Source organism: Streptomyces sp. GL_148 (genome assembly GCF_057834205.1).
In genome coordinates this window covers 286,334-344,004 of the sequence record NZ_JBYQMC010000002.1, presented here as the reverse complement: position 1 = coordinate 344,004, position 57,671 = coordinate 286,334, and the positions used below count along the sequence as shown (strand labels likewise).

Genomic DNA, 57,671 nt, shown 5'->3' with positions numbered 1-57,671 from the left:
GGGCGCTGAGGCCCCCTCGCTGCTGGAGGAGTCGCGCACGGAGGTGGCGGTCGACAGCAGCGGCAAGGTTGTGGGTGTCATGGGCTGGGCGGTTCGCGCGCAGGGCGGTGAGGGGCTGCTGCGGTGGCTGCACTGCGTGGAGTGAACCGTTCCGGGTTCGATAGAGACTCGATTCCGTGAAAGGATCGAGTCATTGCACGACCTTCCCGCTACCCCCTCGAGTTCCGACGCCGTGCGGTGCGCATGTTCGCCGAGGTCCGCGACGATCACCCGAACGAGACGGCCGCACTGCAGACGGTGGCCGAGAAACTCGGCATCGGGTCGCGCGAGACCCTGAGAAACTGGGTCAAGCAACAAGAGATTGACGCGGGGACGCGTCCGGGGGCGACGACGGAGGAATCCGTCCAGCTCAAGGCGCTGAAGAAGGAGAACGCCGAGCTGAAGCGGGCGAACGACATCCTCAAAGCCGCGGCGAGTTTCTTCGCGGCCGAGCTCGACCGGCCACACACACGCTCGTAGCGTTCATCGACGAGCACCGGGACCGCTTCGGCGGCGTCGAGCCGATCTGCCGCGTGCTGACCGCACACGACTGCAAGATCGCACCCTCCACCTACTACGCCCACCACAAACGCACAGCCCTGCCATCCGCCAGGACCGTGCGTGACGCCGAACTGAAAGAGCTGATCCGCGAGGCTTCCGAGGCCAACTACCGTGTCTACGGAGCGCGGAAGATCTGGCGCGAACTGAACCGGCAGGGACATGCCGTGGCCCGCTGCACGGTCGAGCGCCTGATGCGCGAGCTGAAGATCGCCGGCGTGGTCCGCGGGAAGCGAGTGATCACCACGCTCCCCGGCGGACAGGCCGGGCGGGCTCCGGACCTGCTGGACCGCGACTTCGTCGCCGGCGCCCCGAACCGCTGCTGGGTCGCCGACTTCACCCACGTGAAAACCTGGGCCGGGTCGTCTACGTCGCCTTCGTCGTGGACACCTTCTCCCGCCGGATCGTCGGCTGGTCCGCGGCCACCGTGAAGGAAACCGTCTTCGTTCTCGACGCCCTGGAAATGGCTCTCTGGCAACGCGACCGCGAACAACACCCAGTCCAGCCAGGCGAGTTGATCCACCATTCCGATGCCGGGTCGCAATATACGAGTTTCCGGCTCGCCGAGCATCTGGACGCCGCCGGCATCGCCGCCTCGATCGGATCCGTCGGCGACGCCTACGACAATGCCCTGATGGAGAGCATGATCGGCCTGTTCAAAACCGAGCTGATCAAACCCCGACGCCCCTGGAACACATTGAACCTCTTCCAACCTGACGGGTGGTTGGATCGGGGTTCCCGGTGGTGGGCATGAAGAAAGCTCCTGGTAGACGGGTTCACGACCAAGATCACCAGTCCGCCAGGAGCTCTCGTGCTTGTCTGCCCGTCCGCCATCGATCTGTCCAGCCGCACCCTGCAGCACCTCTCCGGTCTTCTCGCAGGTCACCGCCGCCGCATTGGTTCCCGCTGGCGGTGCCTCACTTGTAGCCGGCAGGCCCTGCTCGTCCTCGCTCACCTGCGCTGCGGCGACACCTACGCCCGCCTCGCGGCGGGTTTTCGGGTTGGGATCGCGACGGTCTACCGGTACATACGCGAGGCCGTCGACCTCCTGGCCGCCCTCGCGCCCACGCTCGAACAGGCCATGCAGACCGTGCGGAAGAAGGCGTACGTGATCCTCGACGGCACCGTGCTGCCGATCGACCGCATCGCCGCCGACCGGCCGTACTACTCGGGGAAGAAGAAGCATCACGGCATGAACGTGCAGGTCATCGCCGATCCGGCCGGGCGTTTGATCTGGGCATCGGACGCGCTGCCCGGGGCCACTCACGACCTGACCGCGGCCCGGACCCATGGCATTCCCGCCGCTCTCGCCACCGACGGCGTCAAGTGCTGGGCGGACAAGGCCTACCAAGGTGCGGGTCCTGCCGTCCGCGTCCCGTTCCGGGGCAAGAACCTTCGCGGCTGGCGCCGACGTCACAACCGGGACCACGCCAAGATCCGCAGCCTCGGCGAACGCGCCATGGCGACCCTCAAGTGCTGGCGACTCCTGCGGAAGCTCCGCTGCAGCACCACCCGAATCACCGCAGTCGTCCGAGCCGTCGTCGCCCTCGAACTCGCCAACTGATCAAGATGGAAAAGGCTCAATCAGTAGAGGCTGGGGATCAACGGCACAGAAAAGTCGCATTATCCAGACGCCTTAAGAGCTCGTAACACGATCATGAGTCGGGCTTGTTGAGGCGTCGCCAGCAGATGAGGCTGCAGGCGAGGGAGACGAAGGCGTCGTGGAGTTCGGTGCGGCGTTCCCATCGGACGGCCAGTCGTTTGAACTGGTGGAGCAGGGCGAAGGTCTGTTCCACGACGTAGCGGAGCTTGCCCACGCCCTTGATGTTCGGGGCTCCTTTGCGGGAGATGACGGGCAGGATACGGCGTTTGCGCAGCTCATCGCGGTTGGGGTTGGAGTCGTAACCCTTGTCTCCGAGCAGGGCCTCGGGCCTCCGGCGGGGCCGGCCGGGACGGCCTGCCACGGGTGGGATGCCGTCGACCAGGGCGAGGGTCTGGGTGACGTCGTTGACGTTCGCCGCTGTCGTGATGACTTTGAGCGGGGTGCCGCGTCCGTCGCAGATCAGGTGGTGCTTGCTGCCCGTCTTCCGCCGGTCGACCGGCGACGGACCGGTGTCGGCGCCCCCTTTTTCGCCCGGATGTGGGAGCCGTCCACGCAGGCTCTGGACCAGTCGAGGCGGCCGGCCGCGTGCAGCTCCGCGAGCAGGATGCGGTGCAGTTGTTCGAAAACCCCGGCCTGCTGCCACCGCTCCAGTCTTCTCCAGCACGTCTGCCCGGACCCGAACCCCAACTCAGGCGGCAGAAGTTGCCAGGCGATGTCGTTGCAGAGCACGTACAGGATGCCCTGCAGGCACAGCCGGTCAGCCACCGGCCGCGGCCCTGGTGACCTCGTCGGCCAGGGCGGCAGCAGCGGCTCGATCAGCGCCCACAAGTCGTCGTCCACGATCCACGGCCGAGTGCTCACACCATCACGAACGGTCGAATCGTCACACCGGTCACGCCCGACCAGGACTTCTCATCAAGATCCTGTTACGAGCTCTAAGCGCCCGGGGGAGAAACTCGCTCCCACCCTGTCGGGCCATGCGAATGAAAAGAGAACACCCCAAGGTGATCCATTGTGCATACGGCCGGACGGGAGTAAGGATGCATCACTGGAAAAAATTCCAATACCCCACGCCTATAGAACGTGATCCTAGCGTGTTCAGGCTCCCACTTCCCCGATGGGGTTCGCCCGATTGACGCTATGTACCCGTCACCGTTTACATCGACCGCATAGATTTCCGCACTGTCGAAATGGCTTACAATTTGCACACTTGCTACTGGACTCGGGAACGAAATGTCACATTCTTTCATACTCTTGGAATCCACGAAAAAGACGACCCCATCGCTGCCAAGAAGAATCAGAGACGGGAATTTTTCGCCCTCTGACCGGATCGCCCCGGCGATGGAGACCACGTGACGCGCTCCGTAAAACCCGACTTCTTCGAGCGCAGCCTGTCCTTGAGTGCCTAGAAATTTCCTAATGATCCCATTTTCTATCAGGTCGACAGAAAATTCACCGCCACTCGACATATTCAGATTATAGTTCGAAGAAAACTCGCCTTTCGGAAGCTGGTAAAAGTCGCGCGGTTCATTAGGGGACCGCCGAATCCACAACCTTTTGCACCTCTCCTTCATATCGAAAGATGTTCCATGTACGAGGCTCGCGACCTTTCCATCCCGAGTGATCAAGTAATCCGAGGATAGCCGGAGAAGCGCATCAGGGTAGACATGTTTAGCCCACGCTTGGCAGCCAGTTTCCTTTATTTCGGTAACCCAAAGGTTCCCAGAGGAATCAGCAATCTCGAAGGTCACAATCCAGTCGATGAGCACATTAGAAATCATAGAGCTCGCCCGACATGCCTCCAGGTTGAACCGCATCCAGCCGGACCGGTTAAGATCGGCTGCCATGTAGAGGAGGTAGCTTTCACCTCCCTCGGAAATTATAGCAAAAGCCTCTACCGCCCAGTTCTTTGCTGGATTCGAGAAAAGCGTGAGTGGAGCAGGATGTGTAATATCTGCTTGCGGGGTAACGCTACTACCTCTGCAAGCCTTTCCGCCTCGTCTCTCGGGAATCAAAACATCCCCTTCTCTTGGTGATCTATGGGTACAAGATCGTCTCGCCGGAATTTAGATTATCGGTTAATGCTGCACCAATTACGTCTTTGCATTTTTTGCCCCGGTCCGTCAGGGCAGATGTTCCTTCGCGTAGCGCGCAGTAGTCGGCTGGGAACGATATACTGACATCGTTCCCAGCCCGGGAATCCATGGCTTTCTTTTCTATGTCGGCCAGCGGATCTTGCGTTATTCCTGTTTCCTGCCGACAAAATGTGCCCGTCGCTGCGTCAGGCCTAGCCATTACCTCATTTGTGAGGAACCAGGGTGGAAGGAGGCGAAGGGAGACTGGGACACACGGTTGCGGCACACATGGACGGAGTGGGTGAGGGTACGGGAACCGTGGGCTGGAGGGCAGCGCAACCCGGCGTCAAACACGCAGGTGAGGGTACGGGAACCGTGGGCTGGAGGGCAGCGCAACCCGGCGTCAAACACGCAGGTGAGGGTACGGGAACCGTGGGCTGGAGGGCAGCGCAACCCGGCGTCAAACACGCAGGTGAGGGTACGGGAACCGTGGGCTGGAGGGCGGCACAACCCGGCGTCAAACACGCAGGTGAGGGCGCAGGAGTCGTGCATGTAGAACAGGGCGGAACGGGGGTCGGCGTGGCGAAGGCGTAGAGGTGATGGTTGGCGGAGCCCACCACAACAACCCCCTGCGACAGCGAAGGAGAGGCAGCGACTTCACCACCCAAGGCGGCGCTCCATTGCACGCTTCCGTCCGTCCTGTTCAGAGCCCAGAGCGAGGTCCCTGCTCCTACGAAGACCACTCCCTGTGTCGTGTGAGCCACGGAGGAGAGCACAGATCCGGCGAAGATACGACACCAGACCTGGGCTCCTGTCAGGCTGGATACAGCATGGAGCCTTCCAGGCTCGTTGGGTGCTCCGCTTCGAGTGCCGATGTAGACTTTTCTGTCGCCTGCTGCGTCCGCATCACTGAGGGCCGGCGAAGCAACAATCGTTTGACCGGTGTGATAGGTCCAGAGTTGGTTCCCCGTCGAGGCATCGAAGGAGTACAAAGTACCTGCTGTCGTCGCGGCGTAGACCCGAACCTGATCCGTAGCGACAGCTCCTACGACAGCTCCATTCGTCACAACGCGCCAGAGGCATGCTCCCGTGCTGGCCTGCAGTGCGAAGACCTCACCAGCACTGTTAGCAGCTAGGATTACATCGACATTTCCCAGTCTGGTAGAAGCCGGCGATGAGAGTACTTCGGCCTGTGTCTGGAAGCTCCACATCGCCTGGCCGTTGTGACTAAGGGCTACGATTTTGCCCGTGGAGGTTCCAACGAACACTCGATGCTCACTGAAGGTTGTGCCGTACGTGACGAGCGGCGAGGAAGAGTTGTACTCGCCTGGTTGGCCGTGCACCCACAAGCGAGCACCTGTTGCCCCATCCACTGCATGCAATACCCCATCAGATGATGAGACGAACACCCTTCCCCGTGAATAGGCTGGAGACGATTCGACGAGTCCGTTTGTCGCATATCGCCACTTCACCGCGCCAGTCTCTCGATCTAGCGCATAGAGGCCTCCATCATTGGAGCCCACGAAAACCGTGTTTCGCACAATGGCAGCGGATGACTTGATGTACCCGTTAAGGTTACTCATCCATTTGACCTGAAGATCCTTCGTGGTGAACGGATCCGCCAATGAGAACGTAGGGTGACTACCCGTTCTCTGTGGGTTGTGGCGAAACATCGACCAGTCAGATGAGGTTTCAGCTTCTCCAGAAAGAGGCGTAATTGAACCTCCCGGAGTAGGAGCCGGTACAGGCGTGGGGCCTCCAAATTTCCCGGTTTGGGAAACCTTGAGCATTTTAGTTTCCGCAGCCACCGCCGTAGAGTTAGCGACAGTTGCTACGCGATTGACCCTACGCCCATCGCTCCCTTCTAGGCCTCTTGGTGTAGCCGCAGTTTCGGTACCCACGACCAGCAGGAGGGTGACCATCACGACGCATAGCCGATTGACCCACGGTCGTCGGCCACAATGGCCAGCAGGTTTCATGAACACCTAGAATATCCCTTCTTTCGCCAGTGGCACACGGCCTGGTTCGTGAGGCCGTTGTCATTGAAGTCTTTCTCGCAATTTCGGGGCGAACTGCTGGAGCTGTCTGCGTTTTGCGGCGGGAATACTGTCCCGTCCTTCTGATAGCCAGTCCCTCACATATTCCGCGAGTGAAGGTGGGAGGTCCTGAGATATCCACTTCCCCAGAGCTTCCTGCTCCTCTCTGGCTAGAACTGACTCATCTGGAGTCGGAAGGATGCCGGGCGCATTGTCATACACGCCAACATCTTGGATACTTACTAGGGTCCGATTTCCGTACAGGCAGGCATATAGTCCACCCCGCGGGCTGAGTCTTGCTGCGATCGCTACGCGTTCGGTCCAGGTTGGAAAGCGATGGTGAATTTGCAGAAAGAGATCTTCTTCATGTAGGTACCTCTTTCTGGCGGATCGCTGACCTCTGGTGAGTTGGTCCTCTGAGCGCGCTACGGCGGTACACGCGCCTCTGATGTGAGACTTGAGCAGCGCGGGCCATTGCTGAAAACGGGGCCAATCGATGCGATCGATGGCCTGGTAAGATTCAAAGAATATCTCGCTCCGAATCGAGTCGCGGTCAGCTCTCGGTGGGGCAATTGATGATAGATAATCTGCCGTCCTCGACAGCCACGGAAACAACTTGACGAGCAGCTCGAGTTTCAAGGTATCTTGATTTTCCCCTGAAATCGCCCGGCGTGCGAGGCCCCCTAGATAGTTTTCGATCCACGGTCGGGAGTAAGGGTTTACTGCGAGAGCCTTATTCTGGCTGCTCGATGCAGGAATGGGACGGCCGGTCCAGTCAAGCGACAGGTAGTCGAAACCACAGCCTGTGACGCTCATGCTTTCTCCCTAACCTACCTACATGCCATTTGATTGCCGGTACCTACGCAGATTTCGTAGGTAATGTACAGCGACGTCTGCAATTGACTGCTCTCAGGTCAGCGAAATTACGTACGGCTTCACCTGACTCAAAATGAGATTGTCACACTAGCTGCGACGCGGCATGGCTGGGGGTTAGGGAAATGCCTGCAATCTCGGTTATGGAACACATGTTCGTATGTCTGCAAATGCAATGCCGAGAACCTCTTGAAGACCACGCCAAATGCTCGACTTTTCGTAACTAGTACGAGTGGTCTTGACGACCTTCGCGCCTATCTGAGTGGGCGTTAAGTCTGTTTCTGGTAGCGGCCTCGTCCGGGTTGGGTGAGGAAGCCTTGGCGGGTGAGGCGTCTGAGGCGGCTGCGGGTGATGTTGACGGATGCTTCGTCGGTGGGCATGTCGAGGAGTTCGTGCAGGTCGCTGGCCCGGAACGCCTGGTCGGGGTGCTGGTTGAAGGCGTCGCCGATGGTCTGGTAGGCGGTGCTCGACTCGGGCGGATCGGGTTCGGTGCCGGTAGGTGCGAGTTCGATGATGACCTTGCGGGTGGTGGCGAGGTCCGCGAGGCGAGCTTCGGTCTCGGTGAGGGCGGCGGTGAAGTGTGCGATCTGACGGCGGAGTTCGTCTGCCCGGGCTGTGGCCTGGTTCTCCCGGAGGTGAAGGTCCACCAGGAGTTCGGTGATGTTCACGCGGCCAGCCCGATGGTGTCGCGCCAGGTCGGCGTGGGTGTGGCGAGGCGGCGGGCCATGTTGGCGGTGGAGGCCCAGTAGACGCGCGAGGCGGAGGTGTCGGGCCGGTGGTCGTACTCACGGGTCAGACGCCGGTGGAGCATCAGCGTGCCGTTCGTCTGCTCGACCACCCACCGCTTGGGCTGCGGGACGAACCCTTTGCCCTGGTCGGCAGGGTTGCGGCGGACGACCTCGACGCCGATGTCCAGCAGGGCGCCATGAACGATGACCGCTTCCTTGAAGCCCTGGTCCACCAGCACCTTCTCCAGGCGCATTCCGCACCGCTCGGCGGCCTGGTCGAGCTGAGGTGCCCCGAAGTTCGCGGACTCCCGCCATGCAAGAGATACTTACCTTGACCAAAGGATAGGTAAGTGGCAAAGCGCACGACCCCGTACTCGGCAGAACTCAAAGAGCGAGTAGTGCGGGAAGTACTCGACAAATCACGCCCCCACGCGGATGTCGCCAAGGAGTTCGGTGTCACCGAGAGCTCGTTGAGTCGTTGGGTCGCCCAGTACCGGAAGCGGCACCTCGCAGGCGAACCGATGGCAGATTCCATCGCCGCGGACGAGCGTGTCCGCGAGTTGGAGAAGAAATTGCAGGAGGTCACCACCGAACGGGACTTCCTAAAAAAAGCGGCAGCCTTCTTTGCCCGCGACCATCGGTGACCGAGAAGTATGAGTTCATCGACGGCGAGAAGGACAATTTCCCGATCACGGGCATGTGCACCTGGCTTGACGTTTCCACCTCTGGTTTCTACTCCTGGAAAATGCGACCGGCTTCGCCCACTTTTGAGCGGCGTGAAAAACTGAAGCTCATCATTCGTCATGTCTTCGACGAATCCGATGGCACCTACGGATACCGCCGAGTTCACGCCGCCCTCGGCCGCAAGGGCGTCGAGGCAGGGCCCGAGCTGGTGCGTCTCCTGATGCGGGACCTGGACCTGGTCCCCTGCCAGCCAAGGCCCTGGCGGATCACGACCGTGTCAGACAATGATCAGCCGGCACTCCGGGACTTCCTCGGACGCGACTTCACGGCCGCCGCTCCCGGACAGAAACTGGTGGGAGACATCACATACATCCACACCTGGGACGGCTTCCTCTACCTGGCGACGGTGATTGACTGCCACACCAAGGCCGTTGTCGGCTGGTCCATGGCGAACCACATGAAGACATCCCTCATCTCGGACGCCGTCGACATGGCAGCGGGCAATATCAAGCTCGCTGATGGATGCATATTTCACTCTGACAGAGGAAGCCAGTACACTTCACAAGAGTTCCGAACGAAACTTCAAAGGATGCAAATGCGGCCCTCGGTCGGCAAGACCGGAGTCTGCTGGGACAACGCCATGGCCGAGTCTTTTTTCGGAGCCCTGAAGAACGAACTCGTGTATCGCACTACCTTCCCGTCCCGGGAACACGCACGCAAGGCGATAGTGCGGTACATAGAAGTCTTCTACAACCGTAGACGCCTGCACTCGGGACTTGGGTACAAGACCCCGCAAGAGGTTCACCGCGAATACGAGAAGATACAGCTCGCAGCGTAAGTTTCTCGCGCAAGCACAGTCCGTTTTCTTCGGTGCCCCTCACAGATTCACCAGGCCGTCCTCAAGGTCCCGCCCGCCGCGTGGACGGTGGCCGTCGAGCCGGGCGGCGAGATCCGCGACGGCGCCTGGGTCGCCGAACTCGACGGCGATGTTCTCAAGGGCTGGCCAAAGGGGATGCGGCTGATCGTCCGCAAGGAACGGCCGCACCCCGGCGCCCAGTTGCGTTTCACCGATGCCGACGGCCTGCGGCTCACCGCGTTCGCCACCAACACCACTGGCGTTCCGATCGCCGCACTCGAACTGCGGCACCGCCAGCGGGCACGCGCCGAGGACCGCATCCGAAACGCCCGCGCGACCGGCCTGCGCAACCTGCCACTGCACGACACCGCGCAGAACCAGATCTGGTTGGAGATCGTCCAGATCGCCCTCGACCTGCTGGCCTGGATGCCCATGCTCGCTCTCACCGGCAAAACCCGCAGGTGGGAGCCCCGTCGCCTCCGGCTCCGGCTGTTCTCCGCCGCAGCCCAGATCGTCACGACCGCCCGCCGCCGGCACCTGCGGTTCGCACGCCACTGGCCCTGGACCGACGTGATCACCGATGCCCTGGCAAGGCTCGAAGCCCTCCCGAACCCCGGCTGACCAGCGCGTTCCGGCCCCTGCGAGCATCACCACCCCGACCGGAGCCGTGGAACCCGGCGCCCACCCGACGCGACAGCCGGGCCACCAGCCTGCCCGCAACCATCATTCGATACGGAAACGGCCCGCCGGGAGAACCGACGGACCGTCACGAAAGATCGAGGCTAAGCCTCACGTTTTTGCCGTCAATCGGTTTCGAGCCATCCGCCAATCCGGAAAGCTCCAGCCGACCAGTCGCCAACGAAGTCCATCAAAACCTTGGCGACCAGCGAAAAATCATATGTCGCCTCTTGGACAATTTCCATTCGTAGTGGCTGTGCGAAAGGCGTCAGGTGCGACATGATGTTAAATGTGCCCTGAGTCCATTTCTCGTGAGCGAAGGCGGTCTCCATGGCACCCATGAAAAGCCCAAGGAGGCCGATGGCAAAATCAAGACCCTTGCCTGGCTCAAACCACCGGCTCAGCCTCCTGGCGGGCGAGATTAGCATTGCTGTATCCACGATGGGAACACCCATGGAAGTAATATAGTGTGCCACGACCCATCCGGCGCCGGGGCCTTTCCAGTCGATGGCGACCGGGTCGAGAGGGAGCACTGGTTCGCTGGGCCATGTAGGTATGAAGGACATCCAGGAAATTGCGATAAGAATAACTTCCGCGACGTAATTTTCTACGATATCGCAAACGACGTCGAGTACGCCCATAGCTACGAAACAAATCCCAGCCCACACTGCACACAGATTATTTACTGTTTTCTCGGTGCCCCCCGGTTCGGCGGAGGTTGAGTATACTGGAAATTTCCCTCCGGGGAAAGGCTGTTCTCCGTACATGGCCTTCCATGCGATGGTCATTGGGATAGCCATCAGGAGGCATGCAAGCCCTGCTATTGAGAGGTCATCCCGTTCGTCATCGGGAATATTAGCGATCTCTTGCACCCAGCGATATAGGCTATTTAGCGGGCCCCATTCGAGTTCGGCAAAAAGGAACCCTTCAAGGCCTTGCAGTACAGTTCTGGCCAGACTGAATGCGGCGTCTGCGAGTCCTTGCAGCAAGTCCACCGCGGCGAAAGCGAGATCTTTCATTGCGGCCACAAAGTGGCCCAGCGCGACACTCTCACCGTTCTCGTTCTCGCCGATCGCTTGGTTAATCCAGGCGCTAAGTCCGGCGAGAGCTTCAGAGAATGCTTCGCTGCCGTGCTCGAAGGCGGAAAGGAGGTCATCGAGTGCACTGTTTCCAGCGAAGGCTTCCGCTAGTTCTGTCTGCAGGGGGCCTCCCGTGAACGTTGCGTCAGGAATTGAACTGCCGAGGATGCGATCCATCATCCACTTCGTTTTTGAATTATTTTGAGCTGCGGCGACTTCAGGCGGAATAGTCGTGTCAGCCTGCTGGTTAATCATCGAGAAGGTTTTCGTTGAATACTCGCTGGCCAGAGAATCGAACGTTGTTCCAATATTCGATCTCAGCCAGTCGAACCAGTCATGGTCGAGCATCGACTCAATTCGGTCCAGAAGTGAACCAACTGCGGCAGGAGCCTCTTTAAAGAGTGCCTGAAATGCTGATTTCGTGTTCCAGATGTCGGCCCAGTTGAAGAGGTCTTTGAGCCAGTCGATGACGTCTTGGATGGCGGTGCCGAGCATGCTGAATACGCCCATGACGGCGTTGAAGGCGTCGGTGGCGGTGTTGATGATGAACGTGCCGAGGTCGACTAGTTCTTTGCCGATTTGCAGGACGAGGTGGACGGATTTCTTAGCTACGTCGACGGTGAGGTCGGCGATTGCTGCGGCGCCGGATTTGATGCCTTCCCATACGTCGCCGGCGAATTCTTCGATCTCGTCCCACCAGCTTTCGATGCTGCCGGTGTAGTTGGGCAGTTGGCGCAGGGCTTCGCGGTGGGCGGTGAGTTCTTCCGGGGTGAGGAATTCCTGGTAAGTCACGGCTGCGTCGGGTGAGGTGCGCGTGAGCCGGAATCCGGCGGGGCTCGGCGGAGTGGTGACTGGATGGGGTTCGATGGCGCCGGGGAGGCTGATGATCTGGTTCATCATGCCGACGGCTTGTGTGGAGGTGGTGGTGGTGTTGGCCCAGTCGACGAGGGGGCTGCCGTTGACGGTGGCGCTTTCCAGGGTGCCGGCATCGAAGTGAGGTTTGTCGGGGAGCTGTCCGGTTCCTTTGAGGTAGTCGTGGACCGGGGCGGAGGGGTTGATCTGGGTCTGGGCGAGGCCGTCGGCGCTGACGAGCAGGAGGGGGGCGGTGAGGTCGTAGGCGGGGACGGCGATAGCGAGTTTTCCGGCCGGGTCTGTGGTCAGGGGGGTTTGGGTGCCGGGTTCGAGGAGGAGGAACTGGCCTGCGACTTCGACCAGGCAGGTCTCGGTGGCGCTGAGGTTGACCGGGGTCTGCATCAGGGGGGTGCCGTTGGCGTCGGTGAAGGCCAGGTCGGTGCGCCAGCGGGGAAGGCTGTAGTAGACAGTGGAGGTCTGGCGGAGAGGGTCGAGGAGCCAGTTCCCGCTGCTGGTGTTCTGGCTGAGCAGCCTGACGGGCATGAGACTGGGGTCGCCGGCGCCGGGTAGCTGGCCAGGGCCGTTGTCGGCTTCCTTCAGGGCCTGCTTGACGTCGGTAGTGAGGATGACCAGGGTGGGCTTGTCCGTGGGGTAGCTGTCAGACTGGACCTCGGCAACGTGAGCGCGGACGGGCACGGCAATGGCGTTGCTGTTGGTGATGACCGGGTCTCCGCCGGGCGGAGTGGACTGTTTGGCCGCGTTAGCCCACGTCGGGCCATTGCTGTCGAATCCGGTCTGGTGGATGACATAGAGGTCGCGAGGGGCGCCCTGCTCTGTCTGGGTAGTGAGATAGATGTGTGCCAGACCGTGGCTGTCGGGAACGAGGACGCCCGGGCTGAAGTTCGTGCTGCTGGCGATCAGGCTCAGGCTGCCCCCGCGGTAGAGCGTGAGGTAACCGCTGTTGTCGATGAAAACCCAGTCGATCTGGCCTCCGGGCTCGTAAAGGGGGCCGGTGAGCTGGTTTACGGTGTAGGCGGCCAGCGGGACGCCCGACGGCACTACGTGGCCAGAGGAAGCGGAGAACAGCCAGCCTATTCCGTTACTGCCCGTGACAGCCAGGGTGAGGCCGTAGCCGTCGGACTGCCAGCCGACGGCATAGCCGGCCGGGCTCTCGCTTATTGACGGAGCCTGCACCCAGTAATAGGGAGAACCATAAGCCGGCGTCCACGTGCCGCCCCCGTACTGCAGCGCGTAGAGCAGTCCTCCGCCACCGGGAACGGTATAGGTCACTCGCGGCTCTGGATTGGTGCCTCCCGGCAGATAGGACACCTGCAGACCGGTCACTTCATAACCTGAATGCCAGCCGGCGGACGGTCCTTCAGAGGTGATCTCATATGCCACGGTCTGAGCCGCACCGGTCAGGAAAACAAACACCTTCCCGTCCGGTGTCCGAGCCGCGGCCACCTCGAGGGCTCCACCCGAATGCTCAACCAGTCTGTAACCGCCAGGCTCCGAAGAGTCACGCTTCAGGGTGTTGTAGCTGCCGTTCACCACAACAGCAGCCTCCGGCTGCCCAGTAAAAGGATTGTCATAGAGGGCGAACGTCTGCGGCCCTCCGGCCTGCGCCAGGAGATCCTGAGCACCGATCATGTCCTGCAGAAGCGTGCTCTGTGACGACACCTGGAACGGAGGTTTGAACGGGAAAACGGGATCTGAACCCGACCCCGCAACAGACGACCCGGAAACTTGAGTGACTGACATCAGAACTCCTCCAACCTCAAGAAAGAGAGACCCCTGCTGTATCGGCCCCCGCAACACCACTAGTGGGTAGAAAAGACATCAGCCTCGATCCATCAGCGGTTATTGACGAAGGTCCACGTCATCGCCGACCGTCACGCACGGCGCTTGTAGTTCTTGACCACGGCTGGTGGGTCTGTCCAGTAAACGGCTCTGTCTCACATTCGGTGGTGACGGAGAGTCGTGCGGGTCGTTGACCTTCGCGTGAAGGAAGTCAACGAGCTTGTGCAGATGGTGTTTTCGGGTCTGTTCCCGCTGGTCATCGAAGATGTGGCCGACGAGGGTGAACGGATCGTGGTGCGGTCGCGGACTCCGCAGGAGGCGGCGATCTGTCCGGTGTGCGGGGCGTCGGCGGGGCGGGTGCACGGCTACCACTGGCGGACAGTTGCCGACGTGCCGGTCGACGACCGCCGGGTGGTGGTCCGTGTGCGGGTGCGGCGTCTGGTGTGTCCCACACGCGGCTGCCGGCAGACCTTCCGCGAGCAGATGCCCGGGGTGTTGGAGCGATACCAGCGACGCACGGCCCGTCTGACCAGGCAGGTCAAGGCCGTGGTCAAAGAGTTAGCGGGCCGGGCTGGATCGCGTCTTCTGGCGATACTCGCCGTGGGCCTGTCGCGTCACACGGCCCTGCGCACCCTGCTGCGCATCCCGTTGCCCACCGGGCGTGTGCACCGGGTGATTGGTGTCGACGATTTCGCCCTGCGCCGGCGGCACCGCTATGCCACCGTGGTGATCGACGCCGAAACCCATGAACGGATCGACGTGCTCCCCGACCGCACCGCCGACACTCTGGAGGCGTGGCTGCGAACCCATCCGGGCGTCGAGATCGTGTGCCGCGACGGCTCGACGACCTACGCCCGAAGCCATCCGTCGCGCCTTGCCCGACGCGGTGCAGGTCGCCGACCGCTGGCATTTGTGGCACAACCTGTGCGAGGCCGCCCTGAGCGAGGTCAAGGCACACAGCACCTGCTGGGCCGCCGTGCTGGACACACCCCTGTACGACGGGCCCCGCGCACAGACCACCCTCGAACGCTGGCACCAGGTCCACGACCTGCTCGACACGGGCGTTGGCCTGCTCGAATGCGCCCGCCGCCTGCAGCTGGCACTGAACACCGTCAAACGCTACGCCCGAGCCGAGCAACCCGAGCGGATGCTCCGCGTCCCCAAATACCGTGCCAGCCTCGTCGACCCCTACCGCGAACACCTGCGCAAACGCCGAGCCGAAGACCCCGCCGCCCCCGTCCGACTGAGCTTGTTCCGCTTTGACGGGCACCTTTGGTGTGGTGGTCAGGCCGCGAGAGCGGTCTCGTATTCAGCGGGACTGCGGTAGCCGAGGCTGCTGTGAAGCCGGTGCAAGTTGTACCAGCTCTCGATCCACTCGAATATCGCCGTGCGGGCAGCAGCCCGGCTCGGCCAGGGGTCGGTGTCGCCCAGCTCGTTCTTCAGGGTCGAGAAGAACGATTCCGCGAGCGCGTTGTCCCAGCATTGCCCAGTCCGTCCGACCGACAGGCGGATGCCGAACTCATCTGCCAGGACGGCGAGTTCACGGCTGGTGTATTGACAGCCTCGGTCGGAGTGGAAGATCACCGGACCGGATGGACGGCGAGTTCGGCAGGCGGTCCGCAGCGCGTCGGCGACGAGCTCGGTTCGCAGATGGTCGGCTGTCGCCCAGCCGACGACGCGGCGTGAGGCGATGTCGATCACGGTGGCCAGATAGAGCCAGCCCTCGCTCGTGGCGATATAGGTGATGTCCCCGCACCAGCGGGTGTCGAGGGCCGACAAATCGGGCTGGAAGTCACGAAGTACCAGGTCAGGCCGGGTGGACGCGTGTGGGTCGGGAATGGTGGTGCGGTGCCGGCGTCGTCGGTGCCTGCCGGTCAGACCGGCCTGTCGCATCAGGCGGGCCACCCGGCGGCGCCCGCAGCCGGCGCCTTCACGCTTCAGGACGGCGTGAACGCGCGGGGCCCCGTAGGTGCCGCGGGAACGCTGGTGAACAGCGGTGATCTGTTCGGTCAGCTCGGCGTCCCGCACCGCACGCGGGCCACGGGAGGCAATGCGTCGGGCGTAATAGGCGGTCCGGGAGACCTTGAGGAGTTCACACGTCCTTTTGACGTTGTGACCTGCGGTTTTCTCCGCCTCGATGAACGGGTGCACGTTCACCGGGTCTCCGTCGCGAAGAAAGCCGTCGCACGCTTGAGGATGTCGACGTCCTCGCGCAGCCGGCGGTTCTCCCGCCGCAGCGCGGCCAGTTCCTCACGTTCGCCGCTGGTCAGGCCGTCCCGTTCGCCGGCGTCGACCTCGGCCTGCCTCACCCAGCTCCGCACCGCGGTCTCGGTCAGCTCGAAATCCCTGGCGACCTGACCAACCGAGCGCGCGCCCCGCCGGCACAGCTCGACGATCTCCGCCTTGAACTCCGGCGTGAACGAACGGCGAGGGCGCGGCTTCCTCTTCCCCATGCTCTCCATGATGAACATCATCCTTCCGGGGCCCAAGCCCCTGATCTCAGATGTCCGTCAAAGCGGATCAAGCCCACGACATCTCTTCGAAGAGATCAAGGCCCTCGGGTTCACCGGCTGCCTCAACCTCCTGCACAAGTACATCAACCAAGGCCGCGCGGACGCCGACCGCAGCCACATCTCCCCGCGCCGACTGGCCCGGATGATCCTCACCAAGCCCGACAACCTCAAGACCGAACACCACGACCTCCTGGCACGACTCACCGCCGCCTGCCCCGAAATGACCCGGCTCGCCGCCTGCATCCCGCCCTTCGCCCAGCTCCTGGTGCCCGACCCAGGAAATGCCGACGCTTTCGAGCACTGGACCGTCGAGGTCCGGACGGCCGACCTGCCCCATCTGCACGCTTTCGCCCGGGGCCTGGACCGAGACCGCGACGCCGTGATCGCCGCGCTCACGCTTCCGCACCACAACGGCAGCACCGAAGGCGTCAACAACAAGACCAAGCTGATCAAGCGGCAAATGTACGGCCGAGCAGGCTTCCCGCTCCTCCGCCACCGCATCCTCCTCGGATAGCGGCACTCTCCGTCACCACCGAATGTGAGACAGAGCCAAAGGAACGGCTCTTCCAAGATTTTCGTAGGCGTTGATCGTCTCGGTGATCCGTCACGGGGGCGGGGCCGCTGCTGCCAGGCTGGTGACGTGTGTTGTTGCTGTCAGGAACTACTGCCGCAGCTGGCCGGGTTACGGATCGAGAGGGTGGAGACCAGCCCGGAGGCGCTGCGGATCACCGCCGTGACCAGGGACGGCATACCCCGGGCCTGCCCGCAGTGCGGGCAGATGTCGCAGTGGACGCACTCGCGGTACGTGCGTCATGTCGCGGACGAGGCGGTGGGCGGGCGTCCGTTGGTGATCGACCTGTCGGTACGGCGGTTGTACTGCGAAAACCTTGACTGTCCGAAGGTGACCTTCGTTGAGCAGGTCGCTGGTCTGACGGAGCGTTACCAGCGGCGGACCCCGGCGCTGCGACGAGTGGTCGAGGCGGTCGCGGTGGCTTTGGCGGGCTCGGCCGGCGCCCGGCTACTCACCGTCCTGCACCACGCATTGTCCGGGTCGACGGTGCTGAACTGCCTGATGCGGATCGCTCCGCCGGACCGGCCGGTGCCACGGGTAGCCGGGATCGATGAGTTCGCCCTGCTCAAGGGCCACCGCTACGCCACGACCGATGGCCCAACGCCGCCCTCGGCACTGCCGCGATGACGGCCTCCCGCACCGGGGAGAAGACCTACCTCGGCGCCCGCTACCACCGGCTCGCGCCCCGGCTGGGCAAGAAGAAAGCCCTGGTCGCCCTGGAACATTCCATGCTGACCGTCGTCTGGCACATCCTCACCGACAACGTCCCCTACACCGACCTCGGGGGCGACTACTACGCCAAACACGACCCCGAACGCGCGATGCGACGCCTCACCCGCCAGGCCAACGCACTCGGGTACACCGTCCGAATCGACCTCATCAAGGCCGCATGAAACCACCCCACCAGCCAACGCGCCGAGCGGGGCTCATCCTCCATTTTCGGACCAGTGGGCTTGATCCGCTTTGACGGACATCTGAGATCAGGGGCTTGGGCCCCGGAAGGATGATGTTCATCATGGAGAGCATGGGGAAGAGGAAGCCGCGCCCTCGCCGTTCGTTCACGCCGGAGTTCAAGGCGGAGATCGTCGAGCTGTGCCGGCGGGGCGCGCGCTCGGTTGGTCAGGTCGCCAGGGATTTCGAGCTGACCGAGACCGCGGTGCGGAGCTGGGTGAGGCAGGCCGAGGTCGACGCCGGCGAACGGGACGGCCTGACCAGCGGCGAACGTGAGGAACTGGCCGCGCTGCGGCGGGAGAACCGCCGGCTGCGCGAGGACGTCGACATCCTCAAGCGTGCGACGGCTTTCTTCGCGACGGAGACCCGGTGAACGTGCACCCGTTCATCGAGGCGGAGAAAACCGCAGGTCACAACGTCAAAAGGACGTGTGAACTCCTCAAGGTCTCCCGGACCGCCTATTACGCCCGACGCATTGCCTCCCGTGGCCCGCGTGCGGTGCGGGACGCCGAGCTGACCGAACAGATCACCGCTGTTCACCAGCGTTCCCGCGGCACCTACGGGGCCCCGCGCGTTCACGCCGTCCTGAAGCGTGAAGGCGCCGGCTGCGGGCGCCGCCGGGTGGCCCGCCTGATGCGACAGGCCGGTCTGACCGGCAGGCACCGACGACGCCGGCACCGCACCACCCTTCCCGACCCACACGCGTCCACCCGGCCTGACCTGGTACTTCGTGACTTCCAGCCCGATTTGTCGGCCCTCGACACCCGCTGGTGCGGGGACATCACCTATATCGCCACGAGCGAGGGCTGGCTCTATCTGGCCACCGTGATCGACATCGCCTCACGCCGCGTCGTCGGCTGGGCGACAGCCGACCATCTGCGAACCGAGCTCGTCGCCGACGCGCTGCGGACCGCCTGCCGAACTCGCCGTCCATCCGGTCCGGTGATCTTCCACTCCGACCGAGGCTGTCAATACACCAGCCGTGAACTCGCCGTCCTGGCAGATGAGTTCGGCATCCGCCTGTCGGTCGGACGGACTGGGCAATGCTGGGACAACGCGCTCGCGGAATCGTTCTTCTCGACCCTGAAGAACGAGCTGGGCGACACCGACCCCTGGCCGAGCCGGGCTGCTGCCCGCACGGCGATATTCGAGTGGATCGAGAGCTGGTACAACTTGCACCGGCTTCACAGCAGCCTCGGCTACCGCAGTCCCGCTGAATACGAGACCGCTCTCGCGGCCTGACCACCACACCAAAGGTGCCCGTCAAAGCGGAACAAGCTCAAACAACCCGGCGGCCTTCAACCGCACTGCCTCACGACGCTGACGGCCCTTCGCCGTCAGCCCGCCCCCATCCGCATACCGCATGGCCAACGGTCTACCGCCACCACCCGTCGACCGTCAGCCGAACACCAAGATTCGTCACCTCATAGCGCTGAAGTCAGTACCCCGCCGAGTTCAAGGCGGACGCGGTCGCGTTGTACCGGTCGAGGCCGGGAGCGACGATCAAGTCCGTCGCCGGTGACCTCGGGGTGAACACCGAGACGCTTCGGAACTGGATCCGGGCCGCCGACGGGCGCCGCCCCCGCTCCACTCGGCGCAGTCGGCCGCTTCGCAGGCCACTGCCGACGACGTTCGGGCGGAGCTGTCTGCAGCCCGCAAGGGGATCGGCGAGCTGGAGGAAGAACGCGACATCCTCCGCAAGGCAGCCCGGTATTCCGCGACGGAGACGCGCTGGTGAACCGCTGCCAGTTCGTTGAAGATCACCAGCGTCGCCACGGTGTGAAGCGGCTCTGCACCATCCTCGGCCTGGCTCGCTCGGGCTTCTACTACTGGCGCCGCACCGCGGCAGCACGAGCGGCCCGCCAGGCCGTCGAGGCCGGCATCGCGGCCCGGGTACGCAAGGTTCACCAGGGCTCCGAAAAGGCTCGTTCTTTCTGCCCACTAGAGAGGTTGAGGCCTGCTCGTTGATGGCGAGTGTTTGGTCTGTTTGTTCCGCTTCTTTGCTTAATGGTGCTGACCAAGGAGCCGATGATGTCTGCTTCAACCTTTGCGTTTCCTGCAGATGAGGTTCAGTATTCTCCCCCCTCTCCGTTTTCTCTAGGTTCTTCATCGGCGCTGATGGAGGACTATATGGCGACGTCTGATGTCGTCGCACCCGTGGCAGACAATTCTGTTGCTACGTATACCAATCCTTACACGAAGCAGCGGGAAGCCGCTGTCATTGTTGACGGCAAGCTGAATATTCTCGCGGGGGACCCTAATGAGCAGGGGGGGTATGCTCTGATGGAGGTTTCCTCCGAGCAGCCCTACGACAAGGTTGTTGCTGCAGAGACTCCCGCTGGAGATGTTTGGCTCTTCGCTGGCATTGATGCAATTTTGGACATGTATCTGGTCCAGAAGGGTGGGGTAGTCGAGAAGAAGGCTGAGAATAATTCCGGCTCTCAAATGCTGAGGGTTTCTTATGATAGGAGCACGGGCGCTCCTATTGTGGTTCACACCAGCATTCTGGGCATGAATCAGGTCATGACATGGTTCTGGACGGGAGAAGGTGATTTTCCCTTCCGTTCGGTAGAGATAGAGGCGCCTGGCTGGACTGATTCCCACCACGTGTACTTCCCGAAAATTAAGGATTACGGGCTTGTCTCGAATGGAAATAATTTCGTCCTAGTGATTGTCCCGGACAAGCCGCAGTGGGGATTTTACCCGCCGTTTGGCCCGAAAGGCGTGGTGCGCGACGATGCACTGTTGTACACGGGGTCATTTCCTGCGACGGGATACGTGACGGTAAGTAAGGCATGGCTTTCTTCGCAGACCATGACTGACAGTCAAAAGATCTATCAATATCCGGCGCAGAAGTTCGAGAAGGTCGTTGGGCATGTGACGACGGACCTTGGGTGGGAGAGCTGGCTTTTCGTCGCAAATCAGTTCTCGATGAATAATGGCCTAAAGAACGAATACCGGCTTGGTCTGGTTACCTGGACCAACAAGGAAGGTTCTTCCTGGAAGCAGGCCGGTGAGAGTTACTTCAATTTTGTGATGGCTGAGCCGTTTTCTGCGGCTGTTGGGTTCGGGCAGCCTGGTGAGCTGCTCGTGCAGAATGTGTACGCAGTTGACAGCAGTAGCAGTGTGCGGGTGATGCAGAAGACCCGTCTGAGTAATGGGCAGGCTGTGTGGCGGGGACAGGATCAGACGGGTGGGTCGCCCGGCTTCCGGGGAGTTGAGGGAGCGGTCACGGTCCAGGTTCGCTCGGGTGTGGATTTTCTGGCTGCCAGTTCACATTCCACGGAGCCTCCTGTTCTGGTGATGTTTACTCCGCTGTCGGCCAATGCCAGGCGGGGTGCCGGGGACGTTACCACCTTGGGCGCGGTCCGGCTTCTGCACCAGCTGCCGGAGCTTGCCCGGTGGCTTTACAACCCGCTCCACCTGTCTGCGGTGCACCATTACGTGGTGCCCCGGTGGCGGACAAATGTGACGGTGAGCGACCAGAACGGTAGCCCGGTTGCGATGCGGCCAGTGATGCTTGCTGCTTCCTCGCCCGTCAACACAGAGGTGAACGGCAAATTTTATCGGCTGAATACCATTCCGGTCGAAGTATCGACCGGGCTGATGGGCAATCTAAGTATTGCAGTTCCCGCCTATGGCCTGGTCACTCCGGTGCTGCGTGTCACCCCGGCGGGTAGTGACTCGTTCCTTCCTTTTGAGGTGAGGCCCGACACGGACGTCCACGATTATCTTGCTGGAAAGCCGGACAGCCTGCCCCACCTGCCACCGTTCAGCGGTGACACGATCAGGAACGCTACGACGCCTGACGGGAAGCCTCTTATTCCCAGCGGCACGACCACTCAGGCTGCGGATGACGCAGTGAGCGCCATGCAGCAGATCATGGCGATGCCGTCAAACAGCCCGTACAAGTCACTCAGGCGAACCACCGCAGGCCCCTCCTTCTTCAGGATCAGCAGGATCCGCAGCGATGGCAGGGTGGGATCGACGGCTGCCGTCACCACGTACGACAGCCAGGGGACTATGTACACTGCCTTCGACCAGGCTGTGCTGCAAAATCCGTCATACGGCGGTTCTCTGCAAGACAAGTCCGGCAAGCGTAATTGGTGGGATGACGCCTGGGACGCAGTGGCGGATGCTATTGGCGACGCGATTGAAGGCATCGAAGATGGGGCGATGGAGGTCGTTGACTTCGCTATCGATGTTGCCAACAGCACGGTGACTTTGGCTCTTAAAGTCGGAAACGCCATCATCGACCTCGGCACGCTCGTCATCAAGACCGTCCAGGCAGCAGCCGAAGCCGTCGGCGCGGTATTCGCCGCCCTCGGCAGCGGGATCAGCGACCTCATCGACTGGCTGAAAGACCTCTTTGACTGGAAGGCTTTCTTCCACACTAAGGACGCCCTGGTAGACGGACTAGGTAAGCTCGGCCCCGCAGCCAAGAGCCTTGCAGATAGCGTCAGAGACCGAGCGGATGAAGGCCTTCAAAATCTCAAGAATAATCTCGACAAGACAATCGAAAATGCGAAGAGCCAATCTGCACAAGCTGGCGCAGACCTCGCCCAGGTGGCACAGAAGGCGAAGGAATCCACCGCCCCCGGCGTACCTGAGCCTTTTAGTCTAATCGATGATTCTGTCCATGACCCGAAAAGCCAGCTAGTCATGGACAAGATCAGCAATTATGGAACCAGTCCGGTTGCCGCAGCAGCGCTCATGGCAAAACACCCAGAAGTTTACTCCTCTGAGCCAGCGGATGCCGACGAGAACGACCCGATTTACCTGCTGATGCAGGCCTTCTATGAAGGCAGCGAAGGATTCCTGGAAGCCGCAGAGGTATTCGCAACCTGGATTCAAGGCGCCGTTACTGGGGACGGAAACACCAACAATGTTGCCGTCGACGCCCTGCTCGACGCAGCCAAGCTGATGATTGATGCCGCCATCGACCTGGTCAGGTCAGCCGTCGGCTTCATCGTTCAGGCTTTCGACTTCATGATTGATAAGCTCGAGGAGTTCGTAAATGCTCCCATCGAGTTCGAGCTCCTCGACAACTTCTACAAGCTCATCCAGAGTTTGGCCGGGATCGAAAAGCCGAAGGATCTTACCTACGCAGAAATCGTATGCCTCCTCCTGGCAGTACCCGGAACCCTCCTGTACAAGATCCTCAACGATGGCGAGGAACCATTCCCGAATGGAACCTTCTCGATCACTGATGAATCTTCCCTCAACCGAGGAATAGCAGGTGATGACTGGAGCTCCGGCGAAATCAAATGGACGAACATCTGCGCCGCATTCAGTGTCACAATTGCACCCCTAAAGAACGCGCTCAATGGGCTGAGTGACGCAATTTCCACCCTTGACGCGCTACCGGAGCCAGAGGTTCCCGAACTCCTGACGTTTGTGGTATCTATCGTCAGTGTCATTATTAATTATGAGTCACTGATTTTTGCTTGGCCTAGCTGGCCTGTTGTTCCGTTCATTTCCGTAGGCACTAATTCAGTGTCAGACAAAGCTGGCCTGGCTACCTGGGGCATCGAGCTCCTAGGTGTGACCCTCGATGCAGTCTTCCTTGTAGCCACAGGGGTCATAGGAGGGCTCGCTTGGGCAGGCCTGATGACTGCAACACGAGTAGCGAAGATTCGAGATGGCCTCGCGCTATTCGGCTTCTCTGTTGGAGACACGCCATTCCGGGTCAGAGCTGGCGTGCTGCAGTTCCTAGGAACCACGGGGCTTATTATTGATAGCGTTATTAACGCGCTGAAGTACGCTGCTGGCCTGGTAACGGTAATCTCTGCCACTGTGGAAGGGGCCGCGCAGAAGTGGGCGTTGGCGTTGCGCTTCCTCGGAGCCGTGGCGGAACCGTATGGATTCACTAAATTCTTGGTGTCCAAGCCGCTCATCTATTCGACTGATCCTCTTCCTGGTATCACTGCCGTTATACAGGCGGCCTTGGAATGGATTTGCAACCCGGCGGTAATGATCGGAAAGTTTGGCTATCTGGCCTCGGCTCGCACATAGTCCGAGATACTCCCAAATGATCTAGATGCGCCGGGTGATCAGCATGGCAAGCGGTCACCCGGCGACCAACCGCCGTCAAGATCTCGTTGTAACTGGGTTGATTGCCGGGGTCAGATTCGGCGGTGGGGAGCTCCGCGAAGGCGATGTCGAAGACTCGAAGGGCTCACTTTCAGCGGCTGGTCCAGCATCCGCGTACGGCGCCAGTGGAGTCTAACCTCGATCTTTCGTGACGGTCCGTCGGTTCTCCCGGCGGGCCGTTTCCGTATCGAATGATGGTTGCGGGCAGGCTGGTGGCCCGGCTGTCGCGTCGGGTGGGCGCCGGGTTCCACGGCTCCGGTCGGGGTGGTGATGCTCGCAGGGGCGGGAACGCGCTGGTCAGCCGGGGTTCGGGAGGGCTTCGAGCCTTGCCAGGGCATCGGTGATCACGTCGGTCCAGGGCCAGTGGCGTGCGAACCGCAGGTGCCGGCGGCGGGCGGTCGTGACGATCTGGGCTGCGGCGGAGAACAGCCGGAGCCGGAGGCGACGGGGCTCCCACCTGCGGGTTTTGCCGGTGAGAGCGAGCATGGGCATCCAGGCCAGCAGGTCGAGGGCGGTCTGGACGATCTCCAACCAGATCTGGTTCTGCGCGGTGTCGTGCAGTGGCAGGTTGCGCAGGCCGGTCGCGCGGGCGTTTCGGATGCGGTCCTCGGCGCGTGCCCGCTGGCGGTGCCGCAGTTCGAGTGCGGCGATCGGAACGCCAGTGGTGTTGGTGACGAACGAATCAGCGTCTGGCGTCCACGCCGGTACTTCTTCGGCAGCTGGGCCAGGGCGAGTTGGGTCGTGGTGATGTGGTCGGCAGCGGTGTTGCTGCCCGCGTTGCCCGGCCTGAGCAGGCCGGCCACCGGCTCCCCGCTCCCACCGCTTCCGTGATCGACGAAGGCCATCAGAGGATGGTGTCCGAAGGTCTTCTTCCAGGTCGCGGTGGCGTCCTGCTTCTCGGAGTGCGCCAGCACGAGCACCCCGTCCAGGTCCACGATCACCTGCCCTGAGGCATCCGGGGCCGCGTTCTTGGCCACGTTCCAGACGCGTTCGCGCGCTTCGGCCCGCGCGGCCCGTATCGCGTGAAGGGCCTTCGGCCCAGCCGTGGCGGGGGTGTTGATGAGGCGGGAGACCGTCGGGTCGGAGGCCACCGGCCCGAACACGCCGGGCTCGGCCCGCAGCATCCCGACATCCGCGAGGCAGTCCCCGCCCAGCGCGACCGCGAGAGCCACGTCCAGCAGGATCTTGCCCGGATCGTGCACCGCCCGCAGACGTCGCCACGGCGCAAGCGCCGTCGATACCGACTGGTCCAGCCCGGCCTTCCGGACGGTCTCGACCAGCAGCACCGCCCCAGCCTGGGACACCACCCCGTGGCCACCGCCCTCGATGCGGACGCGTGGATAGGACCCGATACGCTTCTTCACCTGGGAAGTGCCTCCGACGGCGGCAGGAACAAGGACCTCGACAATCCTCATTCTTGCTGGTCAGAGGCACTTTTCGCTCACCTGACCACCCGCCGGACAGCCCGCTTCATGAAAGCGCGAGGCTAAGGGGCTCATGGCGAGGTGGACGTATTTGAGTGCGGCGTTGTAAAGGGGGAAGTGGCCGCGGGCGCGGACTGAACCGTTCCGGGTCCGGTAGGGACTCGATCCTCTCAAATGATCGAGTCCCTACCGGACCCGGAACGGTTCAGTCGGATGCTGAGCCGGCCGGAGCCGGTGTCTTGGAAGGCCCGGTCGCTGGCCGCGTATGCAGGTCACCGGCCTTTGAGTGGCCCGGAGACTGCTGAACTCAAGAGCTTCCCCCGGCCTGATAGCCGACGGCCAACTTGAGGGCTGCTCCGACCCCTGAGATTCCCCCGGGGTGCGGAAGTGGCTGGTGGAGTGTCAGATGGGGATCGTGAAGGGAGATGTCACGATGTCCGCACCGATGAAGTACCCGCTGGAGTTGCGTGAGCGGGCGGTGGCCATGTATCGGGCCGCTGATCCGGAGCCGGTGATCCGTCACATGGCGAGGGATCTGGGCGTGCACCACGAGGCCCTGCGCAACTGGATCCGCCAGGACGAGGCCGACCGCGGTGAGCGCGGGGATCGGCTGACCAGCGAGGAGAACAGCGAGCTGGTGGCTCTGCGGAAGGAGGTCCGGGACCTGCGCCGGGCGAACGAGGTCCTGCGCACTGCCTCGGCGTTTTTCGCGGCCCAGCTCGACCCGACCCGGCCCAGGTGACCGCGCTCATCGACGAGCACTGAGGTGCCCCGAAGTTCGCGGACTCCCGCCATGCAAGAGATACTTACCTTGACCAAAGGATAGGTAAGTGGCAAAGCGCACGACCCCGTACTCGGCAGAACTCAAAGAGCGAGTAGTGCGGGAAGTACTCGACAAATCACGCCCCTACGCGGATGTCGCCAAGGAGTTCGGTGTCACCGAGAGCTCGTTGAGTCGTTGGGTCGCCCAGTACCGGAAGCGGCACCTCGCAGGCGAACCGATGGCAGATTCCATCGCCGCGGACGAGCGTGTCCGCGAGTTGGAGAAGAAATTGCAGGAGGTCACCACCGAACGGGACTTCCTAAAAAAAGCGGCAGCCTTCTTTGCCCGCGACCATCGGTGACCGAGAAGTATGAGTTCATCGACGGCGAGAAGGACAATTTCCCGATCACGGGCATGTGCACCTGGCTTGACGTTTCCACCTCTGGTTTCTACTCCTGGAAAATGCGACCGGCTTCGCCCACTTTTGAGCGGCGTGAAAAACTGAAGCTCATCATTCGTCATGTCTTCGACGAATCCGATGGCACCTACGGATACCGCCGAGTTCACGCCGCCCTCGGCCGCAAGGGCGTCGAGGCAGGGCCCGAGCTGGTGCGTCTCCTGATGCGGGACCTGGACCTGGTCCCCTGCCAGCCAAGGCCCTGGCGGATCACGACCGTGTCAGACAATGATCAGCCGGCACTCCGGGACTTCCTCGGACGCGACTTCACGGCCGCCGCTCCCGGACAGAAACTGGTGGGAGACATCACATACATCCACACCTGGGACGGCTTCCTCTACCTGGCGACGGTGATTGACTGCCACACCAAGGCCGTTGTCGGCTGGTCCATGGCGAACCACATGAAGACATCCCTCATCTCGGACGCCGTCGACATGGCAGCGGGCAATATCAAGCTCGCTGATGGATGCATATTTCACTCTGACAGAGGAAGCCAGTACACTTCACAAGAGTTCCGAACGAAACTTCAAAGGATGCAAATGCGGCCCTCGGTCGGCAAGACCGGAGTCTGCTGGGACAACGCCATGGCCGAGTCTTTTTTCGGAGCCCTGAAGAACGAACTCGTGTATCGCACTACCTTCCCGTCCCGGGAACACGCACGCAAGGCGATAGTGCGGTACATAGAAGTCTTCTACAACCGTAGACGCCTGCACTCGGGACTTGGGTACAAGACCCCGCAAGAGGTTCACCGCGAATACGAGAAGATACAGCTCGCAGCGTAAGTTTCTCGCGCAAGCACAGTCCGTTTTCTTCGGTGCCCCTCACGTCACGATGAGTTCAAGATGTGCCTCACTGCCGAGGAGGAGCCGGCCGTCTGGCCTGTCGTGCATCCGGCGTTCACGGTGTTCAACCCGGAACGCGAGACGTTCGCCTGCATGTGGGCCCCCTACGACTCTGACTTCGGCGCGTTCCACGATGTCGCCGCCCCGCTGCTCGCGGAGCACAGTCGCGCCACCGACTTCTTCCCGCAGGGGGAGCCGCCGATCAACATGTTCGACGTGTCGAGCCTGCCCTGGGCGTCCTTCACCGGGTTCAACCTCAACATCGGTGGCAACGGGTGGAACCACCTCGCGCCCATCTTCACCCTCGGCCGTTATGCCGAGCGGGACGGCCGGGTCCTGCTTCCCCTGGCAGTGCAGGTGCACCACGCTGCCGCGGACGGGTTTCACTCCACGCGGCTCGTCAACGAGTTGCAGGCTCTGCTGACGGACCTGACCTGGCTGGAGGAAACCCCAAAGGTCTGAGTGTCTGATCGGGCACCGAGCCCGCGCTTGGTTCATCAGCCTTTCTTGGACCACTTGGCCTGAGGGCTTTTGCGGGTGAGGCGTCGGGTCATGAGGGTGATGAGTGCCCAGGTCACGTGGGCTTCGGAGTGCTGGGGCAGCCGCTCGTAGTCGCGGACGTTGCGCCGCGCTTTCATGATCCAGCCGAGGGTGCGTTCGACTTTCCAGCGGCGGGGCAGGACGACGAAGCCTTTCGCGTTGCGCGGCCGGGAGACGGTCTTGAGGGTCATCTTGAGGAAGCTGTCGGCCCAGGTGATGAGCTGGCCGGCGTAGGCGGAGTCGGCCCAGATCTGGGTGATCTGGGGTTGCATGAGGCGCAGGCGCCACAGGAGTTCGCGGGCGGCGTCGCGGTCGGTCATGTCGGCGGGTGTCACCGTGATCATCACGGGCAGGCCGAGGGTGTCGACGGCGATGTGTCTCTTGCGTCCGTTGATTTTTTTCGCCGCGTCGTAGCCGCGGGTGGCCTTCGAGACGGTGTCGGCGCCTTTGACGGACTGCGAGTCCACGATCAGCGTGACCGGCCAGGGGCATCTCCCCTGGCCGGTGCGGATCTGGCGTCGGAGCTGGTCACGGATGAAGCCGACGATCCCGGCCCGCATCCAGCGGGCGAAGTGGTAGTAGACCGTCTGCCACGGTGGATAGTCGGATGGCAGCGCCCGCCACTTGGTCCCGTTGTCGACGATGTACCGGATCGCATCGATGATCTCGCGGCGGTGCCACTTCTCAGGCCGCCCGCCGGCCTTGGGCATACAGGCCTGGAGGGGCAGCAGCGGTTCGAGCAGCGCCCATTCCGCGACGGTGGTGTCGGAGGGATAGCGGCGCCGGCGAGGGATAGGGGGCATCGGGTCACCTCGGGGCGGATACGGGTCTGAGGCTATTTGGTGAGTTGGGCGAGGGTGGCGCGGACGCCGGTGAGCTGGGCGGATGCGAGCTGGGCCCATTCGTCGTCGGGGTAGCGGGCCAGGTGCGGGTCGAGTGTGCCGGTGATCATCCGGGTCAGGCGGCCGAGGATCTGGCGAAACTGCTGTTTCTCGTATTCGATCCAGTCGGCGGGCTCCTCGGAGAACAGGTAGCCATCCTTGCGGCGCCAGATGATCGGCGTCAGGTGCTCGGCGGCGCCCACGTCCCGTAGATGCCGGACTCCGCGGGCGACCTGGGACGGAGTGAGGCGGGTGGCGGCGACGAGCTGCCTGGTCTGCAGGCCGGCGGGCCTGGCCTCCATCAGGGCGACGCGGACCAGGTCGCCGTAATGGGTGCTGAGCGGGGCGGCCGCGCCGCGTATCCGGCGGCGGGCGGGCAGCACCTTACTCGCCCTTCAGGAGCTGGGCGAGCTGCTCATCCAGGGTGAAGCGGCCCGTTTCGAGTGCCGCCTCCAGCCAGTCGGCCGCGCCGCGGACCTTGGATATCCCGCGCAGGATCGTGGCGCGTTCGTCGTCGGTGAACTCCTGGCCGCGCATCCGCGGGACCAGCCGGCCCAGGGTAGCGACGTAGCTGTGGCAGGAGCCGACGAGGTCGAGGTACTCGATGGTGTGCTCGATCCTGCGGACCGCCGGCATCCGCTCCCGGACTTTGTCCCGGGCCTGTTCCGAGTTGTCGAACTGGGCGCGGTTGACGGTGAAGCGGGTGTCGTCGTCCCGCATCGCCTCCCTCGCGACCCGGGGACGCTGGAGGAGCCTGGAGGTCACGCGGGTGGCGACCTCGTCGTCGCGGGTCAGCTCCTGGACCACCCGCACGCGCTCCGCCGCCGGCAGCAAGGCCGCAGTCTCCGGGCGGCTCAGGAGGCTGGCCGTGACGGCCACCGCAACCTCATCGTCACGGGTTCAGGTCGCGGACGGCCCGGACCTTCTCCTCGACCGTCACCGGCCGGTCCACCTGCTGCCCGACCAGCCGCTTCGCGCCATCGGTGGTCCACTGTTTGCGGTTCCTGCGCGGGTTGAACGGGGCGTCCTCGATGGCCACCCACCGCTCCGCCTCGTCCGGAATCGACGCCAGGATCTTGTGGACCGTGAACGACACACCGGCCTTGCGCTTGCCCGCCGGCCAGCGCGAGGCCACCCAACGCCAGTCCTCGACCGTCGACAGCGCCACCCCTATGTCGTCGGCGAACATCTGCAACGACTCCTCGACCGTGAACAGATCGTCGCTGCTCTTGGCCACCGATCCACCGACCGGCCGCATCGGCTCTATCTCCAACGCCCGGTCCCCGAGCCCGAACTGTGCCCTCGCGACCTGCTCCACCAGTTCCCGCGCCTCGGCCACGAGCTCCTCGTAACGTGACCGCGAAACGTTCCCCACCCGCTCCGACATGCTGCCTCCACCCCTTGAGGTTCCCGGGCAGACCAGTCACTCGACAGCAACCGCTCAGATAGCACATCAGCCCAGGTCACCACCAGGATGGACGCGAGTGTTCCAGCGGCGGCAGGCGCGAAGCGGGGGCGCGCGAGGCGCGCCAGGACTGGCCGTTCGACCCTGTACCGAACAGACGGGACAACAGAGAAAGCTGCGGCGTTCGACTACGGCGTCACCGTGACGGAATCCCGTGACGCCCGCTCCCTCCAGGCACGCGTACGGCACCGCGCCGAACAGAACACCGCCGAGCCCCGGAGCTCCACCCCCACCGTCCACTCACGACCGCACATCGGGCAAACCGCTCCCTGCCCGCGTTGCATCGCCGCCACCCGCTGGCGGGCGCGCTCAAGGACCCTCCACCGGCGTGACCTGCAACGACCCGAACAAAACAGTGCTGCCGCCGACTTCCTCGACGGCAGCAACACCCCACACTCCCGGCAGTACCTGCGGACCACCTCGCCAACAGCCATGACCTCAGCATCCCGGCCCACAGACCGCCCGACCAGGGATCTCAGACACGCACTTATCGTAGGCGTCGCCGACGGTGCCGATGCTGGGTGCGGCGCCGGCTTCGGCCAGGCGGTCAGTGTAGCGAACCGACGTATATTGACTGCCCGCATCGCTGTGATGGATCAGCCCGGCCAGGTCATGGCGGCCTTCACGCCGACGCGTCCAGATGGCCATGTTGAGCGCGTCCATGACGAGTTCGGTCCGCATGTCCGGCTGTGCGCCAGCCCAGGACCCGACGGGAGAACACGTCGATGACGAACGCGACGTAGACCGTTCCCGCCCAGGTGGCGACGTAAGTGAAACCGGTCACCCAGAGTTCGTTGGGCGCCTCGGCGGTGAAGTTGCGGTTCACCAGGTCGTTCGGCCGGGCCGCGGCCGGATCCGGGACGGTGGTGAAGCGTTTCTTCCCGCGCACCGCGCCGGCCAGGCCGAGGACTCGCATGAGGCGCTCGACGGTGCACCGTGCGACATCGACGCCTTCCCGCCGGAGCTGACGCCAGACCTTGCGGGCCCCGTAGACGCCGTAGTTCTCCTGGTGCACCCGGGCGATCTCCTTCTTCAGTTCCTCGTCACGGACCTCGCGGGCGGACGGAACGGCCTGCCGGTTCCTGGCGGCGTAGTAGGTCGACGGGGCGATCTGCAGCTCTCGGCAGACCGGCTCGACCCCGTGCTCGTCGCGGATCTCGTCCACGAAGGCGGTCACCTGGGCAGTTTCGGGTCGAGCTCCCGGGCGAAGAAAATCGACGCCGCCCGCAGAATTGCGTTCGACCGTTCCAGGTCCTTGACCGTCCGCTCCAGCTCCGCGATCCGCGCGGCATCCGCCGACGAGGTCCCGGGCCGCTGCCCGGCATCGGTCTCCGCCCGTTGCACCCACCCGCGCAGGGCCTCACGATGGACCCCGAGCTGATCGGCGACCCGGGAGATCGAGCCGGTCTTCGTCCCGGTCTCCCGACGTATCTCGAACACGAGCCGGATCGCTCGCTCCCGCAGCTCAGCGGGGTATTCCCTCGGTGCCGGCATGACTCCAACCCTTCCAGGGTTCAGAGCCTCCAAGATCCCCGGGGCGGTTCACACCTCACCCTGCCAAGAATCCCCAGTATGGGTGCCGGAAGAGCCCTTCAACCTGCCCACTAGTAGGGATAGCAGCGGCTCGCAATTCCGCCCTGCCGCAGGTTTCCTGGTCGCGGCAGATCCAAGTACCACATCTGATTGGAGTCCTACGATGTCTCGCAACAGTAGGTCAAGTGGCAGCAGTAAGGCACGGGCCCGCCGGCGGACAGCACAGACGGGCGACTCGCGAGAACGTTCGGCGAGGGTTCGACTTGCCTTTGCCTGGCATGAGCTGCCGCCCACACCACGCTGTGACGGACCAGTATGGATTCACCAAGATGGCTCTTATGAATGCGCAAACAGGGAATGCTCTGACCCTCTCAAGACGTTCCACACTCTGCGCGCGCGCCATCGCTGTGGTGCTGACAAGGAGGTGCAAGAGCGCTGCCCGAGGTGTGCCAAGCGTGTCGTTTTCGAGATGGGTAGTCTCGTGCCCTGGATTGAGATGGCTATGCAGGTCTCACGTAGTGGAAAACAGGCCGACGCGGAATTTTCCAGAGCAGTCGCAGATGAAACCGGGCCGAAGTAGCGGCGGACCAGGAGCAGGTCGCCCAGGGGGCGCTGTAACTTTGTTCGGGGGCCTGGGTGATGGGCGTCCTGTGGTGTGCGCTGACAGCCTGGTGATCGAGGGCTAGTCAGTGCGGGGTGCCCCGCTCTGGCGGGTGATCGTTTCCCTGCGGTGGGTGCCGCGGAGGGTTCCGGAGAAGCATCGAGATGGTTCCGAGTGGACGTGGGAGGTCTCGATGGTGTCTGTGATGTCGTTGATGACGGCGAAGGCCGAGCTGGCGCGAGGGAAGGCGACGGAGTGGCAGTCGCTCCTCGCGGAGGCCCAGGAGCAGGTGGATCACTGGCTGGCGGAGGCTGCGGCGGAAGAGGACGCGGTGCGCCGGTTGCGCCTTGCGCTCGAGGAGCGTGCGGAACTGGCCGAGGCGGCGGCCTCGTTGAGCCCGGTCGTGACGGAGGTCGACGAGGCGGCCGACGCGGTCGGCGCTCTCGCGCCGGTCCGGGCAGCAGAGCTGAGGACGGCCCAGGGGCCCGCACCGACGGTGGCTGGGCCGATCGCCGTGTGGGAGCCGGGACGGAACGTGGAGGTGCTGCCCGGGATGTATCGGGCGGTGCTGGCGGTCGTGCGGGAGTCGCAGGGGGCGGTGATGGCCCGGCAGGTGGCCGAGCGGCTGGGCTGGGAGACGACTCCGGCGCGTCAGCAGCGGGCACGGGATGTGTCTTCCCGGCTCGCGGAGCGGGGATGGATCGTGAAGCGGGGTGACGGGAAGTTCACCAGGCTGTCCGGCTGACGCCGCGGTTGCCGCGGTCGGTACGGCCGGCGAGGCGGCGGCTCATCTGGATGCCTGCGGCGAGGAGGACGAACGCGGCGTGATGGTCGGGGCGGCGTTCGTAGTCGCGCACGCAGCGGCGCCGCCGGGTGATCCACGCGAGCGATCGTTCCACGATCCACCGCTTGGCGATGACCTTGAAGCCCTCGCTGACCGTGGCCTCGACATACTCCCCATAGGCGGCCATTTACGGCCCCACTGATGGCCACGGGTTTCCCCGCGGATGGCCAGATATCTCCCCGCTCGCCCCAGACGTACCCGGTCGGCGAAGCTCGAGCGGGTGAAGAACAGCAGGGAGATCATGGAAATCCTTGAGGCATACGACCTCACGGGCAGTTACCGTTCGGCGGCCGAGCTCGCCGGGTGCGACCACCACACGGTGGCCCGATATGTGAAGATGCGGGCCGCTGGACAGCATCCCGACGCCCGCCGGCACCGCGACCGGGCCATCGACGTCTTCCTGCCGAAAATCGAGGAGCTGGTGGTCCGCTCGAACGGGCGGATCCGCGCGGACGTGGTCCACAAAAGGATCACGGCGATGGGCTTCACGGGCGGGAAACGCACCACCCGCCGCACGGTCGCAGAGGCAAAAGCCCAGTTCAGGGCAGGTCAGCGCCGCGTTTACCGGCCGTGGATCACCGAGCCGGGGCTATGGCTGCAGTGGGACTGGGGCGAGGGCCCGCAGATCGGCGGACGACGGACGTCGCTGTGGTGCGCGTGGGTGGCCTGGTCGCGTTTCCGCGTCGTGATCCCGGTCTGGGACAAGACGCTGCCGACGATCACCGCGTGCCTGGACGCTACTTTGCGGCGGATCGGAGGAGTTCCGGCCTACGCGCTGACCGACAACGAGAAGACGGTCACCACCGACCACATCGCGGGGATCGCGGTCCGCAACCCCGAGATCGTCGAGGTCGCCCGCCACTACGGCATGACCATACGTACCTGTCTGCCGGCGGACCCCGAAACCAAGGGCGGATCGGAGGCGACCGTCCGCATCGCCAAGGCCGACCTGGTCCCCAAGGACGTGAACCTCCTCGAGGAGTACCGCAACTTCGCCGCTCTGGAGTCGGCCTGCCGCACCTTCTGCGAGGAGGTCAACAACCGGGTCCACCGCGAGACCAAGCGCCGCCCCATCGAGATGCTCGCCGAGGAACGAACCCGCCTGCATCCGCTGCCCAAGCAGCCCTTCACCGTCGCGTTCGGCACCACCCGGCGGGTCTGCTGGGATGCCACGATCTCCGTCGAGGCCGTCCGCTACTCGGTTCCGCACCAGCTGATCGACACCCGGGTCTGGGCCCGTTTCCACGGCGACGAACTGATCGTCACCGCCGTCGACACAGCCGATGGCCATGCCCGCGAGGTGGCCCGCCACCCGCGCGGATCGGCCGGCACCCCGGTCCTGGACGACGCCCACTACCCGCCGCGCGAGGACAAGGAAGGCGACCGCACTCCGAAGGCGACCAGCGCCGAGGAGGCCGCATTCTTGATGCCCGGCCCCGGCGCCGCCGCCTGGCTGGTCGAGGCCGCCACCGCCGGCACCCGCAAGGTCAAGGCGAAGATGGCCGAGGCCGTCGCCTTCTCCAAGCTCTACTCCACCGCCGAGGTCGACCGGGCCCTGGGCACCGCCGCGGTCACCGGCCGGTTCGCCGAGAAGGACCTGGAGGCTTATTCACGGGGGTTCGTAGCCCGATTTCCTTGATCGTGAAGAGGGCCCTGCTGCGTAGCCTGATGTTTGCGAAGACGTCAGATCATTACCGGGGCAGGGCCGTTGAGCTGGGACGTTACGACAGGGCTGGACAAGGATCAACTGGGCGGGCTGGTGGAACAGGTCCACCGGGCGTTGGTGGAGGATCCGGACCGGACGGTGACGCCGGGGCGGATGTGGGTGCTGGGGCTGTACAAGTCGGTGGTACTGGTGCTGTTCCTGCTGCGGCAGAACCCCGTCCAGGAGGCGGCCGCGGAGCTGTTCGGGATCTCCCAGGCCACTGTCTCCAGGCGGTGGACGACGCTACTGCCGGTGGTGGAGAAGGTCCTGGCCGGACACGTCCCGGACCCCACGGAGATCTCAGCCGGCCGCATCGTCCTGATCGACGGCACCCTGGTGACCACCTGGGACGGGGCAAGCGAGGGCACAACAATGTTCTCCGGCAAGCACAGGGACACCGGCTTCAACCTGCAGGTCGCGGCCACTTTGTCAGGGGATCTGCTCGCGGTCCCGGCGCCCGTCCCGGGCTCACGGCACGACATGCATGCCTGGCGGCAGTCCCACTTTCCCGGGACGTTCGCCAACCGGGAGGACATCGGTGACCTGGGCTACCTCGGCTCCGGGATGCTGACCGCGAGACGCAAGCCCCCAGGCCGGGAACGGCCCGCCGGAGACAAGGTCTACAACCAGAGCATCGGCAAACTCCGCGCCGCGGTCGAGCGGGCGATCGCGCACCTGAAGGACTGGAAGATCCTCGCCACCCGCTACCGCGGCGCCCTCCAAACCTTCCCCCTCATCACCAGGACCATCACCGCCCTCGCCTTCTACAAGAAGGGCTGGTGAACCCCGTGGATAGGCCTCCTGATCTCCATCCTCGACTACCAGGTCGGCCGCGAGAGCGTCGAGGTCACCCGCGCCAGCGAAACCCACAGCCTGCAGCCCGGCACCTCCGCCTGGTCCCGCTTCGGCACCATCCCGCTCGAGCACGACGACGAAGGCGACACCCTCTGATGGCGACCCCACTCCGCACCGTTTCCGGCTCCAGCGGCGACCAGCTCGCCGAGGCCATCGAGCTGACCAAGCGACTCAAACTCCCGCACATCCGCAAGGCGTTGACCGACGTGATCCCCACCGCGAAGGCCCAGAGGCGGGACCCAGCGGAAGTCGTACGCGTTCTCCTTTCCGAAGAGGCAGCCGGCCGTGACCGCGCGAACCTGCACACCCGGCGCAAGCGGGCGGGGTTCCCCGCGGGCAAGACGTTCGGCGACTGGGACGAGCAGGCATCCTCCATACCTCGCGCCACCCAGGACTCCATCAAGACCCTTGAATGGGTCCAACGCAGGGAGAATCTCTGCGTGGTCGGGCCCTCCGGGACCGGGAAAAGCCACTGGTGCGAGGCCCTCGGGCAGGCCCCCGTCGAGGCCGGAATGGCCGTCGCCTGGTTCTCCATCGAAGACCTCGGCGCCCTCGTCCGCCGCCACCGGGCCGACGATTCCATCGCCAAGGCCCTGACCCGGGTGATCCGCTCCGACCTGATCATCGTCGACGACATCGGGCTGCTGCCCGTCAGCCCCGACGCCGCCGAGGGCTTCTACCGCCTGGTCGATGCCGCCTACGAACGACGCGCGCTCGCGGTCAGCAGCAACCTCCACCCGTCAGGATTCGACGAGATCATGCCCAAGACGCTGGCCACCGCGACCGTCGACCGGCTCATGCACCATGCCCACATCGTGGTCACTCAGGGTGACAGTTTCCGGCTCACCCAGGCCACCTCCGGACAGGGAGTCAAGCCCTTCAGCTGATCACACACTCACCACGGCGGGGAATTATCTGGCCGCCGTTGGGGAGATCTCGCAGGCCGCCAGCGGGGAGCACTCCTGGCCGCCTACGGGGAGCACTGCAAGGCCATTGACACCCTCGCCCTTGAGGTGCCCCGAAGTTCGCGGACTCCCGCCATGCAAGAGATACTTACCTTGACCAAAGGATAGGTAAGTGGCAAAGCGCACGACCCCGTACTCGGCAGAACTCAAAGAGCGAGTAGTGCGGGAAGTACTCGACAAATCACGCCCCCACGCGGATGTCGCCAAGGAGTTCGGTGTCACCGAGAGCTCGTTGAGTCGTTGGGTCGCCCAGTACCGGAAGCGGCACCTCGCAGGCGAACCGATGGCAGATTCCATCGCCGCGGACGAGCGTGTCCGCGAGTTGGAGAAGAAATTGCAGGAGGTCACCACCGAACGGGACTTCCTAAAAAAAGCGGCAGCCTTCTTTGCCCGCGACCATCGGTGACCGAGAAGTATGAGTTCATCGACGGCGAGAAGGATAATTTCCCGATCACGGGCATGTGCACCTGGCTTGACGTTTCCACCTCTGGTTTCTACTCCTGGAAAATGCGACCGGCTTCGCCCACTTTTGAGCGGCGTGAAAAACTGAAGCTCATCATTCGTCATGTCTTCGACGAATCCGATGGCACCTACGGATACCGCCGAGTTCACGCCGCCCTCGGCCGCAAGGGCGTCGAGGCAGGGCCCGAGCTGGTGCGTCTCCTGATGCGGGACCTGGACCTGGTCCCCTGCCAGCCAAGGCCCTGGCGGATCACGACCGTGTCAGACAATGATCAGCCGGCACTCCGGGACTTCCTCGGACGCGACTTCACGGCCGCCGCTCCCGGACAGAAACTGGTGGGAGACATCACATACATCCACACCTGGGACGGCTTCCTCTACCTGGCGACGGTGATTGACTGCCACACCAAGGCCGTTGTCGGCTGGTCCATGGCGAACCACATGAAGACATCCCTCATCTCGGACGCCGTCGACATGGCAGCGGGCAATATCAAGCTCGCTGATGGATGCATATTTCACTCTGACAGAGGAAGCCAGTACACTTCACAAGAGTTCCGAACGAAACTTCAAAGGATGCAAATGCGGCCCTCGGTCGGCAAGACCGGAGTCTGCTGGGACAACGCCATGGCCGAGTCTTTTTTCGGAGCCCTGAAGAACGAACTCGTGTATCGCACTACCTTCCCGTCCCGGGAACACGCACGCAAGGCGATAGTGCGGTACATAGAAGTCTTCTACAACCGTAGACGCCTGCACTCGGGACTTGGGTACAAGACCCCGCAAGAGGTTCACCGCGAATACGAGAAGATACAGCTCGCAGCGTAAGTTTCTCGCGCAAGCACAGTCCGTTTTCTTCGGTGCCCCTCACTTGCGGCGGCCGGGGTGGTCGGGAATCTCCAGGTCCAGGCCGAGGGTGCGCAGGGCCCAGGGGGCGAGTTCGCCGTCGTAGCCGTGATCCGCCCAGACCTTGGTGACCCGCCGGAACAGCAGGGTGAGGCGGTGGAAGAGGGCCATCGCGGCGGTCCGGTCGTTCATGTCGGCGCCGGTGACGGCGACCAGCAGGATCAGGCCAAGGGTGTCGACGACGATATGCCGCTTGCGGCCGTTGACCTGCTTGCCGCCGTCGAAGCCCCGGCTCGAGGCGCCGACGGTCTCGGCCGCCTTCACGGACTGCGCGTCGATGATCGCGGCGGTCGGCTGCTCGGACCGGCCGGCCTTCACCCGGATCTTCTTCACCAGCGCGGAGTGGATCTGCGCGAACACGTTCTGACGCACCCAGCGGCGGAAGAAGTCGAAGACCTTACGCGGCGGCGGGAACGGTTCGGGCAGCGCCCGCCACTTGCCGCCGTTGTCAGCGAGATAACGTAGTGCGTCCAGCATCCGCCGATGGCAGTACTCCTCGGGCCGGCCCCCGCGTCCCTCCAGCCCCGGTGGCGACGGGATCACGCCGCGCACCTCATCCCACTCGGTGTCGGTCATGTCCGTCTCGAAGGCACGCTCGTGCTCGGGCTCCCAGGACGGCACGTTCCCGAGACGGCACGGCAGACACGCGCACGTGCGGGTGGTGAAGTTGGCTGCGGGCACAGCGAGTTGGTAGAACTGCGGCACAGGGGTCCTCCGGAGTGTTTCGTCGCAACGAATAGCTCTCCAGAGGGCCCCTTCCCTCATGCCTCACGAACCCCGAGAACTCCCACCCGAACACCAGAGCCCATGATCACCAGGCTCTGAGTGCGGGCCCGTCGTAGGTGCGGTGTTCGAACCGGATGCCCTCGTCGCCGATCGAGCACCGCCTGGAGGGCAGCTCGATCCAGTCGGCTGCGGTCAGCGGGACGGGCACGTGGCCGGCGATACCGACGAACGCGGCCCACATCTCGTTGGGTGTGAGCGTCAGACGGGGCATGAGGGGGTGTCGCAGCCGCTCAGGATCTTTCCGAGCGGGGCTGGCCCACCAGCTTCCTGGCGAGCCGCCTCCAGACGAGCACCCAGACCATCTCCGTGATCCGCGCCCGCAAACGCCCAAGCATCGCCCTCGCCCTCGACGGGGCGATCGCGAGCGTTCATGGGGAACTGACCGCGAGCACCCTGCCGGGTACGGGATAGCTGCGCACCGCAGCCGCAGGGCGAGTGCGGCCGCCCGCCGGCGGGCCCAGCGCCCCCTGCTGGCGCTGGAGTGCGTTCGTGTCGGCCAGCCGGGCCATCGGGCCTGAGCCGAAGGGGGTGCAGGAGCCCTGGGGGCGTTACTTTCGCAGGTATGAGTGCCGATTCCGCGGTGACGACGACAGCAGTGACTTGCACGGAATGCGTCCGGTTGCGCCAGAACGCTCATAAGCCTGCCCGCGCGGAGGAACCTCGCCCCCGCGGCCACACATTCGACCCGTTGATCAGGCTGGCGCGTCATCTGGCCAACCGGCACCCCGATCTCCTGCCCGGATGGGAGCCGGACTGCGCCCGCTGCGACGAACTCCGCGGGGCACTGAAACGGGCAGCGGACACCGGTCTGCTCGGAGCCGGGGCGGCGCAGGCGGGTGCCGAACACCGGGCCCTGCACATGCTGGACGCCCTGGACCCGTAAATCCCCTGGCGCTGGGCCTTGACACCCCGGATGCGGGGCGTCGGCGGCCATGCGTCGAGGATTCTGGGCAGTGGCCTGTCAACGACTGGAACCCAAGGAGCCTGGGGTCAGTTTTCACGATCCCGTGGCAGTGGCCGGCCATCGTTGTCGGGGTGCGGCTTTGGGAGCGCGGCGAGGCGGCAACGGCCAGGGCGGTTCGGGTCTGGGGGAAGGTCTTCGACGTGCCCCGCCCGGGTATGACGGGGCCTCGCCGGGGTGACTGCCTAAAAGTGGGGGGCGTCACTTGTAGAAGTGTTGCATTGGATGACTGAGTTGGGGTAGAGGCCGGCATCGTTTCTGTGGTGTCCTTCAAGCCCAGATGCTGGGGATGCCGCGTTACACGGCCACCTGGAGACCGTCATCGATGTCGACGGCATCGGAGTGTCCGCGATGTTCGTGGCCGTCAATGAGCATTTTCAACTTGGCCACTGATCGGGTGACGAGGTGGTGGTGAAACGGGCAGAGCCCCCGGGCTGTTGAGCAAGGTATCGATGCTCAACTCTTCAGCCTGGGGGCTCTGTTGGTTCCCTGTCGTGCCGTACTCGATGTTGCGCATGCCCTCGTGGAGTGGGTGACGATGCTGATCGTCACCCGGGAGGGTGACCGCCGGTGCAAGCTGCCGCCCTCCGAGCGGGCCCTGGCCGCACTGGTGTACCTGAAGAAGAACGACACCCTGACTCAGATCGCGGCGGGTTTCGGGATCAGCGTGGGTACCACCCACGCCTACGTTCACGGCGTTGTGGCGCTCCTGGCAGGCCGGGCGCCGGGCCTGACCGCGGCTTTGAGAACGGCCGGACGCCCGGTATGTCCTGCTGGACGGGACCCTCGCCGAGTGCGACCGGGTTGGTGACGGCCGCGCCGACTACTCGGGCAAACACCGCCGCCACGGGGTAAACATGCAGGTCATCACCGCGCCGGACGGAGCCCTGGTCTGGATCTCACCCGCTCTCGCGGGCCGGATCCACGATCTCACCGCGGCCCGTCGGCACCGGATCATCGCCACATGCATCCGCCTCGGCATCCCCGTCCTGGCGGACAAGGCCTACCAGGGAGCCGGCGACATCGTCGCCGTCCCACACCGCCGGCGACCCGGCAAAGACCTCACCGTCAAACAGAAGTCCGTCAACCGGGCACACTCCCGACTCCGGTGGCCCGTCGAGAGAGCCATCGCCCGGATCAAGACCTGGCGCATCCTCCGCAAAGCCCGAACCAGCCCGAACAAACTCACGTCAATCACCAAAGCCATCCTCACCCTGGAGGGGCACCGCTGAAAAGGTTCAATGTCACCCGCGCGCGTACCGCCTCAGCCCAGCAGAGCGCACCACGGGGCCTCTTGGCAACCGTCTAGCCCCGGCCAGTGGCTGCGGGCGGCGGCTGCCCCGCTGTGTGTCGAGAGGTCTCCTTGTACGTTCCTGTGGCGGGCGTTCGGTCCGCCGGGTGCCGGAGACCGGGGTCTGGTTCCCGTGGCAATGCCGTTAGGTTAACCTGCTCCTCCATCGTGTATGACGGACGTTCAGGGGTGCTCGTGGAGCCCGAGTTGCGTGATGTGGTCAGCGTTGGGCTGCTGGCGCGGGTGTATCCGGCTGGGCTCGTTGACGAAGTGCTTGAGGTGTGCGGGCGGGTGGAGCGGCGGTCTCGGCTTCTGCCGGCCCGGCTGATGGTGTACTTCGTCCTCGGGATGGCGTTGTTTTCGCCGGATCCGTATCTGGAGGTCATGCGCAAGACGACGTTCGGGCTGCGGCAGATCGGCCTGCTGGGGGCGTGGCGGGAGCCGAGCAAGCCGTCCATCTTTCTGGCGCGTCAGCGGCTGGGAGCCGAACCGTTGCGGGAACTGTTCACCCGCGCCGCCGTACCGCTGGGCGGGCCTGCGGACACCTGGGCCTTCTGGCGTGGGCTGCGGTTGATGGCGGTGGACGGCACCTGCGTCGACTTGGCGGACACTGCGGCCAACGAAGAGGAGTTCGGCCGACATGGCGGCCGGCCGAAGGCGGGCAAGGAGCCGTACAAGCGGGCGGCGTTCCCGCAGGCCAAGATCGTGGGACTGGTGGAGTGCGGCACACACGCCGTCGTCGACGCGGTGGTCAGCGCGTACTCGGTCCACGAGTCGCTGACCGCCCAGGGCCTGGCCCGGTCGATGGGCCCGGGCATGTTGATCCTGGGCGACCGGGGCCTGCCAGGCGTGGATCTCTGGCGGGCCTGGCAGGCCTCCGGTGCCGATCTTCTCCTGCGGCTGGCCGGCCAACGCTACAAACTCGAGCCTGACCGGCTGCTGCCCGACGGGTCCTGGATCACCACGATCTACGGGTACCAGGACCGTCGACGGGAGCACGGTATCCAGGTCCGCGCGCTGCGCTACCAACTCGACGAGGGTCAGGAAACCTACACGCTGCTGACCACGCTGCTCGACCATGAGTATTACCCCGGAGCGGAGTTGGCCGCCCTCTACACCGAGCGGTGGGAAGTGGAGACGACCTTCAAAGAACTCAAGACCCAGCAGATCGGAGCGGGCACGGTCCTGGCCAGCAAGACCGTGGACGGAATCCTCCAACAGATCTGGGGCCACCTGCTCGTGCACTACGCACTGCGCGTGCACATGTTCGAAGCAGCCCGCGCCAACGCCGATGCCCTCGACCCCGACCGGCTGTCCTTCACCACCTGCCTGCGAGCCGCCCGTCGCATCGCCTTGATGCCTCCGGCGGACTTTTCCCCCTCATCACCTCAGCCCTGCCCACCTGATGCTTGATGAACTCCTCGCCAACGTGAACCCACCCAGGCGACCGCGGACGAGTCCTCGTGTCATCAAACGCATCATCTCCCGATACCTCATCAAGAAGCCTGACGACCGGCAGGCACCCACTCCACCCCGCAACCCCATGCTCATACCACCCCCACCCGGCCCTTAACCTAACGGCATTGGTTCCCGTGGAAGTCTCCATCGGCGGGAAAGAATTGCGTACTGGGCGCTGCCTGTGGGTGCGTTGGGTCGTTGAGCGGGGTGGGGAACGCACCGGTCCTGGACTCCGAGCCTTCGGGACTGGCCCCCTTGTCCTGGTGCCTGTGGCGCCCCGCCGCACACGGGGCCAGCCGCACCGCGAGCGGCGGTGCCGCAGCAGGCGCCAGGACCCCTCTGCCTGTCCTCGTGATGCTCGGCACGGGGAAACAGGCCAGCTGGTTAGTTTATCAGCCTCGCATCGTGGCAACCGGCTGGCGTTCTCTCTGGTCGCTGCTTGCGGCCGCGCTGATGGGGGCATTGGCGGGCACTGCGCGCTTGATGCCGAGTGTTCAGTACACCAGGATCGGGTCGCGGTGCCTGGTTCCGGTCTGCCGAAGCAACGGGAAAGACATTTTGCCTGTTATTTGCAAGTTGTGTGGGTTTGTGGATAGCCGGGGTGCTGTCTTGTGTGTTCTGGGGTTGGCAGTGTGGGCAGAGGTCAGGCGGCTGGTGCGGGGTTCGGTGGGGGTGCCCCAGCCGTCGCAGGGCCGGCGGCCGCGTGCCAGGACGGGGTCCGGCCGACAGGGGCCTGACTGAACCGCCCCGGGGATCTTGGAGGTTCTGAACCCTGGAAGGGTTGGAGTCATGCCGGCACCGAGGGAATACCCCGCTGAGCTGCGGGAGCGAGCGATCCGGCTCGTGTTCGAGATACGTCGGGAGACCGGGACGAAGACCGGCTCGATCTCCCGGGTCGCCGATCAGCTCGGGGTCCATCGTGAGGCCCTGCGCGGGTGGGTGCAACGGGCGGAGACCGATGCCGGGCAGCGGCCCGGGACCTCGTCGGCGGATGCCGCGCGGATCGCGGAGCTGGAGCGGACGGTCAAGGACCTGGAACGGTCGAACGCAATTCTGCGGGCGGCGTCGATTTTCTTCGCCCGGGAGCTCGACCCGAAACTGCCCAGGTGACCGCCTTCGTGGACGAGATCCGCGACGAGCACGGGGTCGAGCCGGTCTGCCGAGAGCTGCAGATCGCCCCGTCGACCTACTACGCCGCCAGGAACCGGCAGGCCGTTCCGTCCGCCCGCGAGGTCCGTGACGAGGAACTGAAGAAGGAGATCGCCCGGGTGCACCAGGAGAACTACGGCGTCTACGGGGCCCGCAAGGTCTGGCGTCAGCTCCGGCGGGAAGGCGTCGATGTCGCACGGTGCACCGTCGAGCGCCTCATGCGAGTCCTCGGCCTGGCCGGCGCGGTGCGCGGGAAGAAACGCTTCACCACCGTCCCGGATCCGGCCGCGGCCCGGCCGAACGACCTGGTGAACCGCAACTTCACCGCCGAGGCGCCCAACGAACTCTGGGTGACCGGTTTCACTTACGTCGCCACCTGGGCGGGAACGGTCTACGTCGCGTTCGTCATCGACGTGTTCTCCCGTCGGGTCCTGGGCTGGCGCACAGCCGGACATGCGGACCGAACTCGTCATGGACGCGCTCAACATGGCCATCTGGACGCGTCGGCGTGAAGGCCGCCATGACCTGGCCGGGCTGATCCATCACAGCGATGCGGGCAGTCAATATACGTCGGTTCGCTACACTGACCGCCTGGCCGAAGCCGGCGCCGCACCCAGCATCGGCACCGTCGGCGACGCCTACGATAACGCCGCGGCCGAGTCGATGACCGGTCTCTGCAAGACCGAGCTCATCAAGATGCAGGCCCCCTGGCGCACGTTGGACGAGGTCGAGATCGCCACCCTGCCCTGGGTCGACTGGTACAACGAGCGACGACTCCACGGCTCCACGGACAACCTCCCCCCGACTGAGTACGAGACCGTCCACCACCGTTCACACCAGCCCGCCCAAGCAGCCTGAAAACCACACATCAACGCCTCCACGAAAACCGGGGCGGTTCAGGCCTCCTGTTGCTCGGATGGATTCGACACCCACGAGCTGTGCAGGAGGCCCTGCCTTCATGCCCGTGCCACCAGAAGACCACCCGCCCGGGAACCCTCGTTCGACCACCAAGCGAACCTCTCGGTACGACAACGGCTACTCAGGTAGCCGGGGCGTTTTTGGATGCGGGTGGTGTTGTAGGAGCCGTCGATGTACTCGAACAGGGCCTGGTTGGCCTGGGCCCGGGTGGCGAAGACGCGGCCGCGGATCCCTTCGCTCTTGATGAGGGTCCACAGGTTCTCGGCGAGGGCGTTGTCGTACGAGTCGCCCACCGATCCCATCGAAGCCGCGATCCCCGCTCTGAGCAGGCGAGTTGTGAGCTTGATGCTCGTGTATTGACAGCCGTGATCGGCGTGATGGACCAGCCGTCCGTGCTCGGGGCTGCGGGAGGCGAGGGCGTACTCGAGTGACGCGAGGGGACCAGGTCGGTGTCCGCTCGGGCGGAGGTTTCCCGGGCCACCACGCGGCGGGAGAACGCGTCACGGATCGCCGAGAGCCACAAGGGTCCTTCGGCGGTGTCGATCACGGTCAGGTCGGTGACCCACAGCCGGTCCGGGGCCGGGGCGGTGAAGTCCCGCTTGACCAGATCGGGAGCCAAAGTGGCGGACGGGTCGGCGATGGTGGTCTTCCAGCGCCGGGTGCGGGGGCTGACACCCTGGATGCCGGCCTGGCGCATCAGCCGCTCCACCCGTTTGCGGCCCACCCTCATCCCGCGCCGGGCCAGTGCCGCGTGGATTCGCGGCGAGCCGTAGACACCGTGCGACTGGGTGTGGATCTCTCTGATCATCTCCAGGAGTGCAGCGTCCTCGCGCTCACGGCGGCACGGGTTCTTCTGCCTGCGGCGCCGACGGTAGTAGGTGGAGGGCAGGGTGTTCGTCTCCCGGAGTACCAGCTCGATTCCCAGGTGGGGGTGCTCGTCGATGAGCGCGGTCACCTGGGCCGGGTCGGGTCGAGCTGGGCCGCGAAAAACGCCGAGGCAGTGCGCAGGACCTCGTTTGCCCGGCGCAGGTCCCGGACCTCCTTCCGCAGAGCCACCAGCTCGCTGTTCTCCTCGCTGGTCAGCCGATCCCCGCGCTCACCGCGGTCGGCCTCGTCCTGGCGGATCCAGTTGCGCAGGGCCTCGTGGTGCACGCCCAGATCCCTCGCCATGTGACGGATCACCGGCTCCGGATCAGCGGCCCGATACATGGCCACCGCCGCTCACGCAACTCCAGCGGGTACTTCATCGGTGCGGACATCGTGACATCTCCCTTCACGATCCCCATCTGACACTCCACCAGCCACTTCCGCACCCCGGGGGAATCTCACCGCTCGAAGCGGTACCCGACCAATCGAGCTTCTCCGGGCCTCCCGCATCCGGGGCGGCAGGTCGGCTCAGACGGCCAGCGCACCGTCGAGGAGGTCGAGAACGGGGCCCGCGGCGAGGCCGAGGGCGAGGGACGACGCGGCGATCGCGTACGCGGTGGAGCGTGCGGTGCGGTCCCCGTCGAAGTTCTCCGCTCCGGTGCCGCGCGATACGGCCGGGACGATCCAGCGCAGGTAGTAGAAGAGCGAGGCGACGGTGTTGGCGGCGGCCAGGGCCGCGAGCCAGGCGTAGCCGCCGTCGAAGGCGGCGCTGAAGACCTGGAGCTTGCCGACGAAGACGGCGGTGGGCGGGGTGCCGACCAGGCCGAGGAGGCAGAAGGCGAGGCTCGCGGCGAGCAGCGGGCGGCGGCGCGCCAGGCCCCGGTAGTGGGGCAGCGCGCGCGCCCGGGGCAGTGCGCAGACCACGGCGAAGGCGCCCAGGTTGGTCAGGGCGTAGGCGGCCAGGTAGAAGAGCAGGGCCTGCTGGGCCTGGCCGGTGCGGGCGGCGACGGCCACGGGGAGCAGGAGGTAGCCGACCTGGCTGATGGTGGAGTAGCCCAGCAGGCGCTTGACGTCGGTCTGGAAGAACGCGGCGAGGTTCCCCAGGGTCATGGAGGCGGCGGCCACCACCGCGATCAGTGGCGCCCACGGCAGCGGGCTTTCGGAGAAGACGACCGCGCCGAGGCGCAGCAGCGCGGCGAGCGCCCCGATCTTGGGGAGCGTGGTGAGCGCGGCGGCGACGGGCGGACTGGCTCCCTGTACGGCGTCCGGTACCCAGAAGTGGACGGGTACGGCGCCGACTTTGAAGAGGATTCCGGCGAGGAGGCCGATCGCGCCGAAGGCGAGGAGGGCCTCGGGTGCGAGGGCGAGAGCGGTGTGGAGCGTCTTGTACGAGGTGGCGCGGCCGGCGGCGTACAGGGCCGTGATGCCGGCGAGCATGAGGACGCCGAGGAGGGCGCCGACCACGTAGTACTTCAGGGCGCCTTCGAGGCCGGGACCGTCCTTGTGGAAGGCGGTCAGCGCGTAAGCGGGGATGCTCGCGAGGAGGTAGGCGGCGGCGAGGAGCAGGAGGTCCTGTGCTCCGGCGAGGGCGATGGTGCCCAGGGCGGTGAGCTGGAGCAGGACGTAGAACTCGGCTTCGCGGGGGTGGCCGTGCAGCGGGCGCATGCTCAGGGCCAGGACGACGAGGGTGCCGGCGAGGACAACGACGCGGACTGTGGTGGTCACGGGGTCGATTCCGTAGGCGCCGCCGAAGGTGGTTGCGGGCGGATCGCCGGCCTGGACGATGGCCGCGATGATGCCCGCGACGCAGGTAAGGACGGCGAGGAGGCCGATGCGCCACTGCTTGGTCCGGGGGGTGAACGAGCCGAGGAGCAGGCAGGCGACGGCGCCGGCCAGGAGGAGCACCTCGGGGAGGATGTCGAGGGGGTTCTCGTTCATGTCGGCCATCTGGGCCAGGGTGCGTGCGGTTGCGTTGCTCAGGGGGTTCATCGGGCCAGCAGCTCCAGGACCGTGCGGGAGGCGGGCTCGACGACGTCGAGGACGAAACGCGGTGCCACGCCGATCACCACGGCGAGCAGGAGCAGCGGGACGACGGCGGCGCTCTCGTGGGCGCGGATGTCGGGGAAGGCGCGGGGGGTGCCGGGTGCGGCGGGGAGGCGGAGCGGCCCGAGGAAGATCGTGGACAGGGCGCGCAGGAACAGTCCCGCGGTGAGGAGGATACCGAGGAGGGAGAGCGTGGTGGCGACCGGGCGGGGGCCGAGGCTGCCGGTGAAGATCTGGAACTCGGCGATGAAGCCGGAGAAGCCCGGCAGGCCCAGGGAGGCGAAGGCGGCGACCGCGGTCAGCCCGGCGAAGGCGGGCGCGGGGCCGGCGAGTCCCGAGTAGGCGCTCATCTCGTAGGTGCGGCCCCGCTCGTAGAGGACGCCGGCCAGGAGGAACAGCGCGCCGGTGAGCAGTCCGTGGCTGACCATCTGGACCACGGCTCCGTTGACGGCCAGGCTCCTGGCCTGCGCGGAGTCGGCGCCGGCGACTCCGGCGGCGCCGATCGCGAGGATGATGTAGCCCATGTGGTTGACGGAGGTGTAGGCGATCATCCGTTTGAAGTTGTCCTGGGCGAGGGCGACGAGGGCCCCGTAGAGGACCGAGACGACGCCGATGACGACCAGGACGATCGCGTAGCGGCGCCAGGCGTCGGGGAGCATCGGCATGGCGATGCGCAGGAAACCGTAGGTGCCCATCTTCAGCAGGACTCCGGCGAGGATCGCGGAGCCGGCGGTCGGGGCCTCCGTGTGGGCGAGCGGCAGCCAGGTGTGGAAGGGGACGGTCGGGGTTTTGATCGCGAGGCCGATGCCGAGGGCGAGCAGGACCAGGGAGGCGTAGCCCGAGCGGGCCGCGAGGGGGTTCTGGCGGGTCAGTTCGACGATGTTGAAGGTGTGCGGGGACGCGGCCAGGTAGAGGCCGATGAAGCCGAGGAGTAGGGCGAGCGAGCCGATGAAGGTGTAGAGGAAGAACTTCAGAGCGGCGCGGGCGGCGTCCTTGTGGCCCCATCCGGCGATGATGAAGTACATCGCCACGATCGACAGGTCGAAGAAGACGAAGAACAGGATCAGGTCGAGGGAGACGAACACCCCGAGACAGGTGGTCTGCAAGAAGAGGAAGAGCGCGGCGAACTCCCGGGGCCTCTTGTGCTCCCGCAGCGAGTACAGCGCGCAGAGCAGGAACAGCAGGCAGGTCAGGGCGAGCATCGGCAGCGAGAGGCCGTCGGTGCCGACGTGGTAACTCACCCCCGCGCTGGGGATCCAGCGCGCACGGGTCTCGTACTGCATGCCCCTGCCGGTGTCGTATCCGGCCCACAGGGCGATGACCAGGGCGAGTTCGGCGGCGGTGGCCGTGATCCAGATCCCGAGGGCGGCCGTGCGCGGCGTACGGGCGGGCAGCGCGAGCAGCAGCAGCGCGGCGGCCGTGGGCAGGAAGAGCAGGGTGGTGAGCAAGGTTTACCTCACGAAGGCGAAGACGACGGCGAGGACGGTCAGGGAGCCGACGGCCTGGGCGAGGTACTGGTGCAGCTGCCCGGTCTGCGGGCGGCGGGCAAGTCGGCCCAGGGCCCGGGTGGCCGCGGCGATGGCGGTGACCGTGCCGTCCAGGGACCGCTCCACGAAGGTGTCGGTCCAGCGGGCGGCGCGCAGGGTGGCACTCGCGGTGGCGTCCACGGCGCGGTCCAGGACCCGCTCGTCGAAGACGGCGGCGATCTGGGCGAGGAGCATGACGGGCCAGACGATCACGGTGCGCGCCACCGCCTCCAGGTACAGCCAGTTCGTGAACCAGGCCCGTGCGGAGCAGGCGACCGGCACCGGCCGAGCACCCCAGGTCCAGGCGGCGGCCGCCGCGAGCAGTGCGAGGCCACCGGACATGGCCAGCTCCCAGGCGTGGGGCACGGGGGTGTCGGCCGTGGTGCCGAGGACGCGTTCGACGCCGTCGCGCAACGGGGCGAACGCCCAGGCGCCCAGGGCCGCGCAGCCGAGCGCGAGCACTCCCAGTGGCCATCGGGTCGAGGGTGCGACGTGCCGGGTGCCGGGCTGCTCGGTGTCGTAGCCGCTTCCGTCCTGCCGGGCGGCGGGCTGCCAGACGAACCACAGGGCCTTGGCGCAGTAGACGGCCGACAGCACGGCGGCGGCGAGTGCGGTGGCGTAGAGCCAGGGGTCGCGCTCCAGTGCGGCGGCCAGGAGGAGGTCCTTGGTGGCCCACAGGGCGAGCGGCGGAAGGCCAGCCAGGGTGAGGGCGGCGACGGTGAACGTGACTCCGGCGGTACGGTAGCCGCGGGCGGCCCCGCGCAGGGCCGGCAGTGCCTTGGTCCCCAGGGCGGTGAGCCACAGTCCCGCGACGAGGAACAGCAGGCTCTTGGCGGCGGCGTGCGCGATGAGCTGCAGGGTTCCGCCGGTCAGCGAACCGACTCCGGCGGCCAGGACCATGAAGCCGATCTGGGCGCAGGAAGACGCGGCGAGCAGCTGCTTGAGGTCCCTCTGCGCTACGGCGACCAGTCCCAGGCCGACGGCTGTAGCCGCGCCGGTCCAGGCGACGACGGTGGCACCCCAGCCGGACGCGTCCAGGAGCGGTCCCGTGCGCAGCAGCAGGTAGGCGCCCGCCACCACCATCGTCGCCGAGTGCAGCAGCGCCGAGACCGGGCTGGGGCCTTGCATGGCGCGGGAGAGCCAGAAGGAGAAGGGAAGTTGGGCCGACTTCCCGAACGCGGCCGCGATGATCCCGGCGGTCAGCACGTTCAGCCAGGGCTGGGCGGCGTACGGAATGTCGGTGAAGGCGAGCGAGGCGGACTGGCCGCCGGCCAGTGCGGCGCCCGCCGCGAGGTACAGGCCGAGGTCCGCGGTGCGGGTGGTGAGGAACGCGGTGTTCGCCGCGTCGACCCGCACCGGGTTGCGCCACCAGTAGCCGATCAGGGCCCAGGAGGTGGCGCCCATGATCTCCCAGCCGACGAGCAGGACGGGCAGGGAGGCGGCGGTGACCGTGATCAGCATGCTCCCGGAGAACAGCAACATCAGGCCGTAGAACCGGGCGCGTGCTTCGTCCCGGCCGAACTCGGCGGTGGAGACGAGCAGGACGGCCAGGGTGATCGCCGCCACGGTGACGGCCATCAGCCCGGACAGCCCGTCGACCGCGAGACGGATCGGCAGCCGGTCGAGGAAGGGGGCCGCCGCTTCAGGGTGTCCGAAAGCGGCGGCGGCGGCGAGGCCGAGGCCACCGCAGGCAGCGGCCACGGCGATCCACGGAGCGGCGGCGTCGGCGCGCCGCCCGGTCACCGTGAGGCAGGCGCCGACGGTCAGCGGCAGGGCGATCAGCGTCCACAACAGGGAACTCAACGCGCGCTCACTCCTTCAGCTCCGCCGCGGCGTCGGTCATGTCGATCTCTCGGGCCCGGAACAGCGCGGTGACGACGGCGAACCCGATCGACATCTCCAGGGCCATGGCGGTGAACGCGACCACGACCAGGACCTGCCCGTCGTCCGAGGCGGGGGCGATGTAGTGCCAGGCGGCGGACGCGGCAACCATCACGCCGCCGAGCATCAGCTCCAGGCCCATCATCAGCATTACGATGGACTGCTGGGTCAGCGCACCCCACAACCCGACGCAGAACAGCGCCGAGGCCAGCACCATGAACAGCTCCAGGCTCATCGGCCGACCCCTCCCCGCACCGGATCGGCGGGGGGACGCTCGCGCAGGTCGTCGCCGAGCCGGTCGTAGCGGCCGCGTCCGGTGGCCAGGGCGACGGTCGCCACGATCGTCGCGAACAGGCCCGTCCCGAGCGTCATCATGGTGAGCATGTGCGGTCCCATCAGGGACAGCCCGAGCGCCTTCGTCGGATCGGTGGCCGGCCGGCCCGCCTTCTCCGGCCAGTCGACCAGGAAAATCACCACGACCAGCAGGACGAAGATCGCCCCGGAGACGGCCAGGGCCCCGTTCCGGTTGTGGATCATCGTCATCGGCATCAGCCCGGCCGGGTTCATCATGTAGGCGACCATGAAGACGGCCATGATGGCCATCTCGATCGTCATCATCAGGACGACGACCACGCCGAGATAGTCCAGGTCCAGCAGGATCAGCTCACCGGCCACGCACAGCAGCGAGGTCAGCAGGGCGAAGGTGGCCCGGGCCATCGAGTCGTAGCGGAAGACCCAGATCCCGCTGACCACGGCCAGAACGGCTAACGCCCAGGCCGCCACGTCACCGAGCAGGTTCATCGGTTCAACACCACCACGGCCACCACCAGGGCTTGCAGGATGGAAAGCGGCAGGAGCACGACCCAGGCGACTTCGAGGTAGCGCTCCATGCGGATGGTCGGCACCTGGCGCCGCACCCCGACCAGGAACACCAGCACCACGGCCGTCTTGACGATCGTCCAGGCCCAGCCGGGCAGCCAGGGGCCGTGCCCGCCACCGAGGAAGAACGGCACGCTGAACGCCGCGGCGACCACCAGCAGCAGCCACCGGCCGCCCCGGAAGAGGATCCGGTCGACGCCGGAGTGCTCGGCGGCGGCCCCGCCCGCGATATCGGCGCCCACCGGTTGGTCGAAGGGCCCCCAGAAGGCCATCGCCAGCGCGCTCAGCAGATAGATGACGAACGCCACCGGCATCCACACCACGTACCAGAGCCCGGCCTGGTCCCGGACGATGTCACCGATGCGCAGCGATCCCGCGGCCAGCGCGACCGTCGTGATCGCCATCATGTGGGGCAGCTCGTACGCCAGGCCCTGGGACAGGAAGCGGTATCCGCCGATGAGGGAGAGCGTCGAGTTCGGCCCCCATCCGGCCAGCCAGACCGCCGCCCAGGCCAGTGCCTCCATGGCGTTGAACCAGACGACGCCCTCCGGGAGATCGCTCACCGAGCCGAACCCGACGGGCAGCACCACGGCCGCGAGCACGGCGGCGACCGGCAGCAGTACCACTCCGGCCCGCAGCAGCAGCACGTCGTCCGAGCGCGTCCGGCGCGGCTGCTTCACCAGGAGCCGAGCCACTTCCCGTACGGGTGAGGCGGCCGTTCTGAGCGAGCCGCCGGCGAGAGCGGCGTCGAAGGCGGCGACCGCGAGGGCCGCGAGAACCAGTGCGAGGGGCAGCACGAGGACGGTCCACAGGGGCGCAGAGTCGGCGCCCCCGACGGCCTCAGCCATGGTTCATCCCGGCCAAGTTGCTTTGAGTGTAGGCGAGTTCGTCGAGATCGGGGTCGAGGCTGGCCACGATGACGCGGGCGCAGGCGAACTCGGCGCCCTGCAGCATGTGCGGCAGTACGCCGAGGAGCGCGGCGGACGCGGGGATCGCGCCGGCGACAGTGCCGCGCGGCCCGTCGCCCTCCTCGGGATCCAGCGTCCCGGTGTCCCCGCACCCTGCGGCAGCCAGCCCGACTTCGTCCAGCCAGCAGCGCATCCGGTCGTAGGCGTCCCCGCCGGCGGCCAGCGCGGGCCCGGTCACCCCGGCGGCCCGCGCCTGGTCCGCGCCGAGCGGCCCGATGCCCGCCATGAGGCGGCGCAGGGTACGCGATCGCTCCGCCCGCCGGATCAACGGACGGACAGCGGTGAGCAATTCTCCGGCCTCAGCCCCGGCGAGAGCTTGGCGGCGGGCCCGCCGCGCGCGGACCACGAGGTCGTCCCAACCGGCCACGGCGAAGAACCGCCCGAGACTGTCGAGATGCGCGGCACACAGCCGCCGCGCCGCCTCCCCGCGCTCCACCCGCTCTCCGGCGGCCGCCCGCAGCCACGGCTCGCTCCAGTACGGGTACGGGGCGGCGGCGGCGTGGTGCGCCGGCGCGAGGGGTTCGACCGCGGCCTCCCGCACGACGTCGCCCTGGAGGGTGAGCCTCAGCAGCAACCCGGTCGGCCAGTCGGCCAACGCGGGCCCCAGCGGCACGTGCAACCGGTCGAGCTTCAGCCCGTCCCTGTCCTCGGCCTGCGAGGCCATCGGGAACCCGTTGACGTCACCGCCGTGGTGCATGTGGTGACCGTGACCGCCCATGTCGTGCCCGCCGTGCATGTCGTGGCCCTCGTGGCCGCCGTCCACCGCGACGGCACGCCCGGCGTGGGCATCGTGCCCCGCGTGTTCGCCGTGGCTCATGTCGTGGCCGGAGTCCGGATCCGGCGCATCCCCGTGAGCGTCTCCGTCGGTATGGCCCTCGTGACCCGCGTGCTCGTCATGCCCCTCGTGCGCGTCGACGCTCATGTCGTGCCCGGCGTGGCCCCCGTGGTCGTGGCCACTGTGGTCGTGTTCACCGCCGGCCGGCCCGTTCGCCGGAGCCGGGATCCGCGCCTCCGGCGCCAGAAGTGCCGCGCTTCCCCGGTCCAGCACAGCCGCCGCCTCCGCCGCGTGCCGAACCACGACGCGCGCCCTCGGCACCGGCATCGCGTTCCACAAGGCCTCGGCCCAGTCCTCCGGTCCGGAGGAGCCGGACTCGCCGACCACGACGAGCAGATCCGCCTGCGCGGGACCCAGCACGAGCGGCCAGCCCCTGCGTCGCAGCTCGTCCTCGACGGCCAGACGCGCCCGCGTCGCTCCGGGGCACACCGCGAGCAGAACCCCTGGACGGGCTGCGGCAATGCGCAGCAGGGCGTCCCTCAGCTCCACCGGAACGCCCCTTCCCGCCAGGCGTACGCCACCGCGGCGAGCAGGATGTAAAGGAAGAGGAACATCTCGACGACGGAGGAGGTGCCGACTTCGGTCACCACCCTCACCCACGGGTACATGAAGAGCATTTCCATGTCGAACGCAAGGAAGATCATCGTCACCGCATACCAGCGGATGTGGAACCGCGAGAAAGGGTGCTCCGTCGGTTCGAACCCGCCGCTGAACGGCCCGGTGTGCAGCGGCTGACGCGCCGCCGCCAGCACCGTCCCCGCTCCGTAGAGCAGGGCGACCGCCCCGACGACCACACCCAGGAGCAGCAGAACCGGCTGCCAGTCAGAATTCTCCACGCAGGCCTCTCCTCGCGCCCTCGGGCGTCCACCGAGGGTCAGAGTGCCAGCATCCAAACCATCAATTGCCAAACGCCACGAAGAAGCACATACCTGCCCTCGATTGGCGCCGCCAAGTGACCGGTGAGGGAAACGGCTCGGCCGCCCCACGCGTCGTCGCGCGGAGCGGTCGAGCCGTTGGCCCTCTGTCGGCCTATGTCGCTCTGGGTCAGGCGGCAGCCTTGAAGCCGCGCAGGCGCAGCGAGTTTCCGACGACGAAGACCGAGGAAAAGGCCATCGCGGCGCCCCGCGATCATCGGGTTGAGCAGGCCCAGCGCGGCCAGCGGGAGGGCTGCCGTGTTGAAGCTTCCCCTTGATCGTGGACACCTGGAGAATGGGACGTGAGGGTTCCAGAGGGAGTAGTGCCAGGTGGGAAGTAAGACCGACCGGCAGTAGGCCTCGGAGTCGATCGCGATGCGGAGGCGACAGCGGAACGGGCACAGGCCTACGTGATCATGGAGTTCTCTACGCTCTGTGACCGCGAAGGACGACTGTGTCCGCGCTGCCATCATGCCTGCTCGAACCCGCTTGGGACCAGTTCAGGGCCCTGTTGCCGGATCGGGCCGAGTTTGACCCAGGCCATCCGCTCGGCTGCCATCGGCGGCGTATACCGGACCGCGTCGTGTTTGACCACGTCATCCAGGCCCTGGTCCACGGCTCCGGCTACGAGCGCATCTCCTCGCCAGGATGCTCCGACCGAACGATCCGACGCCGCGTCACCTTGTGGGCCCAGATGGGGATCACACAGATGCTTCACCGGATCGCCCTGGAAGCGTACGATCGCATGATCGGACTCGACCTCGGCGAGATCTCCGTCGACGGCTGCATCACCAAGGCCCCGTCCGGCGGCGAGAAGGCTGGGCGCTCGCCCGTCGACCGGGGCAAGCAAGGACTCAAACGCTCCGTCGCCTCCGACGGCTGCGGCGTTCCGATCGGGATCGTCTCCGACGGCGCCAACCGGCACGACTCACCGCTACTCGGGCCAACCCTGGAAGCCGCCCGGGAGCAGGTCGGAGCACTCCCGGAGGCCGTCAACATCAACCTCGACCGCGGTTATGACAGCGCCAAGTCCCGTGTGTTGATAGCCGAGTTGGGGTTCACTGCCGAGATCGCCCGCAAGGGCGTGCCGGCCCCGATCCAGGCCGGCAAGCGCTGGGTCGTGGAGCGCACGCACTCGTGGATGAACGACTACGGCAGGCTGCGGCGCTGCACCGACCGGAGCGGCGAGGTCGTGGACTTCTACCTCTACCTCGCCGCCGCTCTCGTCACGCTCCGCATGCCGATCCGGCGCTCGACGAGCCGCTACCGCTGGGACAACCGACCCACAACCCGACGCCTCAAGTGACCCATTTGCCGGTCGGGCTTACTCTCAGCTAGCGATCAACACCTACGAAAATCTTGGCAGAGCCGTTCCTTTCACAGTCCCCCGGAACCTCAGGAACGGGACTAAAGACCTGTCCGGGTGGGGCCTTATGGCTCGGGATCCTGGGGGCTGGGGTTCGTAGGATTGCCGGTGAGTCGCATGGCCTCCTCTTGTCTGAGACTCGAAACCCCCGTGGTTTGGAGTGGCTGGGAAATCAGCCCCTCCAAGTGGCCCCCAGGACATCTGCCAATTCCCCCGGCTTTGTTCTGGGGGCTTTCATGTTTTGCACGTGTGATACCGCGCAAGCCGGGGTTCCCCCAGGGCAGGTCCCCGGAGTGTTCCCGAGATGTCGGGTTGGTCTGTGTGGGTGACGGCCGGTGTGTGGGTACGAAGGCATGAAGAGAGCACGGCACTCGTGGATCATGGGGTTTTCTAGGCTTCACGATCTGCAGGGGTGCCGTGCTCGTCACTCCATCTTCTCCGATGTCCTTCGCGTCTGGGTATGTGCACTGCCCTGCGCCTTCGCAGGCTGACGCGGGTGCGGTCGTTCCCGACGGGCTACTGCGTGCGCTGGTGCAGGTTCCCGATCCGCGTGATCCGCGTGATCCGCGCGGGGTGCGCTACCGGCTGGCGACACTGCTGGCGATCGGGGTCTGCGCGATGACCACCGTCGGCCACAACTCCATCGTGGCGATAGGCGAATGGGCCCGCCGCTGCGATCAGCAGGTCCTGGCCGACCTCGGCTGTCCCTTCGACCCGATGCGCGGCCGGATGCGGTGTCCCGATGAGACCCTGCGTGACGCCTACGGCAAGGTCGATCCGGGCGAGCTGACCCGGGCCGGCTACGAGCGCCTGGCGGCCTTGGCCGAGAACGAGGCGGCAGCCGGCGCACGGGGGGTCGCCGGGTCCGTGGGGTGCCGTCACAGACGCTGATGAGAGACCCGGCCACCGCCCGGTCCGGCGCAATGCCGGGCACAAGCGTGGGCGGCAGGTCTGCATAACGTGGATGCGCGAGCACGGTGCCGCCGCCGAGGCCGGCACGGTCAACCACCCGGGAGGGGTGCGATGTTAGACACCGGCGATGTGGGCGTCTTCCTGGGTATGGACGTCGGCAAGACCGCCCATCACGGCCACGGGCTGACGCCACGGGCAAGAAAGTCTTCGACAAGCCGATGCCCAACAGCGAACCGAAACTGCGGGCCGCCTTCGACAAGCTGATCGCGAAGTCACGGCAGCTGTAGTTCGTGATCATGGCTGGTCGTGACGGTGGTGTCGTTGCTGGTGGCAGGCGGTTGCGACGGCCTGGTGATGGCGTCTGAAAGCGATCCAGTCAGGACGTGGTCACGGTCGCGGGCTGGCGGGGGTAGCACGAGGGCCCGCAGGAGACGGATGAGCTCGGGACAGGTCAGCGGGACAAGTCCAGGCTGCGGCTCGGAGTCTTCATGGACGGCTGCGGCCGTGAGGGCGAGGACGGCGGCGGCGATCAGGGAGAACAGTGACCAGCGCATCCAGGAGTTCCAGCAGGTCACCTGGCCCTGGTCGAGCCCGGTGAAGCCCTTGGTGAACTGGAAAGCTTCCTCGATCCTCCACCTGCGGCCGATCACTTCCACCAGCGTGGCCAGCGAGACGTCGCCGGGCGCCCAGC

The 57,671-nt window shown here is 65.3% G+C and carries 48 protein-coding genes, 14 pseudogenes and 2 other annotated features (2 of these 64 running past the window's edge); of the genes and pseudogenes, 30 read left to right on the top strand and 32 right to left on the bottom strand.

Annotation, left to right across the window (positions count from 1 at the left end):
• The 5 genes in view from AC3IYI_RS41170 to AC3IYI_RS41150 are tightly spaced (at most 57 nt apart) and all read left to right on the top strand, a layout consistent with a single transcriptional unit that may run on beyond the window.
• Positions 1–145: the 3' end of a hypothetical protein gene (locus tag AC3IYI_RS41170; protein WP_489412144.1), read on the top strand. Its footprint begins 164 nt before the window's first position; 145 of the gene's 309 nt are visible here — the last part of the coding sequence; its start codon lies beyond the left edge, outside the window; the stop codon is at positions 143–145.
• Positions 146–192: 47 nt separating this feature from the next.
• Complete coding sequence (locus AC3IYI_RS41165; RefSeq protein WP_489412267.1) at positions 193–519, top strand: transposase; 327 nt, start codon at positions 193–195, stop codon at positions 517–519.
• 53 nt (positions 520–572) lie between these two features.
• On the top strand, positions 573–1,028 hold the full coding sequence (locus AC3IYI_RS41160; protein ID WP_489412143.1) for an IS3 family transposase: 456 nt from the start codon (positions 573–575) through the stop codon (positions 1,026–1,028).
• Positions 980–1,351 carry a DDE-type integrase/transposase/recombinase gene (locus tag AC3IYI_RS41155; RefSeq protein WP_489412142.1) on the top strand — a complete coding sequence of 124 codons (372 nt, stop codon included), beginning with the start codon at positions 980–982 and terminating at the stop codon, positions 1,349–1,351. Before AC3IYI_RS41160 ends, AC3IYI_RS41155 begins: the two co-directional genes overlap by 49 nt.
• Positions 1,352–1,408: 57 nt before the next feature.
• Positions 1,409–2,161 carry a transposase family protein gene (locus AC3IYI_RS41150; RefSeq protein ID WP_489412078.1) on the top strand — a complete coding sequence of 251 codons (753 nt, stop codon included), beginning with the start codon at positions 1,409–1,411 and terminating at the stop codon, positions 2,159–2,161.
• Positions 2,162–2,252: 91 nt separating this feature from the next.
• Here AC3IYI_RS41150 and AC3IYI_RS41145 read toward each other — a convergent pair.
• The 5 genes and pseudogenes from AC3IYI_RS41145 to AC3IYI_RS41125 all read right to left on the bottom strand — a co-directional run.
• Positions 2,253–3,061 (bottom strand): IS5 family transposase gene (locus tag AC3IYI_RS41145; protein WP_489412001.1). Its coding sequence is split into 2 segments (ribosomal slippage): positions 2,253–2,741 and positions 2,744–3,061, totalling 807 coding nucleotides; the frame shifts between segments, so codons are not numbered across the junction.
• A gap of 74 nt (positions 3,062–3,135) precedes the next feature.
• Positions 3,136–3,969 carry a hypothetical protein gene (locus tag AC3IYI_RS41140; protein WP_489412141.1) on the bottom strand — a complete coding sequence of 278 codons (834 nt, stop codon included), beginning with the start codon at positions 3,967–3,969 and terminating at the stop codon, positions 3,136–3,138.
• Between the two features lie 530 nt (positions 3,970–4,499).
• Positions 4,500–5,858, bottom strand: a complete 1,359-nt coding sequence (locus tag AC3IYI_RS41135) for an outer membrane protein assembly factor BamB family protein (RefSeq protein WP_489412266.1) — start codon at positions 5,856–5,858, stop codon at positions 4,500–4,502.
• A 1,595-nt stretch (positions 5,859–7,453) separates the two neighbouring features.
• Positions 7,454–7,852, bottom strand: a complete 399-nt coding sequence (locus AC3IYI_RS41130; protein WP_489412140.1) for a hypothetical protein — start codon at positions 7,850–7,852, stop codon at positions 7,454–7,456.
• Positions 7,849–8,205, bottom strand: a pseudogene (locus tag AC3IYI_RS41125) (transposase family protein); the annotation flags it as partial. The gene AC3IYI_RS41130 and the pseudogene AC3IYI_RS41125, both read right to left, overlap by 4 nt.
• Positions 8,206–8,262: 57 nt before the next feature.
• Here AC3IYI_RS41125 and AC3IYI_RS41120 point away from each other — a divergent pair.
• A protein-coding gene (locus AC3IYI_RS41120) for an IS3 family transposase (RefSeq protein ID WP_489408176.1) occupies positions 8,263–9,434 on the top strand; the annotation gives its coding sequence in 2 pieces (ribosomal slippage) (positions 8,263–8,515 and positions 8,515–9,434; 1,173 coding nt in all).
• Positions 9,435–9,479: 45 nt separating this feature from the next.
• A pseudogene (locus AC3IYI_RS41115) lies at positions 9,480–10,073 on the top strand (transposase); the annotation flags it as partial.
• Positions 10,074–10,255: 182 nt separating this feature from the next.
• Here the strand turns inward: AC3IYI_RS41115 and AC3IYI_RS41110 are convergent.
• Entirely contained in the window at positions 10,256–13,822 is a 3,567-nt protein-coding gene (locus AC3IYI_RS41110; protein ID WP_489412139.1) for a hypothetical protein, read from the bottom strand.
• A 267-nt stretch (positions 13,823–14,089) separates the two neighbouring features.
• On the opposite strand from AC3IYI_RS41110, the pseudogene AC3IYI_RS41105 reads away from it, so the two are divergent.
• Positions 14,090–15,104, top strand: a pseudogene (locus AC3IYI_RS41105) (ISL3 family transposase); the annotation flags it as partial.
• A 41-nt stretch (positions 15,105–15,145) separates the two neighbouring features.
• Here the strand turns inward: AC3IYI_RS41105 and AC3IYI_RS41100 are convergent.
• Together AC3IYI_RS41100 and AC3IYI_RS41095 are read right to left on the bottom strand one after the other, a co-directional pair.
• Complete coding sequence (locus tag AC3IYI_RS41100) at positions 15,146–16,018, bottom strand: IS3 family transposase (protein ID WP_489412021.1); 873 nt, start codon at positions 16,016–16,018, stop codon at positions 15,146–15,148.
• A complete protein-coding gene (locus tag AC3IYI_RS41095) occupies positions 16,015–16,314 on the bottom strand; it encodes a transposase (RefSeq protein ID WP_489412022.1) in 300 nt (99 codons plus the stop codon). Before AC3IYI_RS41095 ends, AC3IYI_RS41100 begins: the two co-directional genes overlap by 4 nt.
• 76 nt (positions 16,315–16,390) lie before the next feature.
• On the opposite strand from AC3IYI_RS41095, the pseudogene AC3IYI_RS41090 reads away from it, so the two are divergent.
• From AC3IYI_RS41090 to AC3IYI_RS41070, 5 genes and pseudogenes are all read left to right on the top strand, one after another.
• A pseudogene (locus tag AC3IYI_RS41090) lies at positions 16,391–16,888 on the top strand (ISL3 family transposase); the annotation flags it as partial.
• Between the two features lie 183 nt (positions 16,889–17,071).
• Entirely contained in the window at positions 17,072–17,572 is a 501-nt protein-coding gene (locus AC3IYI_RS41085) for a transposase family protein (protein WP_489412138.1), read from the top strand.
• Complete coding sequence (locus AC3IYI_RS41080; protein ID WP_489412137.1) at positions 17,569–17,838, top strand: hypothetical protein; 270 nt, start codon at positions 17,569–17,571, stop codon at positions 17,836–17,838. Before AC3IYI_RS41085 ends, AC3IYI_RS41080 begins: the two co-directional genes overlap by 4 nt.
• A 131-nt stretch (positions 17,839–17,969) precedes the next feature.
• Entirely contained in the window at positions 17,970–18,269 is a 300-nt protein-coding gene (locus AC3IYI_RS41075; RefSeq protein ID WP_489412022.1) for a transposase, read from the top strand.
• A complete protein-coding gene (locus AC3IYI_RS41070; RefSeq protein ID WP_489412136.1) occupies positions 18,266–19,138 on the top strand; it encodes an IS3 family transposase in 873 nt (290 codons plus the stop codon). Before AC3IYI_RS41075 ends, AC3IYI_RS41070 begins: the two co-directional genes overlap by 4 nt.
• A gap of 36 nt (positions 19,139–19,174) precedes the next feature.
• Here AC3IYI_RS41070 and AC3IYI_RS41065 read toward each other — a convergent pair.
• Positions 19,175–19,261: pseudogene (locus tag AC3IYI_RS41065) on the bottom strand (helix-turn-helix domain-containing protein); the annotation flags it as partial.
• An 86-nt stretch (positions 19,262–19,347) separates the two neighbouring features.
• Here AC3IYI_RS41065 and AC3IYI_RS41060 point away from each other — a divergent pair.
• Both AC3IYI_RS41060 and AC3IYI_RS41055 read left to right on the top strand, forming a co-directional pair.
• Positions 19,348–19,653: pseudogene (locus AC3IYI_RS41060) on the top strand (transposase); the annotation flags it as partial.
• Between the two features lie 250 nt (positions 19,654–19,903).
• Positions 19,904–23,911 carry a hypothetical protein gene (locus tag AC3IYI_RS41055; protein ID WP_489412135.1) on the top strand — a complete coding sequence of 1,336 codons (4,008 nt, stop codon included), beginning with the start codon at positions 19,904–19,906 and terminating at the stop codon, positions 23,909–23,911.
• Between the two features lie 375 nt (positions 23,912–24,286).
• Here the strand turns inward: AC3IYI_RS41055 and AC3IYI_RS41050 are convergent.
• Positions 24,287–25,353 (bottom strand): annotated as a pseudogene (locus tag AC3IYI_RS41050) (transposase).
• A gap of 493 nt (positions 25,354–25,846) precedes the next feature.
• On the opposite strand from AC3IYI_RS41050, the gene AC3IYI_RS41045 reads away from it, so the two are divergent.
• The 3 genes and pseudogenes from AC3IYI_RS41045 to AC3IYI_RS41035 form a co-directional block, all read left to right on the top strand.
• Complete coding sequence (locus AC3IYI_RS41045) at positions 25,847–26,155, top strand: transposase (RefSeq protein ID WP_489412134.1); 309 nt, start codon at positions 25,847–25,849, stop codon at positions 26,153–26,155.
• A gap of 88 nt (positions 26,156–26,243) precedes the next feature.
• Positions 26,244–27,415, top strand: a protein-coding gene (locus AC3IYI_RS41040; protein ID WP_489412133.1) for an IS3 family transposase whose coding sequence is annotated in 2 segments (ribosomal slippage) — positions 26,244–26,496 and positions 26,496–27,415 — 1,173 coding nt in all. Because the reading frame shifts where the segments join, the coding sequence is not laid out codon by codon here.
• Between the two features lie 39 nt (positions 27,416–27,454).
• A pseudogene (locus AC3IYI_RS41035) lies at positions 27,455–27,937 on the top strand (CatA-like O-acetyltransferase); the annotation flags it as partial.
• A gap of 35 nt (positions 27,938–27,972) precedes the next feature.
• Here the strand turns inward: AC3IYI_RS41035 and AC3IYI_RS41030 are convergent.
• The 7 genes from AC3IYI_RS41030 to AC3IYI_RS41000 form a co-directional block, all read right to left on the bottom strand.
• The gene (locus AC3IYI_RS41030; RefSeq protein WP_489412132.1) at positions 27,973–28,818 is read right to left on the bottom strand and encodes an IS5 family transposase; all 846 of its coding nucleotides are present in this window, start codon (positions 28,816–28,818) and stop codon (positions 27,973–27,975) included.
• A 32-nt stretch (positions 28,819–28,850) separates the two neighbouring features.
• A complete protein-coding gene (locus AC3IYI_RS41025) occupies positions 28,851–29,279 on the bottom strand; it encodes a hypothetical protein (RefSeq protein WP_489412131.1) in 429 nt (142 codons plus the stop codon).
• Between the two features lies 1 nt (position 29,280).
• On the bottom strand, positions 29,281–29,775 hold the full coding sequence (locus AC3IYI_RS41020) for a DUF6192 family protein (RefSeq protein WP_489412130.1): 495 nt from the start codon (positions 29,773–29,775) through the stop codon (positions 29,281–29,283).
• Between the two features lie 13 nt (positions 29,776–29,788).
• Positions 29,789–30,283, bottom strand: a complete 495-nt coding sequence (locus AC3IYI_RS41015; protein ID WP_489412129.1) for a DUF6192 family protein — start codon at positions 30,281–30,283, stop codon at positions 29,789–29,791.
• Positions 30,284–30,799: 516 nt separating this feature from the next.
• Complete coding sequence (locus AC3IYI_RS41010) at positions 30,800–31,009, bottom strand: hypothetical protein (RefSeq protein ID WP_489412265.1); 210 nt, start codon at positions 31,007–31,009, stop codon at positions 30,800–30,802.
• Positions 30,984–31,538, bottom strand: coding sequence for an IS3 family transposase (locus AC3IYI_RS41005; RefSeq protein WP_489412128.1), 555 nt, complete (start codon positions 31,536–31,538; stop codon positions 30,984–30,986). The genes AC3IYI_RS41010 and AC3IYI_RS41005 overlap by 26 nt, the downstream gene beginning before the upstream one ends.
• Positions 31,464–31,578, bottom strand: a sequence feature (AL1L pseudoknot). It overlaps the preceding gene by 75 nt.
• On the bottom strand, positions 31,535–31,855 hold the full coding sequence (locus AC3IYI_RS41000; protein ID WP_489412127.1) for a transposase: 321 nt from the start codon (positions 31,853–31,855) through the stop codon (positions 31,535–31,537). Its footprint overlaps the feature before it by 44 nt. The genes AC3IYI_RS41005 and AC3IYI_RS41000 overlap by 4 nt, the downstream gene beginning before the upstream one ends.
• Before the next feature lie 845 nt (positions 31,856–32,700).
• Between AC3IYI_RS41000 and AC3IYI_RS40995 the strand changes: the two genes are divergently transcribed.
• Positions 32,701–33,240 carry a hypothetical protein gene (locus AC3IYI_RS40995; RefSeq protein ID WP_489412126.1) on the top strand — a complete coding sequence of 180 codons (540 nt, stop codon included), beginning with the start codon at positions 32,701–32,703 and terminating at the stop codon, positions 33,238–33,240.
• Here AC3IYI_RS40995 and AC3IYI_RS40990 read toward each other — a convergent pair.
• Complete coding sequence (locus AC3IYI_RS40990; protein ID WP_489412125.1) at positions 33,221–33,466, bottom strand: hypothetical protein; 246 nt, start codon at positions 33,464–33,466, stop codon at positions 33,221–33,223. The two genes, AC3IYI_RS40995 and AC3IYI_RS40990, sit on opposite strands and share 20 nt — an antisense overlap.
• A gap of 93 nt (positions 33,467–33,559) precedes the next feature.
• Between AC3IYI_RS40990 and istA the strand changes: the two are divergent.
• The 4 genes and pseudogenes from istA to AC3IYI_RS40970 form a co-directional block, all read left to right on the top strand.
• A pseudogene (gene istA / locus AC3IYI_RS40985) lies at positions 33,560–34,939 on the top strand (IS21 family transposase); the annotation flags it as partial.
• 108 nt (positions 34,940–35,047) lie between these two features.
• On the top strand, positions 35,048–35,827 hold the full coding sequence (locus tag AC3IYI_RS40980) for a transposase family protein (protein WP_489411985.1): 780 nt from the start codon (positions 35,048–35,050) through the stop codon (positions 35,825–35,827).
• Between the two features lie 167 nt (positions 35,828–35,994).
• Positions 35,995–36,786: an IS21-like element helper ATPase IstB gene (istB, locus tag AC3IYI_RS40975; protein WP_489412124.1), complete on the top strand. Its 792-nt coding sequence runs from the start codon at positions 35,995–35,997 to the stop codon at positions 36,784–36,786.
• A gap of 190 nt (positions 36,787–36,976) precedes the next feature.
• Positions 36,977–38,148 (top strand): IS3 family transposase gene (locus AC3IYI_RS40970; RefSeq protein WP_489408176.1). Its coding sequence is split into 2 segments (ribosomal slippage): positions 36,977–37,229 and positions 37,229–38,148, totalling 1,173 coding nucleotides; the frame shifts between segments, so codons are not numbered across the junction.
• 39 nt (positions 38,149–38,187) lie between these two features.
• On the opposite strand, the gene AC3IYI_RS40965 is transcribed toward AC3IYI_RS40970, so the two are convergent.
• The gene (locus tag AC3IYI_RS40965) at positions 38,188–38,907 is read right to left on the bottom strand and encodes an IS5 family transposase (protein ID WP_489412123.1); all 720 of its coding nucleotides are present in this window, start codon (positions 38,905–38,907) and stop codon (positions 38,188–38,190) included.
• A gap of 130 nt (positions 38,908–39,037) precedes the next feature.
• Positions 39,038–39,223 carry a hypothetical protein gene (locus tag AC3IYI_RS40960; RefSeq protein ID WP_489412122.1) on the bottom strand — a complete coding sequence of 62 codons (186 nt, stop codon included), beginning with the start codon at positions 39,221–39,223 and terminating at the stop codon, positions 39,038–39,040.
• Between the two features lie 477 nt (positions 39,224–39,700).
• Here AC3IYI_RS40960 and AC3IYI_RS40955 point away from each other — a divergent pair, with 477 nt between their 5' ends.
• The 4 genes and pseudogenes from AC3IYI_RS40955 (at position 39,701) to AC3IYI_RS40940 (ending at position 44,729) form a co-directional block, all read left to right on the top strand.
• The gene (locus AC3IYI_RS40955) at positions 39,701–39,895 is read left to right on the top strand and encodes a hypothetical protein (protein ID WP_489412121.1); all 195 of its coding nucleotides are present in this window, start codon (positions 39,701–39,703) and stop codon (positions 39,893–39,895) included.
• Between the two features lie 559 nt (positions 39,896–40,454).
• Positions 40,455–41,205 (top strand): annotated as a pseudogene (locus tag AC3IYI_RS40950) (transposase).
• A 254-nt stretch (positions 41,206–41,459) separates the two neighbouring features.
• On the top strand, positions 41,460–42,677 hold the full coding sequence (locus AC3IYI_RS40945) for an IS4 family transposase (protein ID WP_489412120.1): 1,218 nt from the start codon (positions 41,460–41,462) through the stop codon (positions 42,675–42,677).
• A gap of 834 nt (positions 42,678–43,511) precedes the next feature.
• Positions 43,512–44,729 (top strand): annotated as a pseudogene (locus AC3IYI_RS40940) (IS3 family transposase).
• Positions 43,789–43,903 (top strand) — a sequence feature (AL1L pseudoknot). It overlaps the preceding pseudogene by 115 nt.
• 98 nt (positions 44,730–44,827) lie before the next feature.
• On the opposite strand, the gene AC3IYI_RS40935 reads toward AC3IYI_RS40940, so the two are convergent.
• From AC3IYI_RS40935 to AC3IYI_RS40885, 11 genes and pseudogenes are all read right to left on the bottom strand, one after another.
• Entirely contained in the window at positions 44,828–45,091 is a 264-nt protein-coding gene (locus AC3IYI_RS40935; RefSeq protein WP_489412119.1) for an IS3 family transposase, read from the bottom strand.
• A 419-nt stretch (positions 45,092–45,510) separates the two neighbouring features.
• Positions 45,511–45,597 (bottom strand): annotated as a pseudogene (locus AC3IYI_RS40930) (IS3 family transposase); the annotation flags it as partial.
• A 143-nt stretch (positions 45,598–45,740) separates the two neighbouring features.
• Entirely contained in the window at positions 45,741–45,998 is a 258-nt protein-coding gene (locus AC3IYI_RS40925) for a transposase (protein WP_489412261.1), read from the bottom strand.
• A gap of 186 nt (positions 45,999–46,184) precedes the next feature.
• Positions 46,185–47,603, bottom strand: coding sequence for an NADH-quinone oxidoreductase subunit N (locus AC3IYI_RS40920; protein WP_489412264.1), 1,419 nt, complete (start codon positions 47,601–47,603; stop codon positions 46,185–46,187).
• A gap of 38 nt (positions 47,604–47,641) precedes the next feature.
• Complete coding sequence (locus AC3IYI_RS40915; protein WP_489412118.1) at positions 47,642–49,147, bottom strand: complex I subunit 4 family protein; 1,506 nt, start codon at positions 49,145–49,147, stop codon at positions 47,642–47,644.
• 3 nt (positions 49,148–49,150) lie between these two features.
• Positions 49,151–51,028 carry an NADH-quinone oxidoreductase subunit 5 family protein gene (locus AC3IYI_RS40910; RefSeq protein ID WP_489412117.1) on the bottom strand — a complete coding sequence of 626 codons (1,878 nt, stop codon included), beginning with the start codon at positions 51,026–51,028 and terminating at the stop codon, positions 49,151–49,153.
• 7 nt (positions 51,029–51,035) lie between these two features.
• Complete coding sequence (locus AC3IYI_RS40905) at positions 51,036–51,341, bottom strand: NADH-quinone oxidoreductase subunit NuoK (protein WP_489412116.1); 306 nt, start codon at positions 51,339–51,341, stop codon at positions 51,036–51,038.
• Positions 51,338–51,901: an NADH-quinone oxidoreductase subunit J gene (locus AC3IYI_RS40900; RefSeq protein ID WP_489412263.1), complete on the bottom strand. Its 564-nt coding sequence runs from the start codon at positions 51,899–51,901 to the stop codon at positions 51,338–51,340. The genes AC3IYI_RS40905 and AC3IYI_RS40900 overlap by 4 nt, the downstream gene beginning before the upstream one ends.
• Positions 51,902–51,903: 2 nt before the next feature.
• Entirely contained in the window at positions 51,904–52,833 is a 930-nt protein-coding gene (locus AC3IYI_RS40895; RefSeq protein ID WP_489412115.1) for a complex I subunit 1 family protein, read from the bottom strand.
• Positions 52,826–54,277 (bottom strand): hypothetical protein, encoded by a 1,452-nt coding sequence (locus AC3IYI_RS40890; RefSeq protein ID WP_489412114.1) that lies wholly within the window; start codon positions 54,275–54,277, stop codon positions 52,826–52,828. Before AC3IYI_RS40890 ends, AC3IYI_RS40895 begins: the two co-directional genes overlap by 8 nt.
• Positions 54,268–54,624 (bottom strand): NADH-quinone oxidoreductase subunit A, encoded by a 357-nt coding sequence (locus AC3IYI_RS40885; protein WP_489412113.1) that lies wholly within the window; start codon positions 54,622–54,624, stop codon positions 54,268–54,270. Before AC3IYI_RS40885 ends, AC3IYI_RS40890 begins: the two co-directional genes overlap by 10 nt.
• Positions 54,625–55,156: 532 nt before the next feature.
• On the opposite strand from AC3IYI_RS40885, the gene AC3IYI_RS40880 reads away from it, so the two are divergent.
• The 3 genes and pseudogenes from AC3IYI_RS40880 to AC3IYI_RS40870 all read left to right on the top strand — a co-directional run.
• Positions 55,157–56,008: an IS5 family transposase gene (locus AC3IYI_RS40880; protein WP_489412112.1), complete on the top strand. Its 852-nt coding sequence runs from the start codon at positions 55,157–55,159 to the stop codon at positions 56,006–56,008.
• 591 nt (positions 56,009–56,599) lie between these two features.
• Positions 56,600–56,959: a transposase family protein gene (locus tag AC3IYI_RS40875; protein WP_489412111.1), complete on the top strand. Its 360-nt coding sequence runs from the start codon at positions 56,600–56,602 to the stop codon at positions 56,957–56,959.
• Positions 56,960–57,091: 132 nt separating this feature from the next.
• Positions 57,092–57,252 (top strand): annotated as a pseudogene (locus AC3IYI_RS40870) (IS110 family transposase); the annotation flags it as partial.
• Positions 57,253–57,274: 22 nt separating this feature from the next.
• Here AC3IYI_RS40870 and AC3IYI_RS40865 read toward each other — a convergent pair.
• Positions 57,275–57,671, bottom strand: a pseudogene (locus AC3IYI_RS40865) (IS701 family transposase); it runs 967 nt beyond the window's last position.

What these genes read in the sequence shown, in the direction of transcription:
- AC3IYI_RS41110 (WP_489412139.1), bottom strand. Translation starts at nt 13,822, where the DNA reads ATGTCAGTCACTCAAGTTTCCGGGTCGTCTGTTGCGGGGTCGGGTTCA.
- AC3IYI_RS41045 (WP_489412134.1), top strand. Translation starts at nt 25,847, where the DNA reads ATGTCCGCACCGATGAAGTACCCGCTGGAGTTGCGTGAGCGGGCGGTG.
- AC3IYI_RS40935 (WP_489412119.1), bottom strand. Translation starts at nt 45,091, where the DNA reads ATGGGATCGGTGGGCGACTCGTACGACAACGCCCTCGCCGAGAACCTG.
- AC3IYI_RS40925 (WP_489412261.1), bottom strand. Translation starts at nt 45,998, where the DNA reads ATGTATCGGGCCGCTGATCCGGAGCCGGTGATCCGTCACATGGCGAGG.
- AC3IYI_RS41000 (WP_489412127.1), bottom strand. Translation starts at nt 31,855, where the DNA reads ATGCCGGCACCGAGGGAATACCCCGCTGAGCTGCGGGAGCGAGCGATC.
- AC3IYI_RS40905 (WP_489412116.1), bottom strand. Translation starts at nt 51,341, where the DNA reads ATGAGCCTGGAGCTGTTCATGGTGCTGGCCTCGGCGCTGTTCTGCGTC.
- AC3IYI_RS41075 (WP_489412022.1), top strand. Translation starts at nt 17,970, where the DNA reads ATGGGGAAGAGGAAGCCGCGCCCTCGCCGTTCGTTCACGCCGGAGTTC.
- AC3IYI_RS40960 (WP_489412122.1), bottom strand. Translation starts at nt 39,223, where the DNA reads ATGCCCCGTCTGACGCTCACACCCAACGAGATGTGGGCCGCGTTCGTC.
- AC3IYI_RS40920 (WP_489412264.1), bottom strand. Translation starts at nt 47,603, where the DNA reads ATGGCCGACATGAACGAGAACCCCCTCGACATCCTCCCCGAGGTGCTC.
- AC3IYI_RS41010 (WP_489412265.1), bottom strand. Translation starts at nt 31,009, where the DNA reads ATGGCCATCTGGACGCGTCGGCGTGAAGGCCGCCATGACCTGGCCGGG.
- AC3IYI_RS40895 (WP_489412115.1), bottom strand. Translation starts at nt 52,833, where the DNA reads ATGGCTGAGGCCGTCGGGGGCGCCGACTCTGCGCCCCTGTGGACCGTC.
- AC3IYI_RS41015 (WP_489412129.1), bottom strand. Translation starts at nt 30,283, where the DNA reads ATGTCGGAGCGGGTGGGGAACGTTTCGCGGTCACGTTACGAGGAGCTC.
- istB (WP_489412124.1), top strand. Translation starts at nt 35,995, where the DNA reads ATGGCGACCCCACTCCGCACCGTTTCCGGCTCCAGCGGCGACCAGCTC.
- AC3IYI_RS41030 (WP_489412132.1), bottom strand. Translation starts at nt 28,818, where the DNA reads ATGCCCCCTATCCCTCGCCGGCGCCGCTATCCCTCCGACACCACCGTC.
- AC3IYI_RS41055 (WP_489412135.1), top strand. Translation starts at nt 19,904, where the DNA reads ATGGTGCTGACCAAGGAGCCGATGATGTCTGCTTCAACCTTTGCGTTT.
- AC3IYI_RS41135 (WP_489412266.1), bottom strand. Translation starts at nt 5,858, where the DNA reads ATGAGTAACCTTAACGGGTACATCAAGTCATCCGCTGCCATTGTGCGA.
- AC3IYI_RS40995 (WP_489412126.1), top strand. Translation starts at nt 32,701, where the DNA reads ATGTCGTTGATGACGGCGAAGGCCGAGCTGGCGCGAGGGAAGGCGACG.
- AC3IYI_RS40990 (WP_489412125.1), bottom strand. Translation starts at nt 33,466, where the DNA reads ATGGCCGCCTATGGGGAGTATGTCGAGGCCACGGTCAGCGAGGGCTTC.
- AC3IYI_RS41080 (WP_489412137.1), top strand. Translation starts at nt 17,569, where the DNA reads ATGACGGCCTCCCGCACCGGGGAGAAGACCTACCTCGGCGCCCGCTAC.
- AC3IYI_RS41095 (WP_489412022.1), bottom strand. Translation starts at nt 16,314, where the DNA reads ATGGGGAAGAGGAAGCCGCGCCCTCGCCGTTCGTTCACGCCGGAGTTC.